A 57,671-nucleotide genomic window follows, 5' to 3' on the forward strand; every position below is an offset into this window, starting at 1 on the left:
AATGAGCAATCCTTTGCACTTCCTTAGACATACTATCCATCGCACTCACACTTTCCATTGCGCTCACAGCGGAGTATTCTGCACCTTTAGCAATTTCCTGGACTGAAGTCGTCACCTGCATTGCTGATGAAGAAGACTGCTGGGCTGAAGCGGTAAATTGCTGTGAAGATACAGCAAGCTGATTGGACGTTTCTGCTACCCTTGATAACAAGGCCTTCAAGTTCTGTACCATTGAATTGGAGGCTTTGATTAATCGGCCTACTTCATCTTCCGACTTTGTTTCTAATAATTCTCCGCGAAGATCGCCATTTGCGATAATTTCCAGCCGTTGAACAACCAATGAAATGGCCCTCGATATTTTATTGGCAATATATAAGGCCACAGCAATCGAAATCACAACAGCTGCAATCAATCCCACAGCCGTGAAAATTTTTGCTTGGGAAGCAGTCGAAACAGCATTCTCAGCCTGAGTTTTTGTGATTTCATTCTGGATATCCACAACCTTTACCCAGGCATCAATTGCCTCCTGGCTGTAAGGAAGGCACTTTTCTGCCATTAATTGAACGGCTCCTTCTTGGTCACCGCTATCATAAAGAGGAATAATCTGATCAGTAACAAGCTTTCTCCATCGAATTGTCTTTTCATCCGCTTCCTTTATGGAAGCTGCAAGCCCGCCTGAAATAACGCCCTCATTGATTGCCTTAAAAAGATTTTCTTCCGTCTGAATTGCCTTTTCGGTTTCCTCTAAAAATTGCACCTTAAACTCTTCTCTATTAAAAAGAATATAGTCTCTAGCAATTTTAGCCCGATTGGCTACACTAAATGATATGGAATTAATATCTTCCAAAAAAACCATGTCATTATCAGTGATTTCTTCTACTTGATTTGATAAGGAATTCATTGCAAAGTAATTATACGAACTAATTGTAATCAATATCGTTAAAATAATTGCAAACCCGGTTAAAATCTTCCCCTTTAAACTGTTCATTCTCAAACTCCATTCTCCCATTGTATTGTTTTCCCTGCGGTTATGATTCTAAAAGCTTCCAAAAGCGGCAGCAGTCACATACTGACCAAAAAGGTGATATCCTCCATCTTCTTTTGGAGGTGCTCCATACTCTTTAACAAATTACATCGTTAATATGGTAAAAAAGTACCACATGCTAAATTCTATAAGAAGTGGCATATTTTATCAATCTTTATCACTTTTGGAATGTGCCCAATTGTTGATAGCTTGTAAGATTGTGATTGTAACCTCGGTTTTTCTACAATGGCCGGATATTCTGCATGTTGAAATGAGGAGACATGATCTGCCTCCTCTGAATCGTTTTTCCTGGTATTAACGTACTATTTTAAGGCTGGATGAAGTGCGGCGAGGATATAAAGAGTGGGGCCGCTTTGTTCTACTATCACCAATATCGTATAACAAACAGGGCTTCTTTGTTCTACTATCACCAATATCGTATAACAAACAGGGCTGCTTTGTTCTACTATCCCCAAAATCGTATAACAAACAGGGCCCCTTTGTTCTACTATCTCCAATATCGTATAACAAACAACCCCATTTTGCTCTCCTATCACCCCCGCCCGCTCCGTCTCCCCACAAAAAAAACTGGCAGGCCTATTCGGCCGCCAGCCCCTTTTTCAATTCGTCTGAGGAGTTGTTCCACATGTCTGCATTGTGGTTTTTTAGAAAGTCTGAGAGAATGCGTTTTGATGTTTCATCCATAAAGTTCACCATGATGTGGCGTTTGATTGATTTGTCCATTTTGTTTACGTGTTCCGGGAGAGATTTGTAGCCTCTCCTGATGGAGCGGTCAACGGTCATTTCACAGGCTGTGACGCCAGCATAATAAGGGCCTTCCTGCTTACGATCTACGGTTACCCATACGAGCCAGTAAGGCTTTCCGTTAGGTACTTCTTCTTTTGTTTTGAGAAATTTGATACCTTTTTCGACTGTACTCCGGGCGTGCATAGCCCCGATATCGATAAAGGCTTCCCCTTCTTCAATGTCGACGAAGACGGGTGAGACGTTGTCCAGGCTTAAGGCACCGACACCAAATCCTCCGTGTCCGTCTGTCGGGTCATTTTTTATGATATTAAAGCCTATGTTTTTTTTCTTTTTTTCTCCGTCCATTTATGACTCCTCCTTAGCGAAGCGGTTGTAGTAGAAGGTTAAACAGTGTCATTACAGCTTCCCTGCCGAAATCAAAGAGCGGTTGAATGGTGTATTGATCAAGCGGCGTAATCACCAGAATCAAAAACAGAACAATGCCGTAGTTTTCATATTGTGTCATTTTTGCCCTTATCTCATTCGGTACCAAATCTTCTATGATCCGGTAGCCGTCAAGCGGCGGAAATGGCAGCAGATTGAAAATGAACAGCACAATATTCAGGTTGATGAGAATTCGCAGAAACTGATCAGTCACCATTGCAATGTTTTCCGGCATGGCAGCAAAGGCACCTGTTTGAAATAGTATTAAGTACAATGCGTTTCCAATGAATGCAATGACGAGGTTGCTAAGCGGGCCGGCGACAGATACAAGTACACCTGCAAGCCTCGGCCGCTTAAAAAAGAACCGGTTCACAGGAACGGGCTTTGCCCAACCAAAGCCGGCAATAAAGATCAGGATCGTGCCGAACGGGTCCAGATGCGCCAGCGGGGAAAGAGTAAGCCTTCCCTGTTTTTTGGCTGTTGGATCTCCAAACTTATAAGCGACATATGCATGTGCAAATTCATGAAATGTAAAGGCAATCATCAGGACGACGATTACATAAGGTATCAGTTCAACCGGAAATGCAAGGAAGTTCTCCATGATTTTGTTCTCCTCCAGCGGGATAGAAACATGCATTTTCTTTTAAAGTATACTATATTTGAAGAGTAAAGACATATAAAGGAGGCGCAACGCTATGCCATATGTAACTGTAAAAATGCTTGAGGGCCGTTCAGAAGACCAAAAGCGCGCCCTTGTTGAGAAGGTAACTGCAGCTGTTTCCGAAACAACAGGCGCAGCTCCTGAGAAGATCGCTGTATTTATTGAAGAAATGAGCAAAAATCATTACGCAGTGGGCGGAAAACGCCTGAGCGATTCCGAATGAAGAATTCAGAAGCTTGAGGAGCACCTCAAGCTTTTTGCTTTTACACTTTTATTTTCATAAATTTGTTAACATCCCGAAATCCTATTTTTTCATACAGCTTCATGGCCGTCTCATTATGTACGTATACATTCAATCCCACATCCTGATACCCGTTGTTCTCAAATTCCTTTAAGGCCTCCTCCATGAGCAGCTTTGAATATCCCCTTCCCCTGTACGCCTTTTTCACATATAAATCATTAACCCAGCCTATTTCGTCTCCCGTAAGAAAGTCAAAAGCCTTATCAATCATTACCCAGCCCAGCAGTGTTTCACCATCCATCAAGCATAAAAAATAGGCTGAATGCTTTGCAGAGTGCTCATAAGCCTCTATCATTTTTTGCCGATTATCATCTGATACATGGTTGGTCGCTTCTCTCCTGTTTTCCCCGGCCAGTTCATAGATTTCCTGAATCTGTGCCTCATCTGCTCTTTTAAATGTGTATTCCATGATTGTCCCTCCGTTATGCGGTTATACTTTTTAATTTAACATATATTACCTGATGGCTGAACAAGTTTTTTCTCATAAAAAAAGCATAAAGCCCTGGGCTTTACACTTTTTGTACTGCTGTTTTTTGCTGAATTGCGGCAATGAATTCATAGGCTTCGTCTATTTCTTCAGCTGTGTAGCGCTGCTTGCTTTTCAATGTAAACACTTTTTCGGAAACTTCTTCTTTGTCGAGATCTGAAAAGAACAAAACTGTTGAAACGAGTTCAAGAAATCTTGCAGACTGGCCGTTCAGGTCTTCGAGGCACTCCTTGAGCTGCGGCATTTCCAGTTCATAGTGCGTGAGGAACTGCTCTCCGGATTCTGTGAGCGAGTAGCGGTATTGATAGTAGCCGCCCTTCTTTTCCCTTACCTCGTTTAAGAAACCAAGATTGCAAAGTTCTTCCACCTTCAGCGTCAGCTCTTCTGAATACGGTCCAAAAAAGTGAAAATTATATTTTTCGTAAAAAGGATAATTGATTTTCTTGGCTATATAAATGATTTTCTGAAGCTTTTTCCGGCCGATGATTTCTCCGGACGCAGAGAATACCTTCATCAGCTTCGCATGTTCCTTTAACAATCCCCTTCATCTCCTAACCTTATATCTCTCATTTATTTATGTATGTGAAGCAGCTCCAAAATCTTTTTCTTGACGGCTTTTTTGGATGACATATTTTCCAGTAAATCCAGAGGAAAATAAAGTTTGTGATCTGTTCTTCTTTTACCCGAAATGGCATCTACAATCTCAGATTCTCTTGAAAGTTCCCTTAGGTCTCCATTCGTTTTCAGAAGGTGAATCGGCAGTCTTTCCTCTTCCTCGCCGGGACGGTAAAAGTCGTATGGCAGATCTGACGAAGAATCCACAACCAGATAGTAATCGGGATCAATTCCAGCCTTTTTGAACAGTGATGTCAGCTCCATCAGCTTCATCATTTGTTCATTGGTCGGGTGAAACTCAACATACTTGAATAGATTTCTGTTCATAAATCTATTGCAAAGATCACTTAACACAGGGTCGCTTTCCTCCTGCCATGCCTGAAAATAAAAGAGAATGACAGACTCATCAAGCTTCAGGTAATCCTTCAGTGACAATTCGTCTTCAAAGATGGAGTAAAAATGAGTGGGTTCCTGCTTGAATGTATAGTATTCCTGATGAAGCTGTTTCGCGCGGTGCAGAATTTTTGTCAGGATTACTTCAGCGCTTCTGGTAACAGGGTGAAAATAAACCTGCCAGTACATTTGATATCGGCTCATAATGTAGTCTTCTACAGCATGCATGCCGCTTTGTTTAATAACAACTTGATCTTCCCTGGGTCTCATCACCCTCAGGATCCGTTCCATGTCGAAATGGCCGTAGCTTACGCCGGTGTAGTAGGCATCCCTCTGCAGGTAATCCATCCGGTCAGCATCAATCTGGCTTGAAATCAGGCTGACCACCTGTTTATTGGGATATGTTTTTGCAATGACTTCAGCCACATTTTTAGGAAAATCTTTGCCCACTTTGCTGAGGACTTTATTGACTTCCGTGTCTCCCAGAATAATCGCTCTGGTGAAGTCCTCATGATCCAGGTGAAACACTTTTTCAAAAGAATGCGAGAAAGGGCCGTGGCCTAAATCATGAAGAAGCGCAGCACATAGCACCAGCATGCGCTCTTCCTCATTCCATTCAGCTCTGCCCCGGAAAACATCGTCCACGATCCTGCGGACAATTTCATACACGCCAAGCGAGTGGTTAAAGCGGCTGTGCTCCGCTCCATGAAAGGTCAGGTAAGTTGTACCGAGCTGGCGGATTCGGCGGAGCCTTTGAAACTCAGAGGTGCCGATCAAGTCCCATATCAGTTTATCCCTTACATGGATGTAGCGGTGAACGGGGTCTTTGAACACCTTCTCTTCTGTCAGTTTTCCAGTTGGCTGTGTCATTGCTCTTCCCTCTTCCATTAAGTCGTAGTCCTATTATAACAATTCCCCTGTCTCATTCACAGCTTGGGAAAATGAAAAAATATGGCTGAGACAGAAAAAATCACCTGTGCAGGGACTGCAGAGGCGATTTTTACTTGTTTAGCTTTTTTTCAATTTTTTCGATCAGCTCGTCCTCGCTGGGAGCTGAAACAGGACGGTTATTTACAAATGCGAACGATTTTTTGCGTCCAGGACCGCAGTAAGATTGACAGCCGATATCTATGCTCGCATCAGGGTCAACCTTATTCAGGCGGGGCACCAAGGTTTTTATATTTGTTGCCTGGCAATCGTCGCAAACACGGAATTCATTGGCCATGTATAACGACAACCTTTCTTAGTTTATACTGGCAGGCCGCTGCTCCGCATCAAAGCCGAATACAGCACTTTTTTCCCTGCAATCTATATCACTTGATTGTTCTTTAATAATGATAAAACACTAAATGGTATTTTACCTTTTCTGCCCCGCCAATGCAAGGGCGGGAATTTTTTTCCGGGCAGTCTCACTGACAAAATAATAGTTTTTAACTCTTGAAAAAAAATCTAGTATCCTTTTACAAATCTTGTATAAAACACTTCCGTCCTGTCCATCCTATTATCAACAAACAAAGTTACATGAGGGAGTTGAGTAAGTATGAAACAACGACAAGATGCCTGGTCTGAAGAGAATGATTTATTGCTAGCCGAAACGGTCCTCCGCCATGTTCGCGAAGGAAGCACACAGTTAAATGCTTTTGAAGAAGTAGGAGATAAATTAAATCGCACATCCGCTGCCTGCGGTTTCCGCTGGAATGCAGTTGTCAGACATAATTATGAAAAGGCGCTTCAGCTTGCCAAAAAACAACGCAAGCAAAAAATGCGCTCCATGGGCAAAGGCCAGCCGGCTAAAAAACAGCTGCTGTACACACCGCCTGAAAACCAAACTTCAATGCCTGCTGCAGAAGAGGTTGATATGATGCCATTCTATGAGAATGATAAAGCACCGGAACCTCTTTATCTGGAGGAATTCAGCGAAGAGCAGGAAGAAATGGATTTTGGAATGATTCAGAACCAAATGCCTTACTACAGCAGCAGCCCGCCTTCAGCACCAGCTGCCCAAGAGCTCACTTTGGATGATGTGGTTGATTTTCTGCAATCTTATCGTGGAGATACCGTTCAGCTTCAAGCCCTTCAGCATGAAAATGAGAGGCTTAAGCGTGAAAATGGAGATTTGCTAAGAATGAATCATGATCTTCAAAAGCAGGTAGCAAGGCTCGAGCAGGATACTTCTTCCGCTCAGGAAGACTACGATACTTTAATGAAAATTATGAACCGTGCAAGAAAGCTTGTCCTCTTTGAAGAGGAAGAGCGCCCTTCCACTAAGTTCAAAATGGACCGTAACGGCAATCTCGAAAAGCTTGCCGAGTAGTTACAACTTTGTGTTCCCCCCCTTTATATACATGTTTAGGCCCGCCTGTGAGCGGGCTTTTTTTATTGCTGATTTTCAAGCAGGCAACCACTCAAGTATTTGAAGAAAAATGCCGGCGTTCCTCATTATCTGGCAGAACTTCTCACTGGGAATTGCTCAATATGTACTTTGAAACCGGAGATCAGGAGCTTCAGCATATGCGGTTAGGATGCAGCAGGAACAGTCAGCGGAACGAAGGGGGAGCCTATCAATTCTAAAAGGACCTTTAATTATTTTAACGGAAATTGGGAGATTCAGAGAAGATTAGCTTGTCCGCCCTTCGTCTGCCATTTGAGAAGAAGCTTTATTTCCTGGAAGGGGCGGAATCACAATTTTGTTACTGATTCAGAATTTCCCTGCAGAAATAAATTCTCTGGACCAATGAACTCTTTGCATAGTGAAAACGTAAAGATGTCCTTAGGACAAAGGCATAAGAATTGGTGCGGGATGGAAAGGGGGATTGCTGTAATTTTTTAGGGGAGTCAGGGGAGCGGGTAACGTGTTGTGGTGTATTGTTCTTTTGCAAATTGATAAACAAAGGGTGGTGTTTTGTTATAGTATTTTGAATAACAAAGAGCTTACTTTTGTTATAGTATTTCGGGAAAAGTCAAAGATAGTAGAACAAAGTGCCATGTTTTGTTCTACTATGCTGGAGATACTATAACAAAGAGCCCTGTTTTGTTCTACTATGTTGGAGATAGTAGAACAAAGTGCGTGCTTTTGTTATAGTATTTCGGAAAAAGTCGAAGATACTATAACAAAGTGCCCTGTTTTGTTCTACTATGTTGAAGATAGTAGAACAAAGTGCGTGCTTTTGTTATAGTGGGACACAATTAAAACGTTCAATAGAATCAAAATCATATTTCATACAAGGATTACATAATACATAACAGCAATCAGAATTAAGTCGCATGCACGGTGTGGAGCGGGGGCGGAGTAAGCCTTGTGTTTGCTAGGATACATAAGGAAAATGAAATGACAAAATATACTAAAAATTCTGGTAATATATTGAATTATCTAATTTCCTAGTGTACACTTGCCCTGTTAGAGTATCTAACTATCAGAATCTATGAGGTTTTAAATGTGTCGAAAGTGAAATTCGATGGTTAATGCCCAAGGTGATGATGGTCAAGGTATTACGGTACTTACAGGCGATGGGCTGAGCAGTTTATCGATGCGGTATCAAATAGAGTAGCAGACGGTGAAATTGAGAGTATCGCTCCTGAGTCTGCCTTTAATTTAGAAAAAACGACTGTGTATACGGTTGGTGGCGGGGTTACGGTTGTTACAGTTCCATTAAATGGTGAGTACAGTATCCCTAGTAACATAACGATATTCTTCGATGAAGATAAGGCTGTATTGCAGACAAATGAAATGTTGGTTAGCGCTAGAAAAATGATATTAGTTCCAGAAAGAAAAAATAAAAATAAAGCAAAATTAAAACCTTGTTTGCAAGTAGTTAAATATTACTATTTTACATTTATTTACCTATTTTTGAAGGGGTATTCAATTATTTAGTGAATATATACTCTCGATACCAAAAATTAGGAGGGTTAAGATGAAAAAAATTGTTTCAGCATTATTAGTTTCTCTAATTGTTTCATCTGTAATTTCAGCATCACCGATTAATGCTAATGAATTAGGTGATAGTTCTAGTGAATGTTTAAAGCCTAAAACAAGCAATTCAAAAGTCTTATATAAGAAGGAACAAACTAAAGATATAGACAAATTATATAAGATGGCTAAAAACAAACAAGGATTTTTGTCTGAGAACGAACTTGATGAAATAACTGAGACAGAAGTAACATTAGTAGGGGATAAAAAAACAAAAGACGGTAAAAAAGTAGAAGCAGAAATAGAGACTCTTGGAACAAGTGAATTAATTGAAGTTTACGAAACAGACGGAGTCAAAACTGAAGTGTTTGCTGTAACTGAATTTGCAGAGGTAATGGAAGAGGATCTTGTTTCCGTAATGTATTCAGATACAGATTACGGTACATATACTGAAGAATCAGGTAGTGTTAGGGCTTACTCTACTAATAATTTTAGCCGAACTAATAATACTTGTATTGATTTAACATCTGTTACTGGTGGATGGACTCGTTTAGATACAAGTGTATCAATTGGAACAAAAACAGTTAACTGGGGACAAACAGGAAGAAGTTGTTCAGGACCTGGTGTTACACAAAGCAGTAAAGTTCAATACCCAGGTAGTTCTACATATTCTTACGCAATACCTAGTAGTTGGGTAGGAGTTGACATTAATGCTGATGTAACTGTTGTGGGGCATAAAAGTTCCGCAGAATTAACACGTGGTTCAAGTAAATGGACAATAAATTTCACAAATAATGTAACAAAATAATATTGCACCCATAATTCTCGTTAATTATTATAGATATATATATTATATAAATAAGGAGAATTTATGAAAAAATCATCTCTGGTTTACTTGATAATTTCAATTGTTTTAGTATTTGCAATTTATATTGTGGTAAGTACCCTTTACAAAGGTGATTATATTAGTGAAGAGTATTATTTTGAAGGTAATTCCGAAAATTGGATTGTATCAGCAAAAATGCTTGAAACAGGTGATAAAACATATTCACTTACCACAGAGATATCCTACCTTAATGAAGAAGAAGCTCCAGAAAGAGTGAAGTGGCTTCTTAACGGTAATGGGTTTGGTACAGGTGGTGAAGAATCCTTAACTGAAGGTAAAATAGTTAAGAAGGAACCACTTAGAGAAGTAACGATTACGGATAATGATAAAATAACTTTTTCAATTGAGTGGAATAGTCAGTTAGAAGAGAATATTATTTTGACTCCAAAAAAGGATAAATAATACGTTAAATGTATTTAGGATTGAATACTGTATACATTTTTAGTTAACATAATGCCAACTATACGAAGTAAATCAAATAGTCAAACTCAGTCATATCATGGGTTTGGCTGTTTTTTATTTTTATCGATTATGCATGATTTTATACATTGTTATGCCTTCTTTTTTCATGTAATCTTTATAGCTGTCACTGGTAGTTACTGCACTGTCATATTCTCGTTTGGCAGACTTAGAAACAAGCATTTTTCCTTTTAGTAAAGGATTGTTCTCGTATTTCTCTACAATAGCTTGATGTTTCTCGAAATCTTTCAGATAACGTTCTGCACGCTTCAAGCGTCCTCTTGTCTGATCAACACGAGAAATTTCTCCTTGAAGCTTTTGTACTTCTTGTTTTCGGCTATTCAGGATTTTTTTCAATGGTTTCAATTGAAACCACAACACCATTTTTATGAAGTCCTGCAAGTTTTGTAGCTGTTTTAAAGTCCATATAACGCATTTCAGGGCGTTCAGGATACAAAGAAGCTACCTGACGGACAAAAGCGTTTTTATGGGCAATTTCAGCTTTATGAAGCACATTACGTTCTGAACGGATATATTGACGAGTGTTTTTGTTTTTCTCCAGGAGTTCTGGACGTTCTGCTTCATGTTGCGTTTTCATCTGGTTAAATTCCTTCTCGTTGCTAAATCCAAGCTTTTCACGGTGGTAATTTAGCTTTTTATCATGGAATTTAATTTCGGTTTTCACTCTAGTAATTTCTTCTTCGGCTCTATCTTTCGTGAGCCGATTTTCCTTTAATTTCAATGGATTCAGCCAATTAATATTTTCAATTCGCTGTTCGGCTTCCTGAATCTGTTTCTCGAAAGAATGAATCCATCTGAAATGATCGGAAGCTTCTCTGATACTTTCATCTTTCCAACGGATAAAACCATCATTTTTATTTAATCGTTCATCCCATTTATCAAGCTGATCATAGCGTTTTTTGATGTTCTGAAGAGAAGGTTCAGTTTTCAGAACCTTTGAAGCATTTTGCAAATCTACTCGTTCAGCAGCTGTATGAAATCTTTCTGCTTTTTCTTTTTTTCTTGCTGGCGAGTTTTCTCTTGTTCCAATGCTTGTTTTTCTTCGCGATATTTCTGTAGATTGACGACAAGAGCATTGTATTCTTGACGATCACGGTTCAAATCTATGGTATTGTGAACTAAGAATCTAAAGGAGGAAACGTATGGAAACGACAAAAAAAATAAACAAAAAGAAGACACCTTTAATTTTTCTGACATTCATTTTACTTGTCGGAATTTTGATTACCTGTTTCTTTTATTTTTCTCGGCCAAATGGAGAAGAGGTTGTTAATCAGTTTGAAACTGCGGTAAATCAAGAAGATATAGAAACGCTTAAATCTTTAATTGATTCTAATAAAGAGATTGAACTAACCGACCAACACCTTGAGCAGTTAATTGAATTTGCTAAAAGCGAACCTTCATATTTGAAAGAGATGATTTTCATCTTGAAAGCACAGGTAGCTATTGAGGAAAACGATAAGGAAGCAAAAGCTCAAAACATTATATTTAAAGGGGCTACTGAAGGTGAGATCCTCTCATCTGGTGATTACTACATAGAAAAAGAAAAGGGATTCTTCTCTTCTTATAAAATTCATCCAAGACCATATTCATTAACAATTACATCTGATCAGCCAGATTCCATTCTTAAAGTGAATAACAAAAAAGTGTTAACCACTAAAAATGACAATCTTGAAGCAACACTAAAAAACCTCCCTCCAGGCATTTATACAGTATCAGGAACTAAAGAATATGAGTTTGCAAAGCTTGATACAAGCGAAGAGATAAATCTGTTTAATGATTCAGAGCATGAAAAATCTGTTTCAATTGATTTGACAGGTGAGAAAATCACAATCGAGTCAACAGTGGATGATGTGTCTGTATTCGTAAATGGAAAAGATACAGGAAAAGTGGCAACTGTCGTGGAGGAAAGTCTTCTTAATACCAGAAAAGATGATGCAGCGTTGTTCGGACCATTTTCTACTGACGGATCAATTGAAGTACATGGTGAAGCAACTTTTCCTTGGGGTGTGGTTAAAAGCGAAACACAGACAATTGGAAAAGATACAAGAAGCTTGAATATAACACCTGATCCAATCGCTGACAGCGACGTTAAAGATCAAATTGTTGAAACAATCAATACCTATACAAAGCAACATATTGAAGCGTTTGTAAAGCAAGATGCAGGTATCATTACGACTGCAACTAACAAAATAATCAAAGACCACGCCAATGATATTCAGTTTGATAAGACCAATGAACACTATTGGAAAGGCGAAGCTTTAGGCACAAAAATTGATATTGATAAAGCCAGCCTTACATTTGAAGAAGGTCAGCATCAAGTGACAATTCCTGTAGAATTTCATTACAATCAGAAAGAATATATCAAGGGTTTTACAGACAATGAGCCTATAGAAGAAGTATTTGAGAGTGCATCTGTAGTCTTGAGCTATAATGATGAAGAAAAAATATGGCTTGTCTCTGACATTCAATCAGATCTCATTAGGAATGAGAATTTTGAAGGTAAAAATGTTTTAAAAACAGATTTTTAAGGAGGTAGAAACGGCTATAAAAAGTTTGCTTTACAAACTTGGTGATGAATGTGAAAACATTCAATATAATCAGGATGATTTAGATGAAGATTTTTTAAAGAGCCAATATCGTTCTATTGCTGATAAACTTGAGGATTTATATTATAAATTGCAATATTTATCAAAAGAAGTTACCGAACAGGGGTACATTAAACATAATGAATCTAATCGCTATGAATTGCCGTCTGGAACATATTTCACAAGTGGAAGTACAGCTGAGATTCTTTATGAAGGTAACTAAAGAAAAAGGAATACCTTTTACTTCAAAAAAGACATTTCCTCACGAGAAATACCAAACAATTAGAATACGTCCAGACGATTTCAGAACACTTAAAGAGTATGCGTTTTTTAATGATATGACGATGGTTGATGTGATTTCACTTGCTATAGAATCATTAAAAAAATAAAAAGGCTATATGACAAATCATATAGCCCTTTACCTGTATATAATGAGGAGCTTCTAAATGGGTACACAAATTAAAGAGAACAAAAAAAACAACTCCATAATCATTAAAGTTCTTGTAGTTATTGTGTTGTTATCGTTTGTATTTTTTATATTATCCCTTTCACTATCACAGTGGATGCAGATCCTTTTGTTTATTCTTTTAGTATTTGCAACTGTTGTAACCGCAATTTTCTTTTGGAAAATATTTCTTTGGCTCATTGCTGCAGGGACTGTAATAGTTCTAATTTTTTGTGGTATAGCTCTACTGGGCTATATAGGGAGTCTTCTTTAATAGGTAGTTTGCAGTTGTTATTTCGAAAATTAACAATTATAATAGAATGTAGTTTACATAAATATACAAAAATATACAAAAAAACCAAAAGAAAACAAAAAAAAATCCCCAACATCTTAATGATTGCTAAGTTTGGCGACCTGACAACCATTAAGATTCCAGAAGGAGGATTTTTCATCGAATCAAATTAAGATTTTCATCGAATCAAATTAAGATAATAATATCACAAATAAATCTCAACTTCAATATACCTTAACGGTATTTACATAATTAAACTGTGATGTTTATTTATTCCTAATTTGGCCTTCAATGAAAATTCTCTACGTCTGTAGTGGGTTTCATGGGAGGCTTTTTATTATGGCAGAAGGAAACGTAAGAAAATTTGTTAAGGATAAAGGCTACGAATCTATTAATCGTAACATGCTTCAAGATGTTGAAAATTTGAGCCTAGAATCAATTGGATTATTAGCACACTTAACATCCTATGCGGAAACATGGAAGATCCATAAGACAGAACTTTACAAGCGTTTTGCAAAGTCAAAACGAACTAAAATTGAAAAAGCTTGGAACGAATTAGTCCAGGAGAGGTACATAGTCCAGTTACGAAAACGGACTGGAAAGAAATACGAATACATTTACTATCATAATCACCAACGGTTTACGGAAGAAGATATTAAAAACATCATTGAAAAAGAACAAGCAGAGCTTTGGAATGGAAAAGTGAAAAAAGAAAGTGAAGCAGAAGAAATACCTTCATCAAATGTTGATTTTCAACAGTCCAACTTGAACAGTTCAAACTCAACAGATAAGAAGTTTACTAAAGATGAAGTTTACTGTCCTTTTTATTATGGACCCTTTAATAGTAGGTAAAATTCGGCCCGATCAGCGAGGAATTGGCCGGTTCTCAAATCCAACCGATGGGTGTAAAATCAGTGGCTGCCTGCCTTGCATCGATACTTGGTGTTGGTGGTGCTTTAGTTACTGTTATTGCAATTTCATGTGGGGGTTCTTGCGCAGCACCAACTCCAATAACTGCTCCAATATGAGCTGCATGTATCGGTGCATATGCAGCTCTTGGTAGCGCTGGTATTGCTGGAGTAGTAGGCTGCTTCGCTTTAGCATAAGGGGTGATTGGATGAATAAAATTATAGTTTTCTCAATTTTAGGTATGGGTTTAACTGGCGCCGTCCTTATTATCTCGGTTCCTCTATATTTTAACCCGCCAACAGGAAATGTAGTGAAGATGATTACGGCTGGTTCTATAACAGCTTTTGTTATATTCGCTATTTCAGCTCTAGTATTTCGTCGGCAATTGAACAGATAAAAAATGAGGACAATTTGGTGAAGTAAATAAAGAAGGTATTGAGGGGTAGATGAATTGATCTGCTCCTTTTTTATTTTGTACAAAAAGTGTGCTTGGTGTTATAAACCTTGATCGGCAACCCGCCTTTCAAGGTTTTTTTGTGAGTATTTTTTTCCCCTCCCGTGTCGAACAGTTCATTTAGCACAACTTTACCGCATTTCCCGAACGAGAAAGTCCACTCCTTCAGGTATGGGATGAAAGTGAGGTCAGATTCGGAGTGCCTCTAAAACCAAAGTTATGAGGTGTTTCAAGTATCTGAAAAATACAGTTCAAGTTGAGTAGTTTTTTGCTTGTATTTGTGGATGAATGACTGACATCCACTTAGTAAGATAATCATCATTAAAGAGAAAGAAAAAATCCGAGCTCATTCATGATTCTAGTAGAATCTTGAAATGCAGTTCGGATTTTTCTTTGGCTAAAACACTTTTGTCCCAGCCTTACCTTATCTTCTTTCCCGCCGTGTTCAACCGCTCACTGAAAGGCCTTTTGATTTCTGTCCATCATTCTTGCAAGGTTCACTTCATACCGTTCAGCTTCTTCAGGAGTGAGCTCTGACGCATATATACTGCTGCTCAAGTCCTTGAGTGTCAGCAGCAGATTCATCATCAAGCTTTGAACGGTGATTTCTGCCTGCAGCAGCTCACTTAATGAACTCATCGTTACAGGGTCCACTTTTGGGTAAACGAACTTTGATTGTTCCTTTTTCAGAGCAATGCTATAAAAGTCCCGTATAAGGCCCGCCCGCTCTGAACCGCTGCCATCTGCACAAAGATAGATTTGAACAGCAACTCCATTTCGCAGCCTTCTTTGTGAGATGCCTGCAAATTTACGTCCGTTTATACTGAGATCATAGCTTCCAGGACAGTAGGAGCCGACAATCTCTTTCGCCTCTATATTGACATTGTGATTCTTCAGCATCACTTTGACGAGCTCCCACATAGCATCATATCCGCGGTTAATATCTATCCCTTTTTCCTGCTGAGGGAGAATCAGCGAGATATTCAAAACTCCGTTGTCCAGCACGACGGCAAGGCCCCCGGAATTGCGAACGATCACCCGATGTCCCTTTGATTCCAAGTAAGAAATGCCTTCTTTTAAATAGGGCAGCTTTGTATCTTGAATGCCGAGAACGATCGTATTGTGGTGAACCCATGTTCTTGCTGTTGCTGCTGACGTTCCGGCTCCAACAGAGGCACATAATGTATCATCTATTGCAAAAGACTGCTCTGCCTGAAAGAATGGGCCCATGGCCGACTGGTCAATGATTCTCCATTTCTTCCCGGAAAGCAGAGATAGTGGTGTCTGAAGCATGATAGAAACTCCTTTTGGTTAGTACAAAAATTCAAAGCTATTATATCACAAAGGGCTGAGGACAGGGATGAATCCATTGTGCTTCAGACAATTGCTGCTTTTTCCATCATGCAATAAAAAACTGCAGACCAGTGTATATGTCTGCAGCCTGCCGGCAAATGACGGTTGAATATTATAGAGCTTGTCCTGCTGTAATCAGACCCAGTTTGTAAACATCTTCTGCGTTACAGCCTCTTGACAGGTCGTTTACAGGCATGTTCAATCCTTGGAGAATTGGGCCGACAGCTTCAAAGTTGCCAAGCCTTTGAGCGATTTTATAGCCGATATTCCCCGCTTCCAGGCTCGGGAAGATAAAGACGTTTGCATCACCTTTTAAGGTAGAATCCGGTGCTTTTGAAGCTGCCACTGATGGAACGAATGCAGCATCAAACTGAAACTCGCCGTCAAGTACGAGGCCAGGCTCAGCTTCCTTGGCAATTTTCGCTGCTTCAATGACACGCTCTGTCTCAGGAGATTTTGCTGATCCTTTTGTTGAAAAGCTCAGCATGGCAATGCGCGGCTCAATATTAAACATTTCTGCCGTTCTCGCACTTTCAATCGCAATTTCCGCAAGATCCTGGCTGTCAGGTGAAATATTGATTGCACAGTCAGCAAACACATATTTTTCTTCTTCGCGCACCATAATGAAGACACCGGACGTTTTCTTCACACCCTGCTTTGTTTTAATAATTTGAAGAGCCGGACGAACTGTGTCAGCTGTAGAATGAACCGCCCCGCTCACAAGCCCGTTTGCTTTTCCAGTGTAAACAAGCATCGTACCGAAGTAATTTTCATCAAGCAGAATCTCCCTGGCCTGTTCTTCTGTAGCCTTGCCTTTACGGCGCTCTACAAATGAAGCAACAAGCTCTTCCATCCCCTCATATGTATGAGGATCAAAAACTTCCACACCTTGAAGAGTTAAGTTCAATTCATCTGCTTTTTGTTGAATTTCATCTTTGTTTCCAATAATGATAGGAGTAAGAATGCCTTCTCCTGCCAAACGGTTAGCAGCGGTAAGGATTCTTTCATCGAGACCTTCAGGAAATACAATTTTCAAATTCTTTCCTGTTACCCGTTCTTTTAAAGATGTAAATAAGTCTGCCACATGTAAAACCTCCTTTAATTTTAAAGCATCCATTTTTAGCATACTCCACTTATTCCTAAATTTAAACTATACCCGCTTCAATCAAGCGCTTACAGGAAAATGTCGCTATTTTCAGATTTTACAGTCCTGCCGATACCTTCTTTTATCATGCTGATTTTTCTCAGAAATACTCAAACACCTCACAAAATGTGCAAACAATGTTTAAAAGTTTTCCGGATAAACTATGATATAGTAGTCATGAGAATACTTAGAAAACTACAGGGGTGAAAAAATATGAGCGAAGAAATGCGCACAAATGAAGCTGCCCAAACACTTGACGGCTGGTACAGCCTTCATGATTTCCGTACTGTTGACTGGTCAGCTTGGAGAACGTTATCAAGTGATGAAAGACAAGCTGCTGTTCATGAGTTTTTAGGGCTGCTTGAAAAGTGGGGCATTGCAGAGCAAGAGGACAGAGGAAGTCAGGCACTTTACAGCATTGTCGGCCAAAAGGCTGATTTTATGCTGATGATTCTTCGTCCGACAATGGAAGAATTAAACGAAATCGAGATGGAATTTAACAAGAGTCTTCTGGCTGAATATACCATTCCTTCAGGATCTTATGTATCTGTAGTGGAATTAAGCAATTACATGGGAGGAGATGGAGATCCTTACGAAAATCCTCATGTACGCTCGCGCCTGTATCCCAAGCTTCCTGAATCCAAGCATGTGTGTTTTTATCCAATGGATAAGCGCAGGCAGGGCAATGACAACTGGTATATGCTGCCTATGGAAGAAAGACGCAGCCTGATGCGCAGCCACGGCATGATCGGACGTCAGTATGCCGGAAAAGTAAAGCAGATTATTACAGGTTCTGTAGGCTTTGACGATTACGAGTGGGGCGTTACCCTTTTTGCAGACGATGTCCTGCAATTTAAAAAGCTTGTTTATGAGATGCGTTTTGATGAAGTGAGTGCACGTTATGGAGAATTTGGATCTTTCTTTGTTGGAAACCTTCTTTCAAGGGATCGCATCCATTCCTTCCTCTATATTTAATTCAGAAAATCTCCGCCAAACATGGCGGGGGTTTTTTAAAAAGTAAAAAAACAGAGCCTGAGCCCTGCTTTTCTATAAATGCCTCACTGCTGCTGTAATTAAAACCGTCCATGCAGCAAGAAATGCCAATCCGCCGAGCGGCGTAATTGCTCCCAGCACGCTGATTTGAGTAAGAGTCAGAACGTACAGGCTTCCGGAGAACAACAGAATACCCGCAAGCATCAGCCAGCCTGCCCAGCTCAAGAGTCCGGTTGAACTCAATCTGTCAAACAGCAAAGCGACCACGAACAATCCTCCTGCATGAAACATCTGGTATGTAACACCTGTCTGCCATATTTGAAGGTACTTTTCAGGCACTCTTCCCTCCAGGCCGTGTGCACCGAATGCACCCAGTGCCACACTCAAAAACGCATTGATTGCCCCTAATATTAGAAACAGCTTCATGTTCATTCCCCTATCATGGTAAATTCCATTCTGATTCCATCTTACATAACTGCCCTGCAGGCTGACAACCTTGAAGGCCAAGATTCACAGTATTGATACATTTTTACCAGATGTGACAGGTAATAGAAGCTGTGCAATATCAGCGGCTGTAAAATCAAGAAAAGCCGGAAAATCCGGCTTATCTCATGGAAAGGTACACTTTGAGGATGTGGGCGATTGCTTCATCCCGTCCCTCGGCATTTATATAAAATTGATTTCCCTTGGTGCTGGTCTGAAATTGATGATAACCCTCATGGTGGAGAAAATCTTCTATATCTCTAATGTGTTCCTGGGCATTAAACAAGGTTTTCTGCCCGACATAATCATGATTTACATAAACGTCATAACGGTCATGCGACTCTTTCAAGTGAAAGTAGTCGTCTATTCCGCCAAACGCACCACTTTGAAACAAAACATCACTTTTTGTGTTTGACATGATAAACCTCCAATCACTGTACACTCATTTTCTCCCTGCCGTAGGAGAAGTATGAGGGAAAGTGCTGGATGGCTATACTTACTAGAAAGTCTTAAAAATCAAACAGGGAATGGCCGTTTGCATCATCTTCTTTTAGCACATTTTGACTGCTGACGGAGGATTTTTGCTGAGAGATTCCCATCATTTTCTGCAGCTCCAACGCAGTGAATTCATCTGCTCCAGGAGCCTGATTTTGACTGGAAAAAGAGGCCGGTGCTGAAGCTTGGCCGCTGTCCAGGATTACCTCGCAAAGAGACTGGACCACAAGGACATGCTCCCTGATTCTGTTCTCATCTCCAGCCTGCCTAGCGAGCTGAAGCTCCTGCTCCATTTTTTCCAGAAGCTTTGATATATGTATGTTCATAAGGGATAACGTCCTCCAGAGTGTGTATTTGTTCACTCAACTGCAGTGCTTCAGAATATGTTGAGCGGATAGCATATTGTTGTTTTACTTAAGCACTTCCCTTATTATCCCCTTTTCCCGCCCTGTTTTTCAAACAGAAATATAGAAAAATGAAATCACCGGCTTTAGGGGGAGAGCTTTACCTCCTTAGACGGCATTTCTCTGCATGACGCTGCCCAGTAAACATAAAAAAACTCCCCGCACAGCAGGGAGCATATATTTTGATTGTTTTTTTATATATTTTTACTTACAATGTAATTAAGGTTTGGTGGTAATCAATTTGGCGCAATTTAGTTATTGTTGCCGGAGCGGTTGCCGCCTTTTTTCCCGTTCTCTCTATATGTTTCTTTGCTTTGGTTGTTGGATGTAGCTTCTCCGCCTTTGCGGCCAATCTCTTGGTAAAACTCTTTGTCATGATTATCAGAAGTAGCTTCTCCGCCTTTTTGGCCGATTTCCTGATAAAAATCTTTCCCGTGGTTATCAGATGTAGCTTCTCCGCCTTTTTTGCCGATCTCTTGATAGAATTCTTTATCGTGATTGTTAGAAGTGGCTTCTCCGCCCTTCTGTCCAATTTCTTGATAAAATTCTTTATCATGATTGTTGGATGTAGCTTCTCCACCCTTTTTACCGATCTCTTGGTAGAAATCCTTGTCATGATTGTTTGAAGTAGCTTCTCCGCCTTTTCTCCCAGCTTCTTCTCTGCTCATTTTTCCATCATTATTATTTCTAGCCATGTTCTTCATCCTCCTTTTTGTTGTGTACACTCCTTCAAATACCACTTACCACTCAAATTAAACGTTATGAACTGTTATTTTCTAAAAAATGGTTATAACGTCCTGCTTCTCAATCAAGAACGAAGCTAGTAACAAGGTCCCGCTACCTATTACCTTAGTAGTTGTCTACTATTGTTTCATCATCATGAGAACCAGCTGAAGTTTCATTCTCTCGTCACATGTGTATGTAAAAGGAAAAAGCATAAAGAGGTGATCGCCATTGAAACCGGAAATCAAAGAATTCAAAGATGAAGAACAGCTTCACGAGGAGATCCGCCATCTAAAAGAAAAAGGATTGTCATCAGATCATATGTATATTGTAGGCTATGATGAAGCTCAATCCAAAAGGATCGCTGAAGCAGCGAGCGCCAATACAATCGGAGTGGATGAAGTCGGCCTTGCTCAAGCGGTGGAAAACCTGTTTCAGGACCGGGCACAAACGTTAAGATCCAATCTAAAAGAATTGGGATTTACAGAGGACGAAACACTTCATTATGAAAAAATGGCAAGTGAAGGAAAAATTCTGCTGTTATTAATGGATGCAGCAAGTGGTGCTAAAGTTGAATAAAATAAAGTCGTAAATCAACGAATACTTAGCTGAAAAAGGAGATTCCTGCAGAATGATGGGGTTTTTCCTTTTTTTAGTTTCAAAACAGTGAGCGAATGGTCTGATTTACTATTTTCAAGCCTCCTCTTACTATTAATTCAGAATTCATAGATCCATTAGGAGGTTACACTTTTGAAGAAAACAGCCATTATTTCACTGCTCTCTTTACTTCTGTTATCCTTGTTAACCGGTTTTTCGCAAGAAAACATCCAGGCAGCTGAGCCTGCCAAAAACTATCTTGTTTTATTTAAGCAAAACGGACAGCTCCCGTCTGATGCTGCTTCCATAGTAGAAGGTGCACAAGGAAAGATAATTTCAAAGTTGGACAAGCTAGGTGCAGTAAAAGTTTCATCTTCTCATCCTCAATTCCTTGAAAACGTAAAAAAATCTTCAAAAGTACAAGATGTAAATATCGAAAGTACCGTGTATCCTGAAAGAGCTGTGGATACTGCAGCGCTGCCTTTTGAGGGGCCGAACGCCTCCAACGATTTATATCTTCAATATCAATGGGACATTAAGCAGGTAACCAATAATGGGGCCTCATGGAAGCTGCCCGGCGGGACCGGAAAATCCATAAATGGCAAAGACATAGTCGTTGCTGTCGTGGACACTGGCATTGACTACACCCACCCGGATTTAAAGGCAAATTATGCATATGGAAAATCCTTTGTGCCTGGCTATCCTGATGCTATGGATCAGGATGGACACGGAACACATGTCGCAGGTTCGATAGCTGGCAATGGCAGAGTGCTTGGTATTGGGCCAGATTTGAAAGTTGCCGCTTACCGTGTGTTTGGACCAACTGGAGGAGCTGCGACCAGCGACATTGCTGAAGCTCTGATGACTGCTGCTGACGATAACGTTGATGTGGTGAACATGTCCCTGGGCGGCTATGACTGGTTCCAGGATCCTGATTATGCTACAAAGGATGTTGTGGCTGATGTACGGCTGTTTGACAGGGCTATTCAATACGCGATTAACAAAGGCGTAACTGTAGTAGGTTCTGCCGGAAATGCAGCATCTAATATTACCAGTCCCGGCAAGCTTTCAGGAGATGATAAAGGTGCTACTCACCGAAGCCCAAGCAGCCAAAGATTAATTCGAACAGCATCTAACGGTGAAGCGAAAAATCTTGCTTACTATTCAAATTATGGAGTTGGAAAGATTGACGTCACTGCTCCAGGAGGAGATTATGGGCTGGCATGGCTGCAAACACGCAATCTTGCTCTTCGAGACGGAACAAAGCGCTGCCTATCAACAGTACCTGGCGGTTATGCCTGGTATCAGGGAACGTCCATGGCAGCTCCAAAAACGGCTGCACTGGCCGGTGTCATTATTGCAAAGCATGGCAAAGACACACTCAACCCTTCACAAGTTAAGCATATTATTACTTCAACAGCTGAGGATGTGAATAAGCCTGGATATGACGGGGAATCAGGCTTTGGCTTAATTGATGCTGTAAACGCACTAAAATAGGGACACAGGGACGGGTACCTCGTCCCTCTGGGGGACGACGGTACCCGTCCCTCTCCTCCCTCAGCCTTCCTGTTCTTTATCCTAGCCTGAGCCAGCCTCCCGCGGTTCAGGTTTTTTCTGTTTTCACAGCATAAATCAAAAAAAATACACCCGCCTGACCGGATGCACTTTATCCTGAAAGACACCAGGTGATTTTCTCCATTCCCAGTTCTTCCAAATAAACATTGGTTTTTGAAAAAGGCCTGCTGCCAAAAAATCCTCGTCTAGCCGAAAAAGGGCTGGGATGCGGAGATTCAATCACCCTGTGTTTGTCTGTGTCAATCAGCTCCTTTTTTGCAGCAGCATGTTTCCCCCACAGAATAAATACGACGGGCTTTTCTCTTTGGCTGATTGTCCTGATTACCGAGTTTGTAAATATTTCCCAGCCAATTCCTTTATGAGAGTTGGCTTCTCCTTTTCTGACAGTAAGCACTGTATTTAACAGCAGCACACCTTGTCTTGCCCAGCCCTCCAGGGAGCCGCTTTCTGGAACTTCACAGCCTAAATCATCTTGAAGTTCTTTAAAGATATTTTGAAGCGACGGCGGCTTTTTGACTCCCGGCTGAACAGAAAAACTGAGCCCATGCGCTTGATCCGGCCCATGATAGGGATCTTGTCCAAGAATCACTGCCTTCACGTCATCATAAGGAGTTAAGTGCAGGGAATTGAAGATGTTGTCCATTTGCGGGTAGACTGTTTTCTTCTGATATTCCACCTTCAGCTGTTCTCTCAGCCGGAGGTAATACTCTTTTGAAAATTCAGCAGAAAGCAGCTCCTCCCAATCATTTTTAAGTATTTTCGTCATCGTACTTCCTTCCCTTCATTTTTCAGCTGTTAAGAGAGTATACCCCCTTTATATCAGCCTTGAACGAAAAGGAGCGCCATTCCATACTCTCAATGTGTTTTGCTCCAGCGCTTTCATTTCCGGCTCTTCCAGCAAGAGAAAAAAGTTTTTGGTCGGCAGTTCCCCCAAATTGTGTTTTTTCGAAAGCCGGTCCAAGTATGTTTTCCGCTGCTCCGACATGGACGCAGACTGATTATCTCCCCCGGCCGAAAACGCATAGAGCACACCTGCAACAGGAACTCTTTTTACCCGGCAGCATGAGGCTGCCCTTAACATAAAATCCCAATCCCAATAATTATGTACAGACTTATCAAAGAAGCCAATCTCTTCATGCAGCTTCTTTTTGTACATGCTTCCTGACGGCACATAGGTTGAGAAACGCCTCATCAGGCTGTGATCATAGAGATAAGCGAACGTTCTTCTGTTTACCGGCACCCTGACAGAACCTACCCGCTGAAATTCAACAATTTCCACGTCGGAATAAACCAGATCTGCATCCCTTAATGCTTTTAACATAGTAGCAGCGTGATTTTCAGTGAGCAGATCATCATCATCGCAGAGCATGATGATATCCTCTGCCGCCTGCCTTACACCTGTGTTCCTCGCCTCTACATGCCCTTTGTTCTCGAGGAAAGACGTGATCTTGATAGAAAGCTCTGGATACAGCTCAGAAAGAACTTCAACAGACTCTCCTGCATCATTTACAATAATGACTTCTTTTGGCCTCACAGATTGCCTCACAATCGACTCCAGCAATTCTGCCAGTTCAACTAAACGGTTATATGTAGCAATCACAATTGAATAATTCATATTTTCCTGCTCCCAAAATGAAATTTTCAGCATACTGGTATTTTCTATCATGTTTCTCTCCCTGTAAAGCGGGTAATACACTACTATCAACAAATTAAAGGAGATGTTAGACATGAAAACATTCGTATTGGAAAATGGCGTACAAGCAGTAGAAAAAATCGAGCAGCTGGAAGTAGAAGGCTTCAAAAAAGACAACATTTACCTGTTTGCTCATGATTCTAACCGCTCCAAGCATTTAACAGAGAACACAAATACAGAATCAGTCGGTATTACGGATCAAGGTATTTTCACTGCAGTGAAAAACGTATTCAGCAGCCGCGGAGACGAGCTTCGTGCTAAGTTTGAAGGTGTAGGACTTTCAAAAGAAGAAGCTGAAAAATATGAAGAAGAACTTGACTACGGAAAAGTAGTTCTTGTTGCAAAATATAACGATAAATAAGCAGCTTCTGCTTTGAACACGAAACACTTAGAAAACGTCCCGGGCATCATGTCCGGGGCGTTTTTTACATGGAAGGCAGAAAAAAAAGCATATCATCCTTCGATATGCAGTCCTAAACTATCTATTTCTTACGTGAACGAGAGATTAACCCGATGAGGAAGATAAAAATAACAGCCCCAATCACCGCGGGAATAATGGCGAATCCGCCCAGATCCGGCCCCCATGTGCCGAGCAGCCCCTGTCCTATCCAAGCCCCAACAAATCCGGCTATTACTGAGCCGATGATACCCCCCGGCATCTCATGCTTCGTCAGCTTATTGCCTATCCAGCCAATAACGAACGCAATGATTAAAGAAATTATAAATCCCATAAGTCCAAAACCACCTTTTATTGATTATCCTTATTCATAACCAAGAAATGATTTCGGCAAACATTCTTCCCTTCTTAATCCACTGTGAGTTTAAATGTCATCACCGCATGTCCCGCTCCGCAAAATACAGAACATTGCCCAATATGTTCTCCAGGCTCTTCCGCGATAAACTCCAAGGTTTCTCCCTGCTTTAACTGCTTGCTGATTCCAAATATGGTAAGGCCATGTTCTATTTCATCATCGCTTTCCAGTGTAAGTCTCACTTTATCACCCTGTTTGACAGCCAGCTCCTCGGGCTCAAACCGGAAATCCTCAACTTCCTTACCGGCGTAACCAATAATAGTTACTTCATGAACCACACCTGTTTCTTCTACATTCGCTGTCTGTTTTTCAGCGCCGTCTGCTCCGCAGGCTGAAAGAAACAGTGCTGATAATGACAGGGTGATTGATAGCAGTAATTTTTTCATAACGTCTCCTCCAGATTAAGTTCCTTCCTCCATCATAAAAAACCCGGCCGGCATTGACCAGGTTTATTTATGACATTTTTATGAATGTTGCCCAATCAGCACAAGAGCAGCCAAAGGTTTCAGCTCTAATTTCCCCTCATAATACGTTCCAGCGGCAGGATCTTTCCATTTTCCTTCAGGTAGATGTATGACAGAAGCCTCTTCAGTGGAGTGGTTCATTACACTGAGATATACCCCTTTTTTACCGGTTCTTTTCACAATCTCAACAGAATCAGGTGTTGAGACAGTTTCTACGGAAGCTTCTTTAAAAATTTCCTGATACAAGGAATCCAGCAGTTCTTCATTCAGAGCAGAACCAATATAGTAAACTGTTCCTTTGCCGAACGAATTTTTTGTAATGGCAGCTGTTCCTTCATAAAAGCAATCCTCATACTCGGCAAGAACCTCTGCAGTCGTCGGCTCGATTAAATCGCACCAGATTTTTGCCGGAGACTGAATTCCTTCTATCGCTCCCTTTGTCCCTCTTACTGTGTTCTGCTGCGTGGACTGCAAAGATTCATATTCATGAATCTGAATGCCTGCCAGATCTGTCAGCGCACCCGGAAGTGATTGTCCAGTAACAAAGTTGTTAGGAAGCTTTACCCCTGAGCGGTATGAAAAGACGGCTGTTCCTCCGTTTTTCACATACTCCGTCAGCTTTTCTGTAAACTGAGGATTTGTCAGGAAATAAATAGGAACAATCACCACTTTGTATTGATCCAGTGAGCTGTCCTTATTCACGATATCAGTCATGGCATTTAATTTATGTGCAGGCGTGTAAAATCTTAAAAATTCTTCACGGTGTATAAACGCATCACTCTGCGGCTGAATTTGCCATGCCCACGCATTTTCCAGATCATAATACGCCCCTACTTCTGCGGAATAATCCGCTTCTATCCAGTCATCACCGAACGTGCTCAGAGATTCGATAACCTCTTTTACTTCATTGTACTTTCTCTTCGGCTTGCCGTCATGATCCAGCACGCCATGGCAAAATTCTTCTGTCCCAAAATGAGCTGCACGCCATCTGAAGTACACAATGGCTTCTGCTCCCCTTGAGATTGCCTGATAAGTCCATAGCTTAATATGCCCCGGTCTTGGAAGGTAGCCAATTTTGCTCCATCCCTGGGCACCTGACAGCTCTTCCATAACCCAGTAGCCTTTTCCATGCTTTGTCGCCCTGCAAAGGTCATGCTGAGTTGCAATCGCAGCAGGTGTAATCGGCTCTGCAAGCCCGCCCCATACAGGGTAGTTGTCAAAGGAGATAAAATCGAGATCTTTTGCCATATCCCATTGATTGATGGCAAGGTCTGTGTATACAAAGTTGTGTGTAATAAATTGGCCTTCGCGGATATATTTCTTCAGGCAATCAACCTGAAGCTTATTATATTTTGTGTAGGCATCTGCACAAAAGCGATCAAAGTCAAGGAGCAAGCTTGGATTATGTTCCTGATATACCTTGCGCGGAACAGGAATTTGACTCCAGTCCGTATAAGTCTGACTCCAGAAAACCGTTCCCCACTGTTCGTTCAATTCTTGAAGAGAACCGTATTTCCCCTTCAGCCAGGCCTGAAACTCCCGGCGGTCTTCATCGCCGTAGCTGCGGTCTGATTTTTCATGGCCGTACTCATTGTCAGTCTGCCAGCCGATAATATCGGGGTGCTGTCCATATTTTTTGGCCATTTCAGTTACGATTTTTTTCGTCTGTTCCTGATAAGTCCTGCTGTTGACCGTATAATGGCGGCGTGCACCAAACGAAATGGTCACCCCGTTTGGATCTGTTGGAAGAATATCAGGATATTTTTGGACCATCCATGCCGGCGGAGTAGCGGTCGGCGTTCCGATCACTACCTTAATGCCGTTTTTCGTCAGCAGGTCAATTGCCTCGTCGTAGAGAGAAAAATCAAACACGCCCTCTTCCGGCTCCATTAGCTGCCAGCCGAATTCCGCTATCCTTACAACATTAATGCCAAGCTCTTTCATTAAACGCACATCTTCAGGCCATCTGTTTTTCGGCCATTGCTCCGGGTAATAGTCTACACCGATGTACATGAAACATTCTCCTCTCTATGCTGTTATGACTATCTGATGATGCTGTCTGTAAATGCTGCAAAAGCAGCTTGTCCTTCTTGATTCCGCTTATAAACGCCGGCATGCTCCAGTATTGTACTGAAGATTTTGCCGACTTCCTGCTGCAAAATACCGTAGCTGTTCTCCTCATTCATTTCAGGATGAGCGGCTTTTATTTTCAGCGCCCATTGTGCATGCTTTTGTATGAGTTCATTCTCTTCCATTACTGTTTCCGCATCGCTGCGGTGCAGAACAGCAGCCAATTCATAAAGCTCTTCCTTCAGTCTTCCTGGAAGCACTGCCAGTCCCATTACTTCTATCAAACCGATATTCTCCTGTTTAATATGATGAACTTCTGCATGTGGATGAAAAATCCCCATCGGATGCTCCTCGCTTGTTCTGTTGTTCCTGAGAACAAGATCCATCTCAAACTTTCGGCCTCTCCTTCTTGCAATCGGCGTGATGGTATTGTGCGGAGTGTCTCCCGAAAAAGCGTAAAGATCAGCACTTGGATCGCTGTAAATTCTCCATTTTTCTAGAATATACTCAGAAAGCCTCACGAGCTCTTCCTTGCTGTCACTCACAATCCGGATGACCGACATCGGCCATTTAACGATTCCTGCCACAGCACCCGGAAAGGCAGGGAAGGAAAATTCCCTTTCTATTTCAGCAGCGGCCATTGGAAACTCATGATTTCCGCCCTGAAAGTGATCATGAGTCAGGATAGAACCTCCAACGATCGGCAGGTCTGCATTTGAACCGACAAAGTAGTGAGGAAATTGATCAACAAAATCCAGCAGTCTGCTAAAAGTTTCCCCGGAAATTTTCATAGGCTTATGCTCACCGGAAAATACAATCGCATGTTCATTGTAGTAAACATAAGGAGAATACTGCAGGAACCACTGCTCATCTCTCAGCTTCACAGGAATGATGCGGTGATTCTGCCTAGCCGGGTGGTTAACACGTCCTCTGTAACCGGCATTTTCTTTGCAAAGCAGACATTTTGGATAACCTGATTCTTTCAGCTTTTTCGCTGCAGCAATGGCCTTCGGATCTTTTTCAGGCTTTGAGAGGTTAATCGTAATTTCCATATCTCCGTACTTTGTTGGTGAAAGCCATTGCTCATTTTTCGCAATTCTGTCTGTTCTTATATAAAAGACGTCCTTGGAAAACTGGTAGAACGCTTGAGTTGCTGCTTCGGGGCCTTTTTCTTCGGCAATACCCGCAAATGTACGTATGACCTCCGTCTGTGAAGGAGCAAAAACTCCCATGATTTTTGTATCCAGTAAATCACGGTATGTCACACTATTCTCTTCTAGAAGTCCTTCTTCAGCTGCCCAGTCCAGCATGTTTTCAAGAATCTCTACGGGTGCATCCAGGCGTTCTTCCGGTACATCCATTTCTTTAAAATCATCCAGCCCCAATATGTCCAGGATGGAGTTTCTGGTTACATCCAAGTCCCAAGGTGTAATCAGATTTTTTTGGATTCCATACTGCAGAAGACGCCCGATTTCTCGGTAAATGTTAATCGTCATAGTCTTCAGCCTCCTGTTGAATTAATAGCCATCCGGATGTTTTTGGAACCAGTTCCATGCACTTTCAATCATTGTCTCAAGCTCCGCATATTTCGGCTCCCAGCCAAGCTCTTTCATCGCTTTTTCGGAGGAAGCGATCAGGATAGCAGGATCTCCTGCACGCCGAGGCGCGGCTTCTGCCGGAATTTCATGGCCTGTTACCTTTCTTGCTGCCTCTATCACTTCTTTCACAGAGAAGCCATTTCCATTTCCCAGGTTATAAGTGGCGCTCTCGTTGTCTCTTCTTAGCTTGTCAATTGCCAGAATGTGAGCATCGGCCAAATCCGTCACATGAATGTAATCTCTGATGCATGTGCCGTCTTCTGTTCCATAGTCCTCACCGAAAATCATGATTTTATCCCGTTTTCCAGCAGCCACCTGCAGGATAATCGGAATAAGATGTGTTTCAGGATGATGATCCTCGCCCAATATTCCTTTCATATGTGCTCCCGCAACATTGAAGTAGCGTAGTACAACGTATTTAAGGCCATATGCCTGTTCTGACCATTTCAGCATTTTTTCTATGGCAAGCTTTGTTTCGCCATAAGGGTTCGTCGGCACTGTTGGCTCCTGCTCTGTAATCGGAACATTTTCTGCTTCTCCATAGGTTGCGGCGGTAGAAGAAAAAACGATCTTCTTCACCTGGTATTCCTTCATCACCTTCAGCAGGCATAGTGCGCCGTACACATTGTTGTCGTAATATTTCAGTGGATCTTCCACACTTTCTCCAACAAGGGAGTCAGCTGCAAAGTGCATGACGGCTTCAATCTCGTTCTCTTGAAATACGCTTCTGACAAAATCCAGATCCCGCAAATCTCCATCATAAAATACTGCTCCTTCAAGAACAGCACCCTTATGACCTTTTTGAAGATTATCAATCACGATTACCTCTTCTTTTCTGTCCAGCAGCTCAGAAACCGCATGGCTCCCGATATAACCAGCTCCGCCACATACTAAAATCGCCATTTTTTCTACCTCCTGTTTATTTAAGTTCTCTTGCTCCGTCCCCGACTGCTACCACGTAAAATTCAGCTTTCAGTCCGGTTTTTTCAAAATACGTTTTGCCTGCATTTTCTATGAAAGTATCAATAAACTCATTTTTCACAATGCTGACTGTACAGCCTCCAAATCCTGCTCCGGTCATACGGGAGCCGATTGTGCCTTCTTCATCCCAGGCTGCTTCCACCAGAGCGTCAAGCTCAGCTCCTGTCACTTCGTAGTCATCTCTAAGGGAGATGTGCGACTGATTCATCAGGCTTCCGAACGCCTCGATATCTCCAGCGCCTAATTCTTTCACTGCCTGAAGAGTGCGGTGGTTTTCTTCAACTGCATGCTTTGCACGTTTGCGGTCTGTTTTATTTGAGATTAGGTGTGCATGCTTTGCAAACTCTTCCGGACTTAATTCGCCAAGAGAAGTGATTTCCAGCTCCTTCTGCAAATCTTTCAGTGCTCTTTCGCATTCGCTTCTGCGTTCATTATATTTCGAGTCCGCAAGAGCTCTGCGTTTATTTGTATTTGCAATTATGAGAGAAGCGTCATTCAGCTTCAACGGGCTGTATTGATAGTCGAGCGTTTGACAGTTTAACAGAACGGCGCTCTCCATTTTCCCCATCCCGATGGCAAACTGATCCATAATGCCGCAGCTGACACCAATAAAGCTGTTTTCTGCATGCTGGCTCATTTTGACCAGCTCCAGCATATCGTATGAAAGGCTGAAAAGTTCGTTCATCATTACTGCAGTAGCGAGTTCAATTGAAGCAGAAGAAGACAAGCCTGCGCCATTTGGGATGTTGCCGAAGTATAAAATGTCTAAACCGCTCGGAATCGTTAACCCTCTATCCAAGAATTCTTTGATTACACCTTTAGGGTAATTCACCCAGTCGTGGCTCTTCTCATATTCAACCGTCTTGCTGTCAATCTCAATCATACCCAATTCTTTGAAGTTCAGGGAATAAAAACGTAAATTACGGTCTTCCCGAATTCTTGCTACAGCATATGTGCCAACACTAAGAGCACATGGAAAAACATGGCCGCCATTGTAATCGGTATGTTCACCTATTAAATTAACTCTTCCTGGGGCAAAAAAGATTCTCGGATTGCTCCCTTCCCCGAACACTTCGTTAAATTGATTAATTAACTGATTCTGCAACACCTAATCACCTTCTATTAAAATCTATTTTTTTAGATAATCATTTTCTTGAAAACGCATCCAATACTACTTCTATTGTAGAACCGTTTTTAAAAGATTACAATGGTAAAATCAGCAGAGCAAAAGTATACTTTTTTGCTCTTTCGTATTTTTGCACTAAGTGAGTTCATTCTATATAATTTTATATGTATAAATCTCAGTGCTGCTTTTCAGCCTGTGATAATTGAATTTTAGAAAAAGGTGATTTTTTGCTATCCGACAAGTCTAAGCCCGCATCTGTAGCATTCAGGTTCATGGATAAACACATCAATGACATTGCCCAGCTTTGGTCTGTCGGCTGGGATAAACAAACCTCCTCTGTTTATAACTGGAGCGGAACAAAGCGAAAGGATACTGGGAAATACATTCTGCAGTACACCCTTTCTGGAAGAGGAACTATTGAAATTGACGGCCGGCATCATGATTTAAATCCCGGCCAGGCTTTTGCGGTCAGCAGTCCGAGCGATTACCGTTATTTTCTGCCGAAGAATAGTGACAAGTGGGAGTTTATTTATATTACATTAATAGGCGGAGAAGCTGAGAGATGCTGGCAAACGATGATTGATAAAGCAGGACATATCATCACCTTTCATCCGGAATCTGCACCGATACGCCTGTTGAAAGAGATATATGACGAGGCTGCCGGGAGGAGAATTACCAATGCATACCACGGCTCAAGCCTTGCCTACCGCTTTCTAATGGAGCTCTACCACTATATGGGCAATCTCAATAAACAAATGGATCAGTGGCCCAAGCAAATTGTAAGTGCAGTTCTTTATGCGAAGCATCACTTTCAGGAAAACATCAGCCCTGACGAGATGGCTCTCGCGGCCGGCCTCTCCCGGTACCACTTTTCAAGATTGTTTAAAAAAACAACAGGCCTGACCCCCATTCAATATTTGACCAGAATCCGCATTTTAAAGGCGATTGAGCTGCTGCAAATGACCAAATATACTGTGGATGAGGTTGCCCTCATGTCAGGCTACACCAATGCAAACTATTTAAATAAGGTATTCCGCAAGCATACCGGACTGTCTCCGGGACAAATCCGGACAAGCAAAAAGACCTTCACCGAGGAAGATCTTCAGATGTCTCCTATTCATCGTTAATTTGAATGGTGAATGAGCCTTTTCTATGCATAATGGTCATGCTCGTTCCCTTTACCATGATATTTTCAAGAATATCGCGGCCTGCCTGAAGAGCAAGCTCCATTCTGATCAGTTTTTCCTCTTCCGCTTCAGTCAGACTCTGCCCGCTGACAGATGAAGAAAACTCAACTATTTTTTCATGCTCGGCAGCAATTTTATCGTACAAATCATCATAAAGATGTTCAATTTCATTTTTCATAGGGACCACCCTGTCTGTTTACGGTTTTAAGCAACAGGTATTGCTCTTCTCTATTATACAAAGAAAGATGCACAGTTTCTAATCTTCATGTACAGCGGTACATGATAATGAAGTTGAGCGTGCTTTTCTCACTCCGTTTCCGTAAGTGCAGCTATCCCTAGTCATAAAAAAACAGCAGCCACTATACCGGCTACTGTTTTTCGTTATTCTTCTGTCAATCTGAAAACTACATTTTATCAATGAGTTTACACAAAGATTGCAATATTTCTTATCTCGCGAATCCTGCCGCTGAGAACATTACATACACAACAATCATTGCCACGACTGCAGCAAATCCCATTGGATACAGAAGTTTCCACGGTGTAAGATCGACTGCTTTTTTGTCTTCCAGCACAAAGTCTGTATCCCTCGGCCATAATTTTCCGATGAGAAGCATCAAACCTGAACAGACGACGAACAGTACGCCCAAGATGTGAAGGAAGTGGACTCCTCCATCCCAGATCAGCTGTGTAACAGCATAAACTGAAATGAACAATGCAAGTGAAATTTTCGCTGCTATAGCAGGTACTCTCTTCGTCAGATAACCAACAATCACAATTGTCAGGATTGGCACATTATAAAAGCCGTTGACAATTTGCAGATATTGAAAGAATCCTTGCGGGACAAACTGAATCAGCGGTGCAACTGTCATTGCAAAAACAGCCAGGAATATCCCCACTATTTTTCCGTTACGGATTACTTTTGCATCATTTGCTTTGCGATTAATATAAGGCTTGTAAATATTTAAAGCATACAGTGTAACAGTTGAGTTCAGCGCTGAGTTAAAGGATGACAATATGGCACCGAATAAAACAGCTGCAAACAATCCTACAAGAGGTGTAGGCAGTACATGGTTGACAAGCCGCGGATACGCTTCCATCGGCTCAAGGCCGGGACCAAAGATGTTAAATGCGATAATTCCAGGGACGATCAAGAATACTGGTCCAAGCAGCTTCAGAAATGCTGCAATAACCAATCCTTTTTGCCCTTCCCTGAGGTTTTTCGCTGCAAGAGCACGCTGCATAATATGCTGTGCAGTACCCCAATAGAATAGGTTAACAAGAAGCATTCCTGTGAACATCGTGCTGAATGGAACAGGATCTCTTTCAGTACCAATGGCATTCAGCTTTTCCGGAGACTGTTCAACAATCCTCTGAAAACCATCTGTCATGGAACCGTCTCCAAGAGCCATCAAGCCTAGAATAGGGATTAATAAACCCCCGAACAGCAAACCGACACCGTTGATAGAGTCGGAGATTGCTACCGCTTTCAATCCACCGAAAATGGCATAAATGGAACCAACGATACCGATTGCCCATACCATGATCCAGATAGAAGTGGCATAATCTACACCAAGCATCTCAGGAACGTTGAATAACCCGCTTAAGACTGTTGCTCCTGAATAAAGAATAGGCGGCAGCAGGTTTAAAATATATCCAAACAAGAAAAGCAGCGTGACAATTTGCTTTGTTGAGCTGTCAAAACGTTCTTCAAGAAAGTCGGGAATTGTTGTAATGCCGCCTTTCAGATACCTTGGAAGCAAGAAAAACGCAACAAGCACAAGGGCAATGGCGGAACCAACTTCCCAGCCCATGACTGACATATTGTCACTGTAGCCCTGGGCATTTAAGCCAACAAGCTGTTCGGTGGAGAGATTTGTAAGCATCAAGGAACCCGCGATCACCCAGGCACCAAGGCTTCTTCCTCCAAGGAAGTAACCGTCCTGTGAATCCAGCTTTTCTTTTCTAGTTAGTAAATATGAAACAATCGCAACCAGCCCTGTAAAAAATAAAAAGGACCCTATGGTCAGCAAACCCATATCTTGTACCCTCCTCACATGTTCAGCGAATTTTTATTGAATAGTTTATTAAATTAATTAATATACTAATCTTTTAAAAATTTAAACTGTAATCGTTTTCTAATTGTAATAGCGCTTTCAGGTTTCGTCAACATGGAGAAAATTGCTTTATCGCTATACTTTTTTGCTTCGTTCCTCTTTCTGGAAAATAATTTCTAGTATCTAACAGCTTTCTTTCCATTTTAAAATTAATTTACACCGCAAAACCTGGGCGGTGCTTGCATATTTACGGATCATATCAACCAGCAGCACCCCCCAAAAAGGTGACACCATTATTGAAAATATTTCTTATAATCGTTCAGCAGGATTTTACATTTTTCTTAATTTTTCTGTTTTACAATTTTCTTATAAAATATTTAGGGGTGTCTACAACGTGAAAAAGATTTTGTTGTCCTTTGTGTTTCTTGCTGCTTTCCTCGTGTTCTCCCTTCCTGTTCAAGCGGTGCCAAATCAGTTGATCATTATCAACAAAAGCACTAATCAGCTTGCCTACTTTCAAAAAGGAAAGGTTGTTAAAACCTTCAGCGTTGCCACAGGAAAAACGAAACATGCAACACCGGAAGGAAAATTCAGCATAGCCAATAAAATTAAAAACCGGCCTTATTATAAGGAAAATATCAGGGGCGGAGATAAGCGAAATCCACTGGGGGACAGATGGCTCGGATTGAAAATAGGACGGACAAACGGCACTACCTACGCCATTCACGGAAATAATAATCCGAATTCCATCGGCAAATATGTCAGCGCCGGCTGCATCCGCATGCATAATGAAGAAGTCCGCTGGCTCTATAACCAGATCTCAGTCGGTACTCCTGTACTGATCCTGCGGTCAAAGCAATCTTTTGCAACCATTGCCAAAAATAATGGATACTCAAAGGCAGTGGCAGCCAAGTAAAGAAAGCATGCCATTTTCCCTTCAGACTTATAATTGATATACTAAAAACAAGATTAATAGATATCAATTGTATGAAACTGGAGGTAATGCAAGCATGACAATGCCTAAAGCACTGACAATTGCAGGTTCAGACAGCAGCGGAGGCGCAGGTATACAAGCCGATCTCAAAACTTTCCAGGAGCATGGCGTATACGGGATGACAGCTCTAACTGTTATTGTGGCCATGGACCCTGAAAATGACTGGCATCATCAGGTTTTCCCCGTTGAAATAGAGACAATTAGAGCACAGCTCGCCACGATTGCCGATGGAATTGGAGCAGACGCCTTAAAAACCGGTATGCTGCCTACAGTGGAAATCATTGAGCTGGCTGCACATACAATCAAGAAAATGAACAATCAGCATGTCGTCATTGACCCTGTTATGGTGTGTAAGGGAGCAGATGAAGTTCTTTATCCTGAGCTGGCTGATGCCCTGCGTGATATCCTGACACCTCTGGCAACAGTTATTACACCAAACTTGTTTGAGGCTGGCCAGCTGAGCGGCCTTGGAGCAATCACAACTGTAGATCAAATGAAAGAAGCCGCTGCAAAGATTCATGATATTGGTGCAAAAAATGTACTGATTACCGGCGGAGGCAAGCTTCAGCATCCATATGCGGTAGATGTTCTGTATGATGGGAGACATTTCGACGTGCTTCAAGGAGAGCGCTTTGAAACAAGCTATACCCATGGAGCTGGCTGCACCTATTCGGCAGCGATTACTGCACAGCTTGCGAAAGGGTTAGATGTAAAACAAAGCATCTTTTCTGCGAAAGAGTTTATTACTGAAGCAATTCGCCATTCCTTTCAATTAAATAAACATGTCGGCCCTACAAATCATGGAGCTCAGCGGCTGTTCAGCAAATAAGTATAAAAAAGTCCCGGTATCTCCGGGGCTTTTTGCTTGGCTCCTTTCTGGAATTGAGTTCATTTGCCTTGCAGTACCAAAAAAGATTCCGCAGTTGCGGGCATGCTGAGGAACCAAGTTAAGCTCTTTGATAAATAAGCGTAACATTTTCCCTTATCTTTCAAGTGTCATGAAAATAGCCAAGAATAGCCGTACTTATTTCACCTATTTACCTCAAACAGCATGAAATGAAGGGTTTTTTTTAGCATAGCCGGAAAAGATCCCCTTATATTATTTAAAATAAGAAATCTTTTTCATTTAAGCGGAAATGCTTCTCTTATTCTTTATTAGTTCGCCAAACCATTTCAACCTATAGGAGGGCTTGTACAAATGGACAACATGGACCTGCATCAACATACTTATTCGAAAAAGGAAATTACCAGTCTGCATGGAATGTATGTAAGACAGTTTCAATGAAAGGAGACAACTATGTATATACCAAAATATTATGCAGTGAAAGATAAGGAGATGGCATTGTCTTTTATAAGGAAGCACTCGTTCGGCACCCTCGTTACCGTGCACGAAGGCAGGCCAATAGCTACTCATCTGCCTTTTATGGCAGTAAAGCAAAACAACCGGGATTATCTTCTCGGTCATCTGGCTTACGGTAATTCCCAGCGAAAGACATTTCGTAACGGAGAAGCTCTCGCCATGTTTCAAGGCCCTCATGCTTACGTGTCTTCTTCCTGGTATTCACAGCCCAATGTGCCGACTTGGAATTACCAGGCAGTCCACGTTTACGGAAATTTGCTTCCGCTTCAAGGAGAACAGCTGGAGGAGATGCTTTCAAACATGATAGATACATATGAAGCAGGACAGAAAGCCCCTATTAGCTGGGAAAGCATTCCTTCTCACATGCTGCAGCAGGATTTGAAAGGAATCATCGGCTTTCAGCTTGAAATTACTGATATTCAGGCAGCCTTTAAATTGAGCCAGAATAAAAGCACTGAAGATACCCATGCCGTTATAAAGGAACTTCGGGAATCAGAAAATTCACAGGACAGACAGGTAGCTGCAGCTATGGAAGAGCTTCAAAATTTAAAAAAATAGAGAAATAGTCCTCCTTAAGATTCAGGAAGGCTGGATCCGTGGCCAGATCAAGTTTTCCACAGCTGGTTCATAAATTTGTGCATAAATCATATTTATGCACAAATTTTTAGATATTCACAACTAATCCCCTGTTATCCTGCACTTATCCACAAAATTTATCAACATATCCACAGATGATATCCACATTTAGTGTGGGTACATTTGTTCCCTACAAGATATATTCACGTAATCCCCTCTATACACAGCTCATGTGCATAACTAAAAATCAACCCATTTTACTAGAAGAAAATGAGTCAAATTTATCAAGGGAATTTTTCTAACTAACAGAATATTTATAAAGTCACAATATTTTTACTTCGGAGGTGTACTTTTCTTATTCCTTTACTGCAAGAAAGCTTTTATCTACTAACATATTAAAAGGGGAGAAATGACAGTTGAAAAAGAATTTTCTAAAGACATTTGTTTACACATCTGCAATCACTTTGGGTGTTTCCAGCTTTGTACCGGGAGCTTCCGCACAACCTGCAGAGCCAAAACTGGCTCAAATACATGGTGAGGTTGATCTTACTACGACAAACAATACAACTGTAATTGTGGAGTTAAAGGAAGAATCGCTTGTTGAATCAAAACAAAAAGGAAAAAAACAGACAAAAGAAAACCTGAAAAAGGTTCGTGATAATGTTAAGCAGCAAGCTGCAAAACAAGTAAGTAACTCAGACGTAAAACGTGAATATGACTACGTTTTCTCCGGTTTTTCAATAGAGCTTCCAGCCAGTGAAATTCCAAAACTTCTTGCTTTGGATGAAGTAAAAGCAGTATATCCAAATGTAACCTATCAGGCTGATGTGGTTCCAGGTTCTGAAGAAATTGTTTCAGAAGAAGAATTTACTCCAAATATGCTAAAGAGTGCTCCTTACATAGGCTCTCAAAAGGCTTGGGAGTCAGGCTATACCGGTAAAGGTGTGACAGTCGCTGTCATTGACACAGGTGTAGATTACACACACCCTGACTTGAAGCACGCTTTTAAAGATTATAAAGGCTGGGACTTTGTAGACAATGATCCAGATCCGCAGGAAACTCCAAAGGGTGATCCGCGCGGTGCAGAGACAACTCATGGTACACATGTAGCCGGAACTGTTGCAGCTAATGGCGGCATTAAAGGCGTAGCACCGGAAGCCAAGCTTCTTGCTTATCGTGTATTAGGTCCTGGCGGTTCAGGAACTACTGAGAATGTTGTCGCGAGTATTGAGAAAGCTGTTCGTGACGGTGCCGATGTTATGAATCTTTCTTTAGGAAATTCTTTAAACAATGCTGACTTTGCAACAAGCATCGCGTTGGATTGGGCAATGGCTGAAGGCGTTGTTGCTGTTACGTCTAACGGAAACAGCGGTCCAAGAAACTGGACAGTGGGCTCTCCTGGTACTTCCAGAAGTGCAATCTCTGTCGGGGCAACTCAACTGCCGTTCGACTTGTACAGCGCAGTGCTTCCTGGATACTCTTCCGCCAAGGTAATGGGTTATCCAACTGCAGAAGCACTTCTTGCACTAAGCGGTAAAGAGCTGGAACTTGTAAATGCAGGCTTGGGCGCTCCAGCTGACTTCCAAGGGAAAGATGTAAAAGGAAAAGTGGCTGTTATTGCTCGCGGAGGCGGAATTCCGTTTGTGGACAAAGCTGAAGCTGCCAAAGCCGCTGGCGCAATCGCAACTGTTATCTATAATAACGCTGACGGTGAAGTACCTGATATTCCGGGAATGCCTCTTCCAAGCGTTAAGCTGACTAAGGCTGAAGGTGAAAAGCTTGTAGCACAGATCAACAGCGGAAATAACAAGGCAACCTTCACTTTTGCTTTTGATAAGAAAGTCGGAGAAACGATGGCTGACTTCTCTTCCAGAGGTCCTGTTGTTGATACATGGATGATCAAACCTGATGTTTCCGCACCAGGAGTTGATATTGTCAGCACAGTCCCAACTTTTAACCCGGCAAATCCTCACGGTTACGGATCTAAGCAGGGAACAAGTATGGCTGCACCGCATGTTGCTGGAGCTGCAGCACTTCTCTTGCAGGCTCATCCGGACTGGAATGTAGACGATGTGAAGTCTTCATTAATGAATAATGCAGAAAAATTGAAAGACCGCAATGGTGCTGTTTATGCTCACAACTCTCAAGGTGCAGGAAGCATCAGAGTAGTAGAGTCTATTGAAACGAAGACACTTGTTGCTCCTGGAAGCCACTCATTCGGCGTTTTTGCAAAATCCAAAGGAAAGCAAGTCGAGAACCAAAGCTTTACAATCAAAAACATCTCTAAAAATAAAAAAACATACAGCTTCGAAGCAAGCTTTAAAAATGGCAATGACGCAATCAAAGTCAAAAACGGCAAAAATTTGACAGTGAATAAAGGCGGCTCCAAAGATGTGAATTTGAATGTCCAAGTTGATGCAGCCAAGCTTCAGGCAGGTTATTATGAAGGAAGCATTCTTGTCAGCGACGGTTCTGAAGTGATTGAAGTTCCAACCATCCTCTTCATCCAAGAACCTGACTACCCGCGTGTAACATCAGTTACTGCATTAGCCCTTGGAGCAAACCAATTCTCAATCAATGTGTACCTTCCAAGAGGTGCTGAAGAACTAACACTCTATGTGTATGACAGAGACCTAAAACCAGTTGGCCAAATTGCAACATATAAAAATGTTGGAAGCCAATACCAAGCCTTCAACTGGGACGGAAGAATCAACAACGTAACGCTTCCGGCAGGCCAATACCAAATAGCTGCATTTGCAACAAAAGAACGCCAAACAAACTACTCGCTAACGGCGAACCCGATTACTATTAGGTAATTAAGAAAAGCGGAATCGGCTTGCCAGGCCCGACAAGCATAAGACGAGCATCTCTAAAAGGCGTTCTTTGCCTTCACCTAAATTTAGAAAAGCCTTGTTGTTTCTCTCAACAAGGCTTTTTTATGGTAATATGTAGAAAAATACAGCCGGAGGAAATTTCTTTTATGCCAGATGTTTTCTTCTTTATACTCATTACGTTTGCTGTTTGTTTTTTCGGATTCTCGCTCTTATTTTTTATACTTCATTTTTTTCAGCGATCCAAACAACCTGTCTCAACAGCAGCTTCGGATGTTGTAGATATCCTCATTGTCCTGCCAGTCAGTCTGCTTTTTTCTGCAATGTTCTATCTATTCCTTCTTGTCCTGCTTCCTTTCTGGAAGCTGTTTAAAAGATGAATGAGAATACAACTCCACGTTTGTTGAACAATAAAAGGCGCAGCATCGTTTCCGCAGCTGCGCTTATCTTTTATATAGAGGTATCTTTATAAAAGCGAAAATCTTCCGGGCTGTTCTCCATGGCTGAAACAGGCACCCCTGCCTTCTTAACCGCTTTTTTTCGTTTAAGAAAATAAGTTTCCCGTAAGCTCACCCTTGTATAGCCTTCAATCATTAAAGAGACTGCCAAGATGGTCAGCCCAAAAAATAATATCGGGGCAAGAGGGATCCATGGTGCTGTAAAGAGACGCCGAAAAGAATCTCCAATCAAGCCGGACCACTCGTTTGAGAGTGATCTCGGAGGATCAGCCTGCATTCCGAATGAAATGAGTGTGCCTCCGAGAAATAAATGAAATAGTCCGAGATGCATGAGCAGTATCAGCACTTGAATGACCTGCTGTCCATAAAGGATAAAAAATTTCTCTCTCATAACAGGAACAGCATGCCTCCACATCAGCCTCCACTGGCTGGCACCAAGTGTTTTCGCACTCATGATGTATTCTTCCTTCAACACCTTGGCAGTTTCATTTCCGATTAATGTTGAGAGGATTGGAACTGTCAGCAGAGTAAGAACAGCAGCCTGATAAAAAATTCTTTCCCACATTGAAGTGGAGAATCCTTCAGGAGGCATGATGAGAACAGGTGAAAGCAGGTAGATGGCAATCAGGCTTAACGGAACATAGTGAAAGGAATCTGTTAAACTATTAAGCTGCTTTCTGATTCCGCTGAAATACGAGCCGACAGCAAGGCCCAGCGGAATAGAAACGATCATCCTCAGCAGGGCTACTCCCAGCACAAAAGGAATCGTGTATTTGGCACCCATGAGAATTTTACTGAACATATCATATCCGAATAGATCGGTCCCAAAAGGCATATACCATTTTGGAGATATAGGAGAAGCCTCCAACAGTTTCCCGCTCTCATCATAGAGGTAATTTTGCTGGCGTATCGTTTCCCCATTAAAAAGGGTAAAAACAAGGCTTGCTGATAATATCAAGAAGAGAATAAAAAACCCCGTCATAAACAAGGGACTGCGTACGAGTTTTTTGATCATATCCCCTCCCCCCTTCCAACCGTGTTTTCAAGCAGCAATTCTCCAAATTTGTAAAACAGAAATATCGGTATGAACAGGGCAAGAAGTGCTGTTGTGAATACTTCGGGAGACATATATTTGAGAACATAATGAGTAATGCCAAAAATGTTAAATAAATGCTCCAAAACAAGCAGGTTCGACAGCATAAACCAGATTGTTGTTTTGGATTGATAAAACAAGCTCACCAGGATATTTCTTAAAATATGTACAATAAATATGAATGCTTTTTTTAGCCCTACCGATGCAGCAAACAGCGGATAATCTTTGCGCAGCTCTTCTTCAAACAGGTAAATGGAAAGTCTGTAAAGCTGAATGGTCGGCAAGACAGACAAACAAATAATTGGCAGCACATATGGCTTGGAATCCATTATGGAAATGACTGTAGTAAGCTTGATGCCTGTTTGCTTGTAAATAGTAATCACAAACAGCTGGAGCAGCAAAATAACAAGAATATCAGGAATCGACTCTGTCATGTATACAAACAGCTTCACTCTCTCTTTCACGGCTAAAGGAAGGAGCATGGTCAGCACGGTGAGAACAATCGAAACAGTTAGTGCTGCAAGAAAAGCAAAACCCATTAACGTGAAGGAATAAATAATTGCATCAGTAAATTCAGGAAACAACTTTACATCAACATCCCCGCTGACATAAGCTATTTCCCAAGGCCGCAGCAGTCCCGCTGCTATATCAACAGTTTTATGAAAAAAAGCACTGATTCCGTTTCCATCCATCAGCACTGGAAGACAGCCGAGCAAAACAATTCCCGTTACCGCAAAAGCAAATTGCAGTGTAATCCCTATGAAATTCCTTATCATCTTCTATACCTTCTTCTCTCTTTGTTTGATTCATTATATCACTTATTGTCGAAAAGAAAGGAAAAAAGAGGAAAACTATTTGCTTGCTGAATCCCCATGAAAAAGAGGCACCTCCATGGAGATGCCCCTTTCTATATCAATTTGATTAGCCTTCTTTTTCCACCATGCGTACAAGCATATGAGCAAGGGCATGCTGCTGGTCTTTGTCTCCCGTTCTCCATAGCTCTTGAAGAAGTTTTTCTTCACGGTTTTTAGGCTCCACGTTGGAAGACAAATAACCTGCTACTTTTTCAGCTGTTTTTGCCAGCTGCTCTTCACCCATTCCAAGCTTTTTGCCAAGTTCTACTTTTTCATTCAGATAGCTTTTGAAATTATCGAAGTTTTGTAGAATCTCTTCTTGCTTTTCATTTCCCATGCGATCCATCACGTTTTCCACTTTGCTGTTATCAACTTCACCATTCTGGTTTACTACATGTTCATTGTTTGCCATTTCAAATGCCTCCCCAAATATTGTTTTTCTTAACTCTTTATTTAAATATCCTTTATGGACAAAGATGAAACCTGTCAACATGCAGTAATTGGAGCAGGAGAGCATTGGAAAAGAGCATGATATGGCCTGAACAGCGGGATGCCGCATACAAAACACATGCCTGAATTTGGTAAAAATTAATTTACAAAAAAAGCATGAAAAAACAGGTTTCCTGTACTGGAAACCCGTGATTACTACCTTTTTCCGAAGTTTTTATTTTCTATAAACTCTTTCATATACATCCGCTGCGGCTGGGAGAGCATCTGTGCCATTTGACTGGTCCACTTGTCGCTTCTCACACCGTTTGTACGGTCTTTGTAATAGGATGAGAGAATTTCATTGTATTCTTCAAGACTATTATAAGAAACATCTTCATCCTGTCTATATTCATTTTCATGGTAGATCTGGGAAAACGGCAATCTTGGTTTTTTCTCAGGATTCTGCGCCGGGTAGCCTACAGAGACTCCAAATAGCGGAAGAACAAGGCTGGGAGCTCTTAACAGCTTGTTCACTTCCGGAAGATTGTTTCTGAGACCGCCAATATAACAAATTCCCAGTCCCATGCTTTCTGCGGCAATACAAAGGTTCTGAGCTGCAAGGGATGCATCAATGACTGCAACCATAAACTTTTCAGTGCTTTCCAGGGATTCTTCGACCTTAATGCCTTCCCTTTCTCCAATCAGATGGTGCCTGTACAAGTCTGCACAAAAAATAAAGAAATGGCCGTTGTTCGCAACATAGCTTTGATTTCCAGCCAGTTCCGCCAGCGCCTCCTTCTTCTCTCTATCCTTCACGCCAATAATAGAGTATGCCTGAATAAAGCTGGACGTAGACGCTGATTGGGCGCATTTTACCAGAATTTCTATCTGTTCTTCCGTTAAAGGAGTGTTTTCAAATCTTCTGATAGAGCGGTGATTCAGTAAAGTTTGAATGGTCTGATCCATTGCATATCCTCCTCAGTCAAGAAGCGCATTTTTTAAAATCAGCGCCATTTCCTTCATAGCATAAATGCCCTTGATATTCTCTGCTTCTGAATTATAATTTGTATTGGTATTCACATCATACGTATAAATTCTGCCATCAGCAGCCTGAATATTTTCTATGCCGGCAAACGCAATCCCATTTTCCTGCAGAAATCCTTCATACTTCTTTATTAAACTCTCATCAAAACCATCCAGTATGCTGAATTTAGGCAGGGATTCTTCCCCGGCGGGACAAAAACCTTCGCCTATCGAGCAGGCATCTGCAGGACAAAGTTCAAAACCTTCACTACTATCAACAGACACTGCATATAGAAACTTTCCATTCAGGAATTCACATCTTGTAATTCTTTGATCAGGAGCATCAATATATTCCTGCAAAAGTGTCAGGCCATCAACAGAATCCTCAAATTCACTTGAACTGACATACTTCTCCAGACCTTCCTGTGATTGAAAGAGCCTGACCCCGAGGCCTTTGCCTGCCCGGTTATGTTTTGTAATAAAGGGTTTTCCCTCAAAAATCCCGGCACTATGCAGCAGCTCTTCTTTCCCTGAGGCCACCACGGTTTTAGGCGTCAAAATTCCCGCAGTCTGCAAAGCCATATACTGTGCAGCTTTGCTTACCTCAAGCTGTATCGCATTTACACCGTTAAATACTTTTCGCTGATGGCGCTCCAGCCAGGATAGAACAGCACTTGTCAGTTCAGGTGCATAGCGGTGGCCTCTCGTATGCGAAGAGGCACTCATTCTATTATAAAAAACGCCTTCAGGCGGCTCTGCAGATAAATCTATTGCTCCCCTATCCAAAAACCATTCTTCATAGGGTACATTCAGCTTATCAAGCTCCCTTGTCAAATGAATGGTCCACTCTGAATTCTCATGAAGAATATATACTTTTTTCATTAAACTTCCCCTGTTTTCTTTAGATTTTTCCATGATTCATATGTACCGTTATCCTACATTTTTTTAACTATTCGGTCAACAAATTGAGACTTGTGTTTGACATCTTGCTATTTAGGGAATTCCATCACAGATTTTTAATTTACCATTGCTTTTGAAAAGAAATGTATTAAAATGAAAGATAGTGCATAATTATCCCGATATATCTTTCGAAGGAGTTTTTATGATGAATGAACGTTTAGAAGTTAAGAATTTTACTAAGTTTCTTCTCCCTTCACTACTTGGCATTTTATTATTCATGATCCCTATTTCCTATCAAGGCGAAATTACCATTCCCATAGCTATTTTATCCGGCATTCTGCAGGATTTACTCCAGCGCTACCTGCCGGGAATCATGACGCTTCTTATTACTCTATCAGCAGCAGGCACATTGCTCGCCAAAATTAGCAAGCCGGCTTTCCTTCAACAAAGCCCTTTTCTTACCACTCTATTTGATGTGACAAAGGGCTGGGTACTCGCACGCACTCTTGGAGCAGTGTTTGCAGTAATGGTTCTTTTTGAACTTGGACCTGAGTTTATTTGGTCTGAAGGCACAGGGGGGCTCCTTTTGTTTGATCTGCTTCCTATCCTGTTTTCTGTATTCTTCTTTGCAGGACTTTTTCTCCCGCTGCTTCTCAATTATGGTCTTCTTGAGCTGTTCGGGGCATTGCTCACCAAGGTAATGAGACCCCTTTTTAAGCTGCCTGGGCGTTCATCAATCGACTGCCTTGCATCATGGCTCGGCGATGGAACCATTGGGGTACTATTAACAAACAGACAATATCAGGAAGGCTACTATACAAAAAGAGAAGCTGCTGTAATTGGGACAACATTCTCGGTCGTATCAATTACCTTCAGCCTGGTGATTATTTCCCATGTAGGGTTAGGCCAGTATTTTCTTCCCTTTTATCTGACAGTTGGACTCGCGGGATTGGCAGCGGCACTTATCTGCCCGCGCATTCCCCCTTTATCCAGAAAGCCTGACACATATTATAAAAATGCTCCAAAGCAGAATACAGAGCTGATTCCAGAAGGCAGCACGCCATTTCAATGGGGTCTGAGCCAGGCTGTTGCAAAAGCAAAGAAAAATAAAGGATTGAAAGAGTTCTTTTCAGATGGCGGCAAAAACATTCTTGATATGTGGCTTGGGGTTGCTCCAATTGTTATGGCTTTTGGAACAGTTGCCCTGATCATTGCAGAATACACACCGCTGTTTAAGTGGCTGGGACTTCCATTCATTCCGCTTCTTCAGCTCATGCAGGTTCCGGAAGCAGTGGAAGCATCACAAACATTGATTGTCGGCTTTGCTGATATGTTCCTGCCGGCCGTCATCGGAAGCGGCATTGAAAGTGAAATGACTCGGTTTATCGTTGCAACAGTCTCTGTCACACAGCTGATTTATATGTCAGAAGTGGGCGGACTTCTGCTCGGGTCGAAAATACCTGTATCATTGAAAGACTTAATCATTATCTTTCTGGAGCGAACTCTTATTACGCTTCCAATCATCGTGTTGGCCGCTCATATTGTCTTTTAATGAAAACAGCCTCTCTGGGTGACAGAGAGGCTGTTTCTTATTTTGCTGAATCAAGCTATATATGTTGTACCAAGAAAACTCCTTGGTATAAAGTAAGGAACAAGCAGAGCCTGTCCCCTTCTGCCTCCAGGATTCGCTGCAAAGTTCAATGATTTCTACATTAAATTTCCCTCTGCAGGTATCGGTCTTTCTTTCAGCATTCTGGCGAAGTGTGAGAGGTTATAGCCTAGATAATTCACATGTGACTGCGTAAATTCGTTTTCATTGCCGTTTGCCTCAATATAGGATGGCCCCGGTCCTGCTTCTCCAACCCAGTAGCAATCTGCATTCGGCGGAATTGTGAAGCCCAGATGAGACAGGCTGTAAATGATCGATTGGGCGGCATGCTTTGCTCCATCTTCATTTCCGGTCACAACTGCTCCTGCAACCTTATTGTAGTAAATGGACTGCCCTTTTTCATTCGTGTTGCTGCTGCAGCTGTCCAGACGCTCCAGAATCAGTTTTGACACACTGCTTTTTTCGCCAAGCCAGACAGGCGTAGCAATAATTAAAATGTCCGCTTCCTTTACCTTTTCGAAAAGCTCCGGCCACTGATCACCATCCCCCATATCTTCTTCCATTCCAAAGGAAATCTGATAATCTGCTGCCCTGACCTTTTCCAGTTCTATACCCTGATCGGTAAAGATACTTTGAACTTCACTCAACAATGCATCTGTATTGGAAGTTTCATTGCTTTTCTTTAATGAACAATTTAGTGCCAATGCCTTTATTACCATGTGTGCTGCCTCCTTTTCGTTATTAATTAGGTGAAAAACAAGAAAAAAGCTCCTTTAGAACACATCCCCTATCCATACATAATCAAAACAAAGCAATTGTTTTCTGAATATTTTACCTATTAAACAAATATTATTTGGAAAGATTGACCATACGTGCTATACTGTTTGTAACAAAATGTTCACAAAAAATTTTTAGATCTGTCACATTTTACTTTTTGTAAGCGTAAACATATAAAAAGGAGCTGGTAAGTATGGACATGTTTTTTGCTTATATGATGATTGCCACTGCAACGCCTCTTTTCTTACTGCCGGAACATAAGAAATTAGCTGCTGCAAGTATTCCGTTTATTTCGGCCATGTGGATTACATTTTTTATGTACTATGGCGCCGAAGCAAGCATGCTGTTCCACACCGCCTTTCTTCTGCTCTTTACACTTAATGTGCTTATGGCTCATTTCGCCGCATTCATTATTTTCGCCATCCCTGTTATCAGAGAGCAAAGGGAGCAAAAACAGCAGCTTGAGGGTGCTGGGAACTAATTGCTCAGAATGAGAAAATCCGTCAAAAATGATATTTCATTTTGGACGGATTTTTTTTTGGATGATTTTTGTTTGGTTGTGAGAAGGGAAGGTGATTTGGAGTACTGGTTAGACGGAGGGTTTCCGCTTATTAAATAATAGGGAAAATAGGGCGAAATAGACGGAGGGTTTCCTGCTATTCCTTTAAGAAGCCTTAAAATGGGGGATTTTCAGCAGCTTAACCGGAAATCTTCCGCTTCTAAAAAGCATCATTTTGGATTTAACCGGAAATCTTCCGCTTATCTTAGATTGATAGAAGAATCTGATGAATGAATAGACGGAGTAATTCCGCTTAAGCAGCGGAATAGGGTGAAAATGGACTTCAATAGACGGATGATTTCCGTCTATTCCCTTAAAAAGCCTAAAAACGGACGATTTTCAGCAGCTTAACCGGAAACCTTCCGCTTATATTGCCTCTAAAAAGCATCATTTTGGATTTAACCGGAAATCTTCCGCTTATCTTGCATTGATAGAAGAATTGATGAATGAATAGACGGAGCAATTCCGCTTAAGCAGCGGAATAGGGTGAAAATGGCCTTCAATAGACGGAGGGTTTCCGTCTAACATCTTTAAAGAGCTCAAAATCAAAGGTTTTTAGCAGCTTAACCGGAATCTCTCTCCCTATCCCCCCTCATCAACAGCCTCAACTAGCTTTAACCGGAATTTTTATTACGCTTATTTTTCGGCTAAGAACAGGCCTAATGAGAGCTTACTAGCAAAATATGTTCATAAATTAATATTTGCTTGCTGTTTAGCTAAATCCATTGTAAAATTAATGCAATAGCGCCCTGCAAACGCTTGCACTAAATATGGAAATTTCCGCTAATATTGGTAGAGTACAACTCAGCACTTTGTGTTGTACACTTGCCTGATCTGGCTGAATTGCCCGTGCAACTTAGTGCAAACGGTTCCATTTTTCCACTATTATGCTTTTCCATTGGAAAAGAATTACACCTTTAAGTATCGTGAGGGATGGCAGACGCATAGTAAAAAAAGGGAGGAAAATAACAGAATGTTTAGAAAATCAAAACGCAGTTTTTCCATTCTTATGACTGTACTCATGCTTTTGAGCCTGTTTCTGCCTTATCTGCCTGCTCCAACAGCAGAGGCATCAGAAGTAAAAGTTACAAATGCGGCTTCAACTGAGCGCAAGATTCGCTTTAACTACATCCGCGAAGACCAGAACTTCGGGACTTGGAATATGTGGACTTGGAATACCGGTGTAAAAGATGGACAGGTTGATTTTACAAAGAAAACTGGAAACACTGCCAGTGTCGACATTCCTGTAAGCGCAGCCACTGCTCAGATGGGCTTTGTCCTGCGCAGCACTACTAACTGGGACACAGCAGAGAAAGAATTCAACGACCGCTTTATTCCCGTAAACAGGAATGATTCAATTACAAAAGCCTTCATTACCAGCGGCGTTGAACAAATCAGGATTGTGCCAGACGGATCAGCTCCTAAGATTGATAAAGGAAATGCTACTTTCTTCTATCGTGATAAGGCGCTTTTCGCATCTGACTCTATGAACAGTATTGAAAAAGTAGAATTGAAGTTTGACGGCAAAACGACAGAAATGACATACGAGCCAGAGAATGAAAGATTTATATTAAACTATAACAGCATTCCAAATGGCAAGAATGAGTATACATTCCTTGTAACAAAAGACGGAGAAACAACTGAAGTTTCCGATCCTTACAACACAGTGGACGGAAAATCCTTTGTAGATTTCCGAATTGCTGAGCTGTCTGTATCCGGATCAGTTACTCCTGCTTCCATTGACTATAATGAAAACGCTGTCTTAACAGTAGGTGTCGATGGACTGACTGAGGGTCTGGAAGCAAGAAGCATCACTGCTGACGTTTCTGCTCTTGGAAGATCAAAGACTCTTAAAATAGATCCTTCCCTGAGAAAAGTTACAATTGCAGTCGATGACAACATTACTGCAGGAACAAAAACCATTCCGGTAACAGTAGTTGACAACTATGGAAATGAGTTTACCGGCGAAACAACAGTGGAAGTGAAAACTCGCCAGACTGTCGGCGAAAATGATTTCGACTGGGATGAATCAGTCATTTATTTCATGCTGACAGACCGTTTCTTTGACGGCGATTCAAGCAATAATGACCCTTATGACATGGGATATGACAAAATTAACGACCGTGGTACATACCAGGGGGGAGACTTCAAAGGAATCACTAAAAAGCTTGATTACCTTGATGCACTTGGCGTTAATACAATTTGGATTTCCCCTATTGTCGAAAACGTGAAACATGATGTCCGTTCTGGTGATCCGGCAGGCCATTCCTATTATGGATACCATGGATACTGGGCAAGCAATTTCGGTGAATTGAATCCTCATTTTGGAACAATGGGTGATTTCCATGAATTAATTGATGCCGCTCATGAGCGCGGAATCAAAATCATGGTGGATGTCGTCTTGAACCATACCGGCTATGGACTTAAGGACATTGACGGAAATATCGCAAATCCTCCAAAAGGATTCCCGACTAACGAAGACCGCGCACGTTTTGGTGGCCTTCTTCGCCAGGGTAACAATGTGGGTGAAGATGAAATCGTCGGTGAGCTTGCCGGCCTTCCTGACCTGAAAACAGAAGAACCAGCAGTACGCGAAGCAATCATAAAGTGGCAGACTGACTGGATTGATAAAGCTACAACTTCAAAAGGAAACACAATTGACTACTTCCGTGTGGACACAGTGAAACACGTGGAAAATGCAACCTGGATGGCATTCAAGAACGCTCTTACTGAAAAAATGCCTGAACATAAGATGATTGGAGAAACATGGGGTGCAAGTGCAGGGAATTACTCCGGCTACCTTGACTCAGGTATGATGGACTCCCTTCTTGACTTCGGTTTCAAGGAAATTGCCCATGACTTTGTGAACGGAAAACTAAATAAGGCAAATGATGCCCTGATTTCCCGCAGCAAACAAATTGACAATGCGGCTACACTTGGACAATTCCTTGGAAGCCATGATGAAGATGGTTTCTTGCACAATGCAGGAAATGATAAAGGAAAGCTTAAAGTTGCCGCTTCCCTCCAGGCTACTTCGAAGGGACAGCCGGTCATTTATTACGGTGAAGAACTAGGCCAGAGCGGAGCAAATAATTATCCGGAGTATGACAACCGTTATGATCTTGCATGGGATAATGTGGAAGGAAACGACGTACTTGAGCACTATAAGAAAATCTTCAACTTCCGTGCTGACTACTCTGAGATTTTTGCAAAGGGTGAAAGAAAAGCGGTCGGCGGATCAGATGCGGACAAATTCCTTATGTTCCAACGCAGCTATAAGGGTGACTCTGCTTATGTAGGCTTGAATGTAGCCAAGGAAGCTAAGCAAATCACTCTGACAGTAGATGCTGGCGCCACTGTAAAAGATCACTATGCCGACCAGACATACACTGCTGATGACGGCGAAGTCACTCTGTCGATCCCTGGAAAAGCGGACGGCGGGACTGTGCTTTTGACAGTGGAAAATGGCGCAATCACTGCTGCGGTATCAGCGGGCAAAAGTGATGGCGGCGGAGATGGAGAGGTAACTCCTGTTCCTGAAAACCATATCCGTATCCATTACAACCGCACTGATAACAACTATGAAAACTTTGGAGCATGGCTCTGGAACGATGTAGCTTCCCCTTCTGCCAACTGGCCGAATGGTGCTACCAAGTTCACAAACAAGGACAGCTACGGCGCTTATATTGATGTGCCGCTCAGGGAAGGTGCGAAGAATATCAGCTTCCTGGTTATGGATGTAACAAAAGGTGATGCTGGTAAGGACGGCGGCGATAAAGCTTTCGCGATCTCGTCTCCGGAAATGAATGAAATCTGGATTAAGCAAGGTTCCGACAAGGTTTACAATTATCAGCCTGCCACCCTTGCACCGAACACAATCCGGATTCACTATGTACGCGATAACAATGATTATGCAAACTTCGGCGCATGGCTGTGGAATGATGTTAAATCTCCTTCTGCTAAATGGCCGACTGACGCTACCATGTTCGACAAGACAGACCTCTACGGTTCTTACATTGATGTAGAACTCACAGAGGATGCAAAGAACATCGGCTTCCTGGTCATGGATGTAACAAAAGGCGATGAGGGTAAAGACAGCGGTGATAAAGGATTCAACCTTTTAGACCGTTATAACGAGATCTGGATCAGACAAGGTGACAACACTGTCTACATCTCCCCTTATTGGGAGCAGGCAACGGGCCTTGTATCCGCTGAAGTCGTTTCTGAAGAAAAGCTATTGCTCGGTTTCACGATGACTGAGGGAATGACAGAAGATGCACTGAAATCATCCCTTGAGATTAAAGACTCCAAAGGTGATGCAGTTCCTGTGACTGCTGTTAAAATCACTTCTGATAAAACAGTTGAAGTGACTGCAGAGATTGATTTGGCGAATATTCCACTGACTGTAACCTATGCTGGCAGAACTGTTTCCGCCTCTTCCGGCTGGAGGATGCTGGACAGCATGTATGCCTACGATGGTGACGATCTTGGCGCCACTTATAAAAATGGCGGTGCGACACTCAAGCTTTGGGCTCCAAAGGCTTCAAAGGTTGTGGCAAACATCTATAACAAGTCCAATGCTGCCGAAAGAATCGGCCAAGTTGACCTAAGTAAAGGCGACAAGGGTGTCTGGTCGGTTAACCTGACTCCTGGAACGCTGAACGTAACTGATTTCAAAGATTACTACTATCAATACGAAGTAACAAATGATGGTGTTACAAGGAAAGTCCTTGACCCATATGCAAAATCCATGGCGGCTTTCACTGTCGATACAGAAGGTAAACCTGGACCTGATGGAGATACTGTAGGTAAAGCTGCAATTATCGACTTGAGTGACACAAATCCTAAAGGATTCTCCCATGCGAAAATTGACGGCTATGAAAAGCGTGAAGATGCAATCATCTACGAGGTGCATGTACGCGACTTCACTTCCGATCCTTCAATCAATGGCGATTTGAATGCAAGATGGGGTTCATACACTGGGTTTATCGATAAATTGGACTACATCAAGTCCCTTGGTGTGACTCACGTCCAATTGCTTCCGGTCATGGCATGGTACTATGGCGATGAAACGAAAATGGGCGAAAGGGAACTTCACTACTCTGCTGGCGGAAATGAATACAACTGGGGTTATGACCCTCACAGTTATTTCTCACCAGATGGAGCTTATTCTTTAGACCCGACTAATCCTGAACAGCGCGTGAAAGAGCTGAAAGAACTTATTGATGCGATCCATGGTGCTGGAATGGGTGTCGTCTTCGATGTAGTTTACACGCATATGGCTAAAGCTAGCATGCTGAACGATATCGTTCCAAATTATTACTCATTCCAAGATGCGCAAGGAAACTTCCTTGGCGGATTCGGAAACAACCTGGCTACTAACCGTACAATGGCTGAAAAGCTAATGGTCGATTCTGTTAAGTACTGGTTCGATGAGTACAAAATTGATGGAATGCGTTTCGACATGATGGGCGACGCAACTTACCCATCCATCCAGAATGCTTTTGATGCAGCGGCTGAAATTAATCCTGATGCCCTCTTCATTGGAGAAGGCTGGAGAACGTTCGCCGGCCACCTATCCGACCCTTCACTTGCAGGTATGGGTGCGGACCAGGATTGGATGGACAAAACGGATAGTGTCGGAGTATTCTCTGACGAAATCCGAAATGAATTAAAATCTGGTTTCGGTTCCGAAGGCGAGCCTCGCTTCCTTACCGGCGGAGCTAGAGACATCAATGTCATTTTCAACAATATCAAAGGACAGCCAAGCAACACGAAGCATGACGATCCCGGCGATATGGTTCAGTACATCGAAGCCCATGACAATATGACGCTATATGATGTCATTGCCCAATCTATTAAAAAGGATCCTGCTATTCCAGCAAACAATGAAGAGATCCATAAGCGGATGCGTGTCGGAAACTCCATCATCCTGACTTCCCAGGGAACTGCTTTCCTTCATGCGGGGCAGGAATATGGAAGGACAAAACAATGGCTGGATGAAGGAGTTCCCGAACAGAAATATCATGAGTTGAAAGACGCTCAAGGCAAATCGTTCGGTTACTTCATCCATGACTCTTATGATTCATCAGATGCAATCAATATGTTTGACTGGGAGAAGGCTACCAATGCCGAGAAGTTCCCAATCAACGTAACAACAAGCAATTTTACTCAAGGCTTAATTGATTTGAGAAAATCGACAAATGCATTCCGCTTAGGCGAAAAAGGCCTTGTTGACCAGAATGTGAAATTGCTTAATCTTCCTGAAATCAAAAGAAATGACCTTGCCATTGCGTATGAAAATAAGTCTACTGATGGCACTGGCACATATTATGTATTCGTCAATGCCGATGAGCAAAATCGTACATTCACATTGGGAGAGTATGACTTATCTCAAGGTACGGTTCTTGTAGACAGTGACGAAGCAGGGGTTACAGGAGTGAAGGAAGCATCTGGATACGTGCTGACTGACAAGACGTTGACCATCGACCCGCTTACAACAGTTGTGATCAAAGTTGGAGGCAAGACAGCTCCTGAAGCTCCAAGCCCGGAACCTGTTCCTGTGGACACTACTCCACCTGTTGTGGAAGGAGTGAAAGATAACACGTCTTATAACAAGGATGTAACAATCTCCTTCAATGAAGGCACGGCTACTTTGAATGGAGCAGCTTTTGCAAACGGTACTGTTGTCAAAGCGGAAGGAACGTATACACTCGTTGTCACAGATTCTGCCGGCAATACGACAACTGTCAAATTCACGATTGATAAAACTGCACCAAAAGTAGAAGGTGTTTCCAATGGTTCTTTCACTAATAAAGACCTAAAGGTAACATTCAACGAAGGCAATGCCACTCTGAATGGCAAAACTTTTACAAGCGGTACTGTCATTAAAGCTGAAGGCACCTACACTCTAGTCGTAACAGATGCAGCCGGCAACGAAACAACCGTGAAATTTACCATTGATAAAACTGCACCAAAAGTAGAAGGTGTTTCCAATGGTTCTTTCACTAATAAAGACCTGAAAGTAACTTTCAATGAAGGCAATGCCACTCTGAACGGCAAAGCTTTTAAGAGCGGTACTGTCATTAAAGCTGAAGGCACCTACACTTTAGTCGTAACGGATGCAGCCGGCAACAAGACAACCGTGAAGTTTACCATTGATAAAACTGCGCCAAAAGTAAATGGTGTCACAAACGGGGCACTTTACAACAGGAATGTGGCAATCGCATTCAATGAAGGCACAGCTACACTCAATGGAAAAGCAATCAAGACTGGTACTGTCGTCAAGAATTCCGGTACCTACACAGTAGTAGCAACAGATTTGGCTGGAAACAAAACAACTGTGAAATTTACAATTGATAAAACCGCTCCAAAAGTCAGCGGTGTTTCCAACAATGCACACTACAATAAAAATGTTAAGATTTCCTTCAATGAAGGTACAGCAACTTTGAACGGAAAAGCTTTTAAAAACGGAACTGTCGTTAAAGCTGAAAGAGCGTATACACTTACAGTTACCGATAAAGCTGGAAATAAGACAGTTGTGAAGTTCACAATTGACAAAAAAGCGCCTGCTGCTCCTAAAGTAAAAGCTTTGAAGAGTACAGACAAAACAGTAAGCGGAACGGCGGAAGCACATTCGGTTATTACTGTTAAAGCTGGAAACAAAGTGATTGGAACAGCAACAACTAATAAAAATGGCAAGTACATTGTAACAATCAAAGCTCAAAAGAAAAACACAACACTCACTGTCACTGCAAAGGACCGAGCAGGGAATGTAAGTAAAGCTGCAAAAGTAAAAGTAAAATAATAGGTCCGGCTGAAACACCCCTGTGCAACAGTACAGGGGTGTTTTTTTACGCCTATATGTCGTATTTGAGGAAGGATAATAAAAGTAATGAGGCGGTTAACATCCCTAACACTTAAAGAAGAAAAACGGAAGTTCAATAGGGTTTGGTCCTGATGGGTCCTCAATAGACGGAGAATTTCCGCTTATTGCAAAAAAACGGCTAAAATCGCCCCTAATAGACGGAGGATTTCCGGCTAATTCACTAAAAAACCTCAATTTGGATGATTTTAAGCAGCTTAATCGGAATGTCTTCCCTTATTTTCTCTGAAATTGGGTTCCATTTGGTTTTAGCCGGAATTTCTACCCTTATATTACTGCCCAAAAAGGCCCTATCCGGAATTCCTACCCTTATTTTTCTCCGTTTCCCTTTTAGTGAAAGTCCTCACCCAGCTTAAGTCCTGATAAAGATATTAAGTGGAGCATTTCCGCTTATTGCAAAAAAATGGATAATATCGCCCCCAATAGACGGAGGATTTCCGGTTAATTCACTAAAAAACTTCTATTCGGATGATTTTAAGAGCTTAACCGGAATGTCTTCCCTTACTTTCTCTAAAATTAGGTTCCATTTGGTTTTAGCCGAAATTCCTACCCTTATATTGCTGCCCAAAAAGGCCCTAATCGGAATTCCTACCGTTATATCAAAGCCCCAAAAGGATTCCACCCTGCACCTACTCCACAAAGCACTCTAAACAATAAAAAACCCCCGCACCAAGCATGCGAGGGTTGAGATGATCTAGCTGATTAATGATGTGTGTGCATTCCAAAGTTTAGAATCCATACAGAGCCGGCTACAATGACGATTGCAATGAAAGCCGAGAACAGCATGTTGGCTGTTTGGTGTCTGCCTGAGCTGCTTTCTTTCATGTGCATAAACATGAGCAGCTGAATGCCAGCCTGTACGAATGCTAATCCAAAGATGATGATCAATACAGGTACCAGCGGCAGATCTGTTCCAAGAATGAGCCACATTGCGAGCAATGTTAATGCGATAGATCCGAGAAAACCGATGAGATGTGACCAAGGAAAATGGTTTTGAGATTTACTGTTTGCCACCATTATACACCTGCCAATCCTAATAGATATACTCCTGTGAATACGAAGATCCACACAACATCAAGGAAATGCCAATATAGACTAGAGATAAAAACTTTTCTTGCGGTATCAGGCGTGATTCCTCTTTGCCATACCTGTATTAGGATGAGGATGATCCAGCCGATACCCAGTGTAACGTGAAGCCCGTGCGTTCCGGTGAGAACAAAGAAAGCAGACCAGTATGCACTTGTTTGAAGCGTAGCCCCTTCATGAATATAATGAACGAACTCGTAAACTTCCATTCCGAGGAAGCCCGCTCCAAGAAGCAATGTGATAGCCATCCAGATGATGAGGCCTCTCTGGTTGTTTCTTCTCATTTCATGGATTGCAAGGCCGCACGTAAAGCTGCTTGTTAAAAGCAGCATTGTCATGATGAGTACGCCTTGAGCTTCGAACAGTTCAATTGGCTTGATGCCGCCTGCAGTCCTGTGAATCAGGACAAAGTAGGTGGCAAACAAAGTGGAGAACAGCGCTATCTCCGCACCAAGGAACATCCAGAAGCCAAGAATATTTAATCTGCCGGTTTCAGATTGATATTCTAAGGGCGTGTCAGGACTATGATTTTCATTGTGATTTGCATATTCCATTGTTCACGCCTCCTTATACAGATACTTTTTCTTCTGTTTCTTTTATTTCTTCTACGCTGACATAGTAACCTTTGTCATAGTCAAATGATCTGATGATCATGCATACGAATGTTCCGATGAGACCAAGAATGGCCATCCACCAGATAGAGAATACAAGTGCAAAACCAGAGATGAACAGGAAGAGTGACATCACAATCGGTACACCTGCATTGCTAGGCATATGAATCGGTTTGTACTCGACAGGACGCTTTCCATTCACTTTTTCATCTTGCTTGATTTTCCAGAATGCATCAAGGCTCTT

Annotated in this window: 56 protein-coding genes (2 of these 56 cut by a window edge); 21 read left to right on the forward strand and 35 right to left on the reverse strand. The window is 41.8% G+C overall.

Annotated elements, in window-relative coordinates; genetic code table 11:
• The 4 genes from GJU40_RS02925 to GJU40_RS02940 form a co-directional block, all read right to left on the reverse strand.
• Positions 1-988 carry the 5' portion of a methyl-accepting chemotaxis protein gene (locus GJU40_RS02925; RefSeq protein ID WP_170289309.1) on the reverse strand. It extends 716 nt beyond the left edge of the window, so only the first 988 of its 1,704 coding nucleotides appear in the window; the start codon lies at positions 986-988; its stop codon lies beyond the left edge, outside the window.
• Between the two features lie 359 nt (positions 989-1,347).
• Positions 1,348-1,581: a hypothetical protein gene (locus GJU40_RS02930; RefSeq protein ID WP_170289310.1), complete on the reverse strand. Its 234-nt coding sequence runs from the start codon at positions 1,579-1,581 to the stop codon at positions 1,348-1,350.
• 40 nt (positions 1,582-1,621) lie between these two features.
• Entirely contained in the window at positions 1,622-2,137 is a 516-nt protein-coding gene (locus GJU40_RS02935; RefSeq protein WP_154306254.1) for a YwhD family protein, read from the reverse strand.
• A gap of 13 nt (positions 2,138-2,150) precedes the next feature.
• On the reverse strand, positions 2,151-2,816 hold the full coding sequence (locus GJU40_RS02940) for a site-2 protease family protein (protein ID WP_154306255.1): 666 nt from the start codon (positions 2,814-2,816) through the stop codon (positions 2,151-2,153).
• A 94-nt stretch (positions 2,817-2,910) separates the two neighbouring features.
• Here GJU40_RS02940 and GJU40_RS02945 point away from each other — a divergent pair, with 94 nt between their 5' ends.
• Positions 2,911-3,099, forward strand: coding sequence for a 2-hydroxymuconate tautomerase (locus GJU40_RS02945; protein WP_154306256.1), 189 nt, complete (start codon positions 2,911-2,913; stop codon positions 3,097-3,099).
• Positions 3,100-3,139: 40 nt separating this feature from the next.
• Here GJU40_RS02945 and GJU40_RS02950 read toward each other — a convergent pair whose 3' ends face one another.
• The 4 genes from GJU40_RS02950 to GJU40_RS02965 all read right to left on the reverse strand — a co-directional run bounded on the left by GJU40_RS02950 (position 3,140) and on the right by GJU40_RS02965 (position 5,897).
• A complete protein-coding gene (locus GJU40_RS02950; RefSeq protein ID WP_154306257.1) occupies positions 3,140-3,586 on the reverse strand; it encodes a GNAT family N-acetyltransferase in 447 nt (148 codons plus the stop codon).
• Positions 3,587-3,686: 100 nt separating this feature from the next.
• A complete protein-coding gene (locus GJU40_RS02955; RefSeq protein ID WP_154306258.1) occupies positions 3,687-4,202 on the reverse strand; it encodes a YwgA family protein in 516 nt (171 codons plus the stop codon).
• Between the two features lie 32 nt (positions 4,203-4,234).
• A complete protein-coding gene (locus GJU40_RS02960; protein ID WP_154306259.1) occupies positions 4,235-5,542 on the reverse strand; it encodes an HD domain-containing protein in 1,308 nt (435 codons plus the stop codon).
• 130 nt (positions 5,543-5,672) lie between these two features.
• A complete protein-coding gene (locus tag GJU40_RS02965) occupies positions 5,673-5,897 on the reverse strand; it encodes a YuzB family protein (RefSeq protein WP_154306260.1) in 225 nt (74 codons plus the stop codon).
• A 315-nt stretch (positions 5,898-6,212) separates the two neighbouring features.
• Here GJU40_RS02965 and GJU40_RS02970 point away from each other — a divergent pair, with 315 nt between their 5' ends.
• From GJU40_RS02970 to GJU40_RS02990, 4 genes are all read left to right on the forward strand, one after another.
• The gene (locus GJU40_RS02970) at positions 6,213-6,986 is read left to right on the forward strand and encodes an RsfA family transcriptional regulator (RefSeq protein ID WP_154306261.1); all 774 of its coding nucleotides are present in this window, start codon (positions 6,213-6,215) and stop codon (positions 6,984-6,986) included.
• 65 nt (positions 6,987-7,051) lie between these two features.
• Entirely contained in the window at positions 7,052-7,243 is a 192-nt protein-coding gene (locus GJU40_RS02975; RefSeq protein WP_154306262.1) for a hypothetical protein, read from the forward strand.
• Between the two features lie 1,340 nt (positions 7,244-8,583).
• Positions 8,584-9,387 carry a hypothetical protein gene (locus GJU40_RS02985; RefSeq protein ID WP_154306264.1) on the forward strand — a complete coding sequence of 268 codons (804 nt, stop codon included), beginning with the start codon at positions 8,584-8,586 and terminating at the stop codon, positions 9,385-9,387.
• Between the two features lie 63 nt (positions 9,388-9,450).
• A complete protein-coding gene (locus GJU40_RS02990; RefSeq protein ID WP_154306265.1) occupies positions 9,451-9,867 on the forward strand; it encodes a hypothetical protein in 417 nt (138 codons plus the stop codon).
• Between the two features lie 120 nt (positions 9,868-9,987).
• Here GJU40_RS02990 and GJU40_RS02995 read toward each other — a convergent pair whose 3' ends face one another.
• Both GJU40_RS02995 and GJU40_RS03000 read right to left on the reverse strand, forming a co-directional pair.
• The gene (locus GJU40_RS02995) at positions 9,988-10,290 is read right to left on the reverse strand and encodes a hypothetical protein (protein WP_154306266.1); all 303 of its coding nucleotides are present in this window, start codon (positions 10,288-10,290) and stop codon (positions 9,988-9,990) included.
• Positions 10,262-10,897, reverse strand: a complete 636-nt coding sequence (locus tag GJU40_RS03000; protein WP_154306267.1) for a hypothetical protein — start codon at positions 10,895-10,897, stop codon at positions 10,262-10,264. The genes GJU40_RS02995 and GJU40_RS03000 overlap by 29 nt, the downstream gene beginning before the upstream one ends.
• A 190-nt stretch (positions 10,898-11,087) precedes the next feature.
• On the opposite strand from GJU40_RS03000, the gene GJU40_RS03005 reads away from it, so the two are divergent.
• The 4 genes from GJU40_RS03005 to GJU40_RS03025 all read left to right on the forward strand — a co-directional run bounded on the left by GJU40_RS03005 (position 11,088) and on the right by GJU40_RS03025 (position 14,119).
• Complete coding sequence (locus GJU40_RS03005; protein ID WP_154306268.1) at positions 11,088-12,473, forward strand: TcaA 3rd/4th domain-containing protein; 1,386 nt, start codon at positions 11,088-11,090, stop codon at positions 12,471-12,473.
• Between the two features lie 197 nt (positions 12,474-12,670).
• Positions 12,671-12,919: a hypothetical protein gene (locus GJU40_RS03015; protein ID WP_170289311.1), complete on the forward strand. Its 249-nt coding sequence runs from the start codon at positions 12,671-12,673 to the stop codon at positions 12,917-12,919.
• Positions 12,920-12,976: 57 nt separating this feature from the next.
• On the forward strand, positions 12,977-13,249 hold the full coding sequence (locus GJU40_RS03020) for a hypothetical protein (RefSeq protein ID WP_154306271.1): 273 nt from the start codon (positions 12,977-12,979) through the stop codon (positions 13,247-13,249).
• Between the two features lie 357 nt (positions 13,250-13,606).
• Positions 13,607-14,119: a hypothetical protein gene (locus tag GJU40_RS03025; protein WP_154306272.1), complete on the forward strand. Its 513-nt coding sequence runs from the start codon at positions 13,607-13,609 to the stop codon at positions 14,117-14,119.
• Positions 14,120-15,083: 964 nt separating this feature from the next.
• On the opposite strand, the gene lipL is transcribed toward GJU40_RS03025, so the two are convergent.
• Both lipL and pta read right to left on the reverse strand, forming a co-directional pair.
• Positions 15,084-15,923 (reverse strand): octanoyl-[GcvH]:protein N-octanoyltransferase, encoded by an 840-nt coding sequence (gene lipL / locus GJU40_RS03030; protein ID WP_154306273.1) that lies wholly within the window; start codon positions 15,921-15,923, stop codon positions 15,084-15,086.
• A 172-nt stretch (positions 15,924-16,095) separates the two neighbouring features.
• A complete protein-coding gene (pta, locus tag GJU40_RS03035) occupies positions 16,096-17,067 on the reverse strand; it encodes a phosphate acetyltransferase (protein WP_343031362.1) in 972 nt (323 codons plus the stop codon).
• Positions 17,068-17,340: 273 nt separating this feature from the next.
• Here pta and hemQ point away from each other — a divergent pair, with 273 nt between their 5' ends.
• Positions 17,341-18,102, forward strand: coding sequence for a hydrogen peroxide-dependent heme synthase (hemQ, locus tag GJU40_RS03040; protein ID WP_154306275.1), 762 nt, complete (start codon positions 17,341-17,343; stop codon positions 18,100-18,102).
• 72 nt (positions 18,103-18,174) lie between these two features.
• Here the strand turns inward: hemQ and GJU40_RS03045 are convergent, their stop codons facing one another.
• The 4 genes from GJU40_RS03045 to gsiB form a co-directional block, all read right to left on the reverse strand.
• On the reverse strand, positions 18,175-18,546 hold the full coding sequence (locus GJU40_RS03045; RefSeq protein ID WP_154306276.1) for a DUF423 domain-containing protein: 372 nt from the start codon (positions 18,544-18,546) through the stop codon (positions 18,175-18,177).
• 178 nt (positions 18,547-18,724) lie between these two features.
• Positions 18,725-19,021, reverse strand: coding sequence for a hypothetical protein (locus tag GJU40_RS03050; RefSeq protein ID WP_154306277.1), 297 nt, complete (start codon positions 19,019-19,021; stop codon positions 18,725-18,727).
• A 91-nt stretch (positions 19,022-19,112) separates the two neighbouring features.
• The gene (locus tag GJU40_RS03055; RefSeq protein ID WP_154306278.1) at positions 19,113-19,424 is read right to left on the reverse strand and encodes a YwdI family protein; all 312 of its coding nucleotides are present in this window, start codon (positions 19,422-19,424) and stop codon (positions 19,113-19,115) included.
• 329 nt (positions 19,425-19,753) lie between these two features.
• A complete protein-coding gene (gsiB, locus tag GJU40_RS03060; protein ID WP_154306279.1) occupies positions 19,754-20,197 on the reverse strand; it encodes a glucose starvation-inducible protein GsiB in 444 nt (147 codons plus the stop codon).
• 259 nt (positions 20,198-20,456) lie between these two features.
• On the opposite strand from gsiB, the gene GJU40_RS03065 reads away from it, so the two are divergent.
• Together GJU40_RS03065 and GJU40_RS03070 are read left to right on the forward strand one after the other, a co-directional pair.
• Entirely contained in the window at positions 20,457-20,804 is a 348-nt protein-coding gene (locus GJU40_RS03065) for a YflT domain-containing protein (RefSeq protein ID WP_154306280.1), read from the forward strand.
• A gap of 171 nt (positions 20,805-20,975) precedes the next feature.
• Positions 20,976-22,319, forward strand: a complete 1,344-nt coding sequence (locus tag GJU40_RS03070) for a S8 family peptidase (protein WP_154306281.1) — start codon at positions 20,976-20,978, stop codon at positions 22,317-22,319.
• 169 nt (positions 22,320-22,488) lie between these two features.
• Here GJU40_RS03070 and GJU40_RS03075 read toward each other — a convergent pair whose 3' ends face one another.
• Positions 22,489-23,163: a uracil-DNA glycosylase gene (locus tag GJU40_RS03075; protein ID WP_154306282.1), complete on the reverse strand. Its 675-nt coding sequence runs from the start codon at positions 23,161-23,163 to the stop codon at positions 22,489-22,491.
• Between the two features lie 48 nt (positions 23,164-23,211).
• Complete coding sequence (locus GJU40_RS03080; protein ID WP_154306404.1) at positions 23,212-24,012, reverse strand: glycosyltransferase family 2 protein; 801 nt, start codon at positions 24,010-24,012, stop codon at positions 23,212-23,214.
• A 112-nt stretch (positions 24,013-24,124) separates the two neighbouring features.
• Between GJU40_RS03080 and GJU40_RS03085 the strand changes: the two genes are divergently transcribed.
• Positions 24,125-24,451: a YflT domain-containing protein gene (locus tag GJU40_RS03085; RefSeq protein WP_425481188.1), complete on the forward strand. Its 327-nt coding sequence runs from the start codon at positions 24,125-24,127 to the stop codon at positions 24,449-24,451.
• Positions 24,452-24,572: 121 nt separating this feature from the next.
• Here the strand turns inward: GJU40_RS03085 and GJU40_RS03090 are convergent, their stop codons facing one another.
• From GJU40_RS03090 to GJU40_RS03115, 6 genes are all read right to left on the reverse strand, one after another.
• Positions 24,573-24,821, reverse strand: a complete 249-nt coding sequence (locus tag GJU40_RS03090) for a GlsB/YeaQ/YmgE family stress response membrane protein (protein WP_154306284.1) — start codon at positions 24,819-24,821, stop codon at positions 24,573-24,575.
• Positions 24,822-24,895: 74 nt separating this feature from the next.
• The gene (locus GJU40_RS03095) at positions 24,896-25,288 is read right to left on the reverse strand and encodes a cupredoxin domain-containing protein (protein ID WP_154306285.1); all 393 of its coding nucleotides are present in this window, start codon (positions 25,286-25,288) and stop codon (positions 24,896-24,898) included.
• A gap of 78 nt (positions 25,289-25,366) precedes the next feature.
• Positions 25,367-27,379 (reverse strand): beta-galactosidase, encoded by a 2,013-nt coding sequence (locus GJU40_RS03100; RefSeq protein WP_154306286.1) that lies wholly within the window; start codon positions 27,377-27,379, stop codon positions 25,367-25,369.
• Positions 27,380-27,408: 29 nt separating this feature from the next.
• Positions 27,409-28,932 (reverse strand): UDP-glucose--hexose-1-phosphate uridylyltransferase, encoded by a 1,524-nt coding sequence (gene galT / locus GJU40_RS03105; protein WP_154306287.1) that lies wholly within the window; start codon positions 28,930-28,932, stop codon positions 27,409-27,411.
• Between the two features lie 21 nt (positions 28,933-28,953).
• Complete coding sequence (galE, locus tag GJU40_RS03110; protein ID WP_154306288.1) at positions 28,954-29,937, reverse strand: UDP-glucose 4-epimerase GalE; 984 nt, start codon at positions 29,935-29,937, stop codon at positions 28,954-28,956.
• Positions 29,938-29,953: 16 nt separating this feature from the next.
• A complete protein-coding gene (locus tag GJU40_RS03115) occupies positions 29,954-31,120 on the reverse strand; it encodes a galactokinase (protein WP_154306289.1) in 1,167 nt (388 codons plus the stop codon).
• A gap of 293 nt (positions 31,121-31,413) precedes the next feature.
• On the opposite strand from GJU40_RS03115, the gene GJU40_RS03120 reads away from it, so the two are divergent.
• On the forward strand, positions 31,414-32,268 hold the full coding sequence (locus GJU40_RS03120; RefSeq protein ID WP_154306290.1) for an AraC family transcriptional regulator: 855 nt from the start codon (positions 31,414-31,416) through the stop codon (positions 32,266-32,268).
• On the opposite strand, the gene GJU40_RS03125 is transcribed toward GJU40_RS03120, so the two are convergent.
• A complete protein-coding gene (locus GJU40_RS03125; RefSeq protein WP_154306291.1) occupies positions 32,255-32,506 on the reverse strand; it encodes a hypothetical protein in 252 nt (83 codons plus the stop codon). The genes GJU40_RS03120 and GJU40_RS03125 overlap by 14 nt on opposite strands.
• A gap of 268 nt (positions 32,507-32,774) precedes the next feature.
• A complete protein-coding gene (locus tag GJU40_RS03130) occupies positions 32,775-34,364 on the reverse strand; it encodes a solute:sodium symporter family transporter (protein ID WP_154306292.1) in 1,590 nt (529 codons plus the stop codon).
• Between the two features lie 412 nt (positions 34,365-34,776).
• Here GJU40_RS03130 and GJU40_RS03135 point away from each other — a divergent pair, with 412 nt between their 5' ends.
• The 4 genes from GJU40_RS03135 to GJU40_RS03150 all read left to right on the forward strand — a co-directional run bounded on the left by GJU40_RS03135 (position 34,777) and on the right by GJU40_RS03150 (position 40,128).
• Entirely contained in the window at positions 34,777-35,298 is a 522-nt protein-coding gene (locus GJU40_RS03135; RefSeq protein WP_343031363.1) for a L,D-transpeptidase, read from the forward strand.
• A 94-nt stretch (positions 35,299-35,392) separates the two neighbouring features.
• Positions 35,393-36,205: a bifunctional hydroxymethylpyrimidine kinase/phosphomethylpyrimidine kinase gene (locus tag GJU40_RS03140; protein ID WP_154306293.1), complete on the forward strand. Its 813-nt coding sequence runs from the start codon at positions 35,393-35,395 to the stop codon at positions 36,203-36,205.
• A 468-nt stretch (positions 36,206-36,673) separates the two neighbouring features.
• Positions 36,674-37,294, forward strand: coding sequence for an FMN-binding negative transcriptional regulator (locus GJU40_RS03145; protein ID WP_154306294.1), 621 nt, complete (start codon positions 36,674-36,676; stop codon positions 37,292-37,294).
• A 434-nt stretch (positions 37,295-37,728) separates the two neighbouring features.
• Entirely contained in the window at positions 37,729-40,128 is a 2,400-nt protein-coding gene (locus GJU40_RS03150; RefSeq protein WP_154306295.1) for a S8 family peptidase, read from the forward strand.
• Between the two features lie 465 nt (positions 40,129-40,593).
• Here the strand turns inward: GJU40_RS03150 and GJU40_RS03155 are convergent, their stop codons facing one another.
• The 5 genes from GJU40_RS03155 to GJU40_RS03175 form a co-directional block, all read right to left on the reverse strand.
• Entirely contained in the window at positions 40,594-41,616 is a 1,023-nt protein-coding gene (locus GJU40_RS03155; protein WP_154306296.1) for an ABC transporter permease, read from the reverse strand.
• Entirely contained in the window at positions 41,613-42,470 is an 858-nt protein-coding gene (locus GJU40_RS03160) for an ABC transporter permease subunit (RefSeq protein WP_154306297.1), read from the reverse strand. Before GJU40_RS03160 ends, GJU40_RS03155 begins: the two co-directional genes overlap by 4 nt.
• A gap of 145 nt (positions 42,471-42,615) precedes the next feature.
• On the reverse strand, positions 42,616-42,960 hold the full coding sequence (locus GJU40_RS03165) for a DUF3243 domain-containing protein (protein WP_154306298.1): 345 nt from the start codon (positions 42,958-42,960) through the stop codon (positions 42,616-42,618).
• Positions 42,961-43,193: 233 nt separating this feature from the next.
• Positions 43,194-43,943, reverse strand: a complete 750-nt coding sequence (nfsA, locus tag GJU40_RS03170; protein ID WP_154306299.1) for an oxygen-insensitive NADPH nitroreductase — start codon at positions 43,941-43,943, stop codon at positions 43,194-43,196.
• 12 nt (positions 43,944-43,955) lie between these two features.
• Positions 43,956-44,882 (reverse strand): ATP-grasp domain-containing protein, encoded by a 927-nt coding sequence (locus GJU40_RS03175; RefSeq protein ID WP_154306300.1) that lies wholly within the window; start codon positions 44,880-44,882, stop codon positions 43,956-43,958.
• A 223-nt stretch (positions 44,883-45,105) separates the two neighbouring features.
• Here GJU40_RS03175 and GJU40_RS03180 point away from each other — a divergent pair, with 223 nt between their 5' ends.
• Entirely contained in the window at positions 45,106-46,452 is a 1,347-nt protein-coding gene (locus GJU40_RS03180; protein WP_425481190.1) for a YjiH family protein, read from the forward strand.
• Positions 46,453-46,607: 155 nt separating this feature from the next.
• On the opposite strand, the gene GJU40_RS03185 is transcribed toward GJU40_RS03180, so the two are convergent.
• On the reverse strand, positions 46,608-47,228 hold the full coding sequence (locus tag GJU40_RS03185) for a flavodoxin family protein (protein ID WP_154306302.1): 621 nt from the start codon (positions 47,226-47,228) through the stop codon (positions 46,608-46,610).
• 251 nt (positions 47,229-47,479) lie between these two features.
• On the opposite strand from GJU40_RS03185, the gene GJU40_RS03190 reads away from it, so the two are divergent.
• A complete protein-coding gene (locus tag GJU40_RS03190; protein ID WP_154306303.1) occupies positions 47,480-47,767 on the forward strand; it encodes a spore morphogenesis/germination protein YwcE in 288 nt (95 codons plus the stop codon).
• A 1,051-nt stretch (positions 47,768-48,818) separates the two neighbouring features.
• A complete protein-coding gene (locus GJU40_RS03195; protein WP_154306304.1) occupies positions 48,819-55,652 on the forward strand; it encodes a pullulanase in 6,834 nt (2,277 codons plus the stop codon).
• A 780-nt stretch (positions 55,653-56,432) separates the two neighbouring features.
• Here the strand turns inward: GJU40_RS03195 and qoxD are convergent.
• The 3 genes in view from qoxD to qoxB are tightly spaced (at most 13 nt apart) and all read right to left on the reverse strand, a layout consistent with a single transcriptional unit that may run on beyond the window.
• Entirely contained in the window at positions 56,433-56,747 is a 315-nt protein-coding gene (gene qoxD / locus GJU40_RS03200; protein WP_154306305.1) for a cytochrome aa3 quinol oxidase subunit IV, read from the reverse strand.
• Positions 56,747-57,370 carry a cytochrome aa3 quinol oxidase subunit III gene (qoxC, locus tag GJU40_RS03205; protein WP_154306306.1) on the reverse strand — a complete coding sequence of 208 codons (624 nt, stop codon included), beginning with the start codon at positions 57,368-57,370 and terminating at the stop codon, positions 56,747-56,749. Before qoxC ends, qoxD begins: the two co-directional genes overlap by 1 nt.
• 13 nt (positions 57,371-57,383) lie before the next feature.
• Positions 57,384-57,671, reverse strand: partial view of a cytochrome aa3 quinol oxidase subunit I gene (qoxB, locus tag GJU40_RS03210; RefSeq protein ID WP_343031375.1) — the 3' portion only. 1,650 nt of this gene lie beyond the right edge of the window; the window shows 288 of its 1,938 coding nt (coding positions 1,651-1,938); its start codon lies beyond the right edge, outside the window; it ends in the stop codon at positions 57,384-57,386.

The sequence above is a fragment of the Metabacillus lacus genome (assembly GCF_009674805.1).
In the GTDB taxonomy this organism is placed as follows: Bacteria; Bacillota; Bacilli; order Bacillales; family Bacillaceae; genus Metabacillus_C; species Metabacillus_C lacus.

Coding starts and splice junctions, on each gene's coding strand:
- GJU40_RS02935 (WP_154306254.1), bottom strand. CDS start 2,137: ATGGACGGAGAAAAAAAGAAAAAAAACATAGGCTTTAATATCATAAAA.
- GJU40_RS02940 (WP_154306255.1), bottom strand. CDS start 2,816: ATGGAGAACTTCCTTGCATTTCCGGTTGAACTGATACCTTATGTAATC.
- GJU40_RS02945 (WP_154306256.1), top strand. CDS start 2,911: ATGCCATATGTAACTGTAAAAATGCTTGAGGGCCGTTCAGAAGACCAA.
- GJU40_RS02950 (WP_154306257.1), bottom strand. CDS start 3,586: ATGGAATACACATTTAAAAGAGCAGATGAGGCACAGATTCAGGAAATC.
- GJU40_RS02960 (WP_154306259.1), bottom strand. CDS start 5,542: ATGACACAGCCAACTGGAAAACTGACAGAAGAGAAGGTGTTCAAAGAC.
- GJU40_RS02965 (WP_154306260.1), bottom strand. CDS start 5,897: ATGGCCAATGAATTCCGTGTTTGCGACGATTGCCAGGCAACAAATATA.
- GJU40_RS02970 (WP_154306261.1), top strand. CDS start 6,213: ATGAAACAACGACAAGATGCCTGGTCTGAAGAGAATGATTTATTGCTA.
- GJU40_RS02985 (WP_154306264.1), top strand. CDS start 8,584: ATGAAAAAAATTGTTTCAGCATTATTAGTTTCTCTAATTGTTTCATCT.
- GJU40_RS02990 (WP_154306265.1), top strand. CDS start 9,451: ATGAAAAAATCATCTCTGGTTTACTTGATAATTTCAATTGTTTTAGTA.
- GJU40_RS03005 (WP_154306268.1), top strand. CDS start 11,088: ATGGAAACGACAAAAAAAATAAACAAAAAGAAGACACCTTTAATTTTT.
- GJU40_RS03015 (WP_170289311.1), top strand. CDS start 12,671: ATGAATCTAATCGCTATGAATTGCCGTCTGGAACATATTTCACAAGTG.
- GJU40_RS03020 (WP_154306271.1), top strand. CDS start 12,977: ATGGGTACACAAATTAAAGAGAACAAAAAAAACAACTCCATAATCATT.
- GJU40_RS03025 (WP_154306272.1), top strand. CDS start 13,607: ATGGCAGAAGGAAACGTAAGAAAATTTGTTAAGGATAAAGGCTACGAA.
- lipL (WP_154306273.1), bottom strand. CDS start 15,923: ATGCTTCAGACACCACTATCTCTGCTTTCCGGGAAGAAATGGAGAATC.
- hemQ (WP_154306275.1), top strand. CDS start 17,341: ATGAGCGAAGAAATGCGCACAAATGAAGCTGCCCAAACACTTGACGGC.
- GJU40_RS03045 (WP_154306276.1), bottom strand. CDS start 18,546: ATGAAGCTGTTTCTAATATTAGGGGCAATCAATGCGTTTTTGAGTGTG.
- GJU40_RS03050 (WP_154306277.1), bottom strand. CDS start 19,021: ATGTCAAACACAAAAAGTGATGTTTTGTTTCAAAGTGGTGCGTTTGGC.
- GJU40_RS03055 (WP_154306278.1), bottom strand. CDS start 19,424: ATGAACATACATATATCAAAGCTTCTGGAAAAAATGGAGCAGGAGCTT.
- gsiB (WP_154306279.1), bottom strand. CDS start 20,197: ATGGCTAGAAATAATAATGATGGAAAAATGAGCAGAGAAGAAGCTGGG.
- GJU40_RS03075 (WP_154306282.1), bottom strand. CDS start 23,163: ATGACGAAAATACTTAAAAATGATTGGGAGGAGCTGCTTTCTGCTGAA.
- GJU40_RS03080 (WP_154306404.1), bottom strand. CDS start 24,012: ATGAATTATTCAATTGTGATTGCTACATATAACCGTTTAGTTGAACTG.
- GJU40_RS03085 (WP_425481188.1), top strand. CDS start 24,125: ATGAAAACATTCGTATTGGAAAATGGCGTACAAGCAGTAGAAAAAATC.
- GJU40_RS03090 (WP_154306284.1), bottom strand. CDS start 24,821: ATGGGATTTATAATTTCTTTAATCATTGCGTTCGTTATTGGCTGGATA.
- GJU40_RS03095 (WP_154306285.1), bottom strand. CDS start 25,288: ATGAAAAAATTACTGCTATCAATCACCCTGTCATTATCAGCACTGTTT.
- GJU40_RS03100 (WP_154306286.1), bottom strand. CDS start 27,379: ATGTACATCGGTGTAGACTATTACCCGGAGCAATGGCCGAAAAACAGA.
- galT (WP_154306287.1), bottom strand. CDS start 28,932: ATGACGATTAACATTTACCGAGAAATCGGGCGTCTTCTGCAGTATGGA.
- galE (WP_154306288.1), bottom strand. CDS start 29,937: ATGGCGATTTTAGTATGTGGCGGAGCTGGTTATATCGGGAGCCATGCG.
- GJU40_RS03120 (WP_154306290.1), top strand. CDS start 31,414: ATGGATAAACACATCAATGACATTGCCCAGCTTTGGTCTGTCGGCTGG.
- GJU40_RS03125 (WP_154306291.1), bottom strand. CDS start 32,506: ATGAAAAATGAAATTGAACATCTTTATGATGATTTGTACGATAAAATT.
- GJU40_RS03130 (WP_154306292.1), bottom strand. CDS start 34,364: ATGGGTTTGCTGACCATAGGGTCCTTTTTATTTTTTACAGGGCTGGTT.
- GJU40_RS03140 (WP_154306293.1), top strand. CDS start 35,393: ATGACAATGCCTAAAGCACTGACAATTGCAGGTTCAGACAGCAGCGGA.
- GJU40_RS03145 (WP_154306294.1), top strand. CDS start 36,674: ATGTATATACCAAAATATTATGCAGTGAAAGATAAGGAGATGGCATTG.
- GJU40_RS03155 (WP_154306296.1), bottom strand. CDS start 41,616: ATGATCAAAAAACTCGTACGCAGTCCCTTGTTTATGACGGGGTTTTTT.
- GJU40_RS03160 (WP_154306297.1), bottom strand. CDS start 42,470: ATGATAAGGAATTTCATAGGGATTACACTGCAATTTGCTTTTGCGGTA.
- GJU40_RS03165 (WP_154306298.1), bottom strand. CDS start 42,960: ATGGCAAACAATGAACATGTAGTAAACCAGAATGGTGAAGTTGATAAC.
- nfsA (WP_154306299.1), bottom strand. CDS start 43,943: ATGGATCAGACCATTCAAACTTTACTGAATCACCGCTCTATCAGAAGA.
- GJU40_RS03175 (WP_154306300.1), bottom strand. CDS start 44,882: ATGAAAAAAGTATATATTCTTCATGAGAATTCAGAGTGGACCATTCAT.
- GJU40_RS03180 (WP_425481190.1), top strand. CDS start 45,106: ATGAATGAACGTTTAGAAGTTAAGAATTTTACTAAGTTTCTTCTCCCT.
- GJU40_RS03185 (WP_154306302.1), bottom strand. CDS start 47,228: ATGGTAATAAAGGCATTGGCACTAAATTGTTCATTAAAGAAAAGCAAT.
- GJU40_RS03190 (WP_154306303.1), top strand. CDS start 47,480: ATGGACATGTTTTTTGCTTATATGATGATTGCCACTGCAACGCCTCTT.
- GJU40_RS03195 (WP_154306304.1), top strand. CDS start 48,819: ATGTTTAGAAAATCAAAACGCAGTTTTTCCATTCTTATGACTGTACTC.
- qoxD (WP_154306305.1), bottom strand. CDS start 56,747: ATGGTGGCAAACAGTAAATCTCAAAACCATTTTCCTTGGTCACATCTC.
- qoxC (WP_154306306.1), bottom strand. CDS start 57,370: ATGGAATATGCAAATCACAATGAAAATCATAGTCCTGACACGCCCTTA.